Below are 56,363 nucleotides of genomic sequence, written 5' to 3' on the forward strand. Positions count from 1 at the left end.
CCGAACGCGCCGATCAGCACCGCCGCCAGCACCACCAGCACCACCGCCGTCACACCGTACGCGGTGCTCATCCGACGCCTCCCCCGACCTCTCCCGTGACCTCTCCCCTGGCGTCTCCCGGCGTGGAGACCTCAGGTTCCGGCCCCGGGACGGCCCGCCGCCTGGTCAAGGGGCCCTGTCCACCAGCTCGGCGAAGTGCCGCTCGTTCCGTTCCGCCTGCCGGACGTAGAGCCAGGCCCCGATCACGAACGCCGGGTAGATCAGCCCGCCCAGCACCGCCCAGGGCAGCGGGATCCCCAGCACGTGGACCGCGCGCAGCTCGGGCACCAGCAGGAACATCAGGGGCAGCCCCGCCACCACGCACCCCAGCACCGTGCAGACGAACAGGGCCAGGCGGAACTGGGTACGGACCAGCGAGCGCATGTAGACCTCGCCCAGGCGGGTCTGCTCGTCGATCTCGCGGGTGACCGGGTAGCGGGGATGGCGGGGGGCCATGGTGCGGGGGCTGGTCACCACCTCCCGCCGCGGGCGCTCGTCCCTACGAGACCGCTCGGCGTCCTTACGCGGGCGCTCGGCGTCCTTACGGGACCGCTCGTCCTTACGCGGGCGCTCGTCCCTACGCGGGCGCTCGGCGTCCCTGCGCGACCGCTCCGCCTCCCCGCGCGACCGGTCGGCGATCCACCTGCGCGGCTCGGCCCCCTCCCCCGGCCCCGGGTCGCCGCTCATTCCGACCTGCCCTTGCGCGCCCTGCGGACCAGGAGATCACGCAGCTCACGGGTGTGACGGCGACTGACCGGGATCTCGGTCTCGCCGATGCGGACCACGCACCGGCCCGAGTCGATGTGCAGCTCGTCGATGTGCTTGACCGCGACCAGGTGACTGCGATGCACCCGCACGAACCCCGCCGAGGACCAGCGCTCCTCCAGCGTGGCCAGCGAGATGCGGACGAGGTGACTGCCCCCCGCGGTGTGCAGGCGGGCGTAGTCGCCCTGCGCCTCCACGTACCGGACCTCGGTGCTGGCCACGAACCGGGTGACACCGCCGAGCTCCACCGGGATGGTGTCGGGGTCGGCACGGCCGGAACCCTCGCTCTCCGGCAGCTCCGCGGAGACGAACACCCTGCGGATCGCCTCGGCCAGCCGCTCCGGCCGTACCGGCTTGAGCAGGTAGTCCTCGGCCTTGATCTCGAAGGCGTCGACCGCGTGCTCCTCGTAGGCCGTCACGAAGACCACCCGGGGCGGGTTGGCGAACTGCGAGAGCAGGCGGCCGAGCACCACCCCGTCCAGGCCGCGCATCCGGATGTCGAGGAAGACCGCGTCGATCGGCCGCCCGTCGGCGATCGCCCGGTCCAGGACCCGCAGCGCGGCGGCCCCGTCCCTGGCCAGGGAGACCTCTCCGATACGGGGGTCGTCCCGGAGCAGGTAGGCCAGGTCCTCCAGCGCGGGAAGCTCGTCGTCCACCGCAAGGACACGCAGGCCGGTCACGGTCACTCCTCCAGGTCGTTCACGAGGGAATTTCTAGAGGGTGATGAATCAGGCATCGCCTGTCAACTTTTTGGTATGGGGGGAGGGACGGGCTCAACGGGCGGAGACACCCGGATGGTACTTGGGCAGGCGGACGCTGACCTTCGTTCCCGCTCCCTTGGCCGTCTCCGCCACCAGGCCGTACTCGTCACCGTAGACCTGACGCAACCGCTCGTCCACGTTGACCAGACCCACTCCCCCGGCCCCCGAGCGCTCGTCGGCGTCACCGGCCAGGATGCGGCGCAGGCGGTCGGGCTCCATGCCGACGCCGTCGTCCTCCACGCTGATCCGGCACTCGGCCCCGGCGTCCTCGGCGACGATCGAGATACGCCCGATCCCGGGCTTGCTCTCCAGCCCGTGCTGGACCGCGTTCTCCACCAGAGGCTGCAGGCACAGGAACGGCACCGCGACCGCGAGCACCTCCGGGGCGATGCGCAACGTCACCTGGAGCTGGTCGCCGAAACGGGCACGTTCCAGGGTGAGGTAACGGTCGATGGAGCGCAGCTCCTCGGCCAGCGTGGTGAACTCCCCGTGCCGCCGGAAGGAGTAGCGGGTGAAGTCGGCGAACTCCAGCAGCAGCTCGCGGGAGCGGTCGGGGTCGGAACGGACGAAGCTGGCGATGGTCGTCAGCGAGTTGTAGATGAAGTGCGGGGAGATCTGCGCGCGCAGCGCCCGGACCTCCGCCTCCATCAGGCGCGTTCTCGACCGGTCGAGCTCGGCCAGCTCCAGCTGCGAGTCGACCCAGTTCGCGACCTCGTGGGCGGCCCTGACCAGACCCGCCGAAGCGTGCCCGCCGTACGCGGCGAGGGAGCCCACCACCCTGCCGTCGGTGGTGAGCGGCACCACCACGGCGAACCTGATCGGGCACTCGGGAAGGTCGCACGAGACGACCTCGGGACCCAGGACGCGGGTCCGGCCCCCGGAGAGCGTCTTGGCCGCGTGGGCGAACACCTCGCGGGCGTGGTGGTCGCCCTCGCCGTCGTAGACCAGCAGCCGCTCCTCGTCGGTGATCGCCAGCGCCGGGGAGCCCAGCAGCTCCCGCAGGTGGCGGGACGCCTTCTGCGCCCCCGCCTCGGTCAGCCCCGCCCGCAACGGCGGCGCGGCCAGGGACGCGGTGTGCAGGGTCTCGAACGTGGCCCGCTCCGCGGGGCTGCTGCCCAGCTCCCTGCGGCCGCGCAGCACCCGCCACAGCACCAGGGCGGGTACGCCGACCAGTGCGGCGACCAGCAACACGGCGACGAGGGGTTCCACGCTCCGGACCTTATACGCCCGGCCACGCCCGCGCCTCGCCCATCGAGATCGCGCGAGACCACATCAGGCCCTTCCCGGCAAAACCATGCGTTCTTGGGGTCGGGGCGGCGTGCCTCCGGACGCCGTCCCGGGCCGCCGCGTCGCCGGCCTCCGCCACGCCCCTACGCGGCCGGTCCCGGTGGCGACGCCCGGTGGCGGCCGGGAAGCGGACGGCCGGGTCACCGGAACGCGTCACCACCCGACCTTGGCCTCCCCCGAGATGAGGGACTTCGCGATCACCATCCGCTGGATGTCGTTGGTGCCCTCGCCGATGGCCATCAGGGGCGCGTCGCGGTAGAGGCGTTCGAGGACGAACTCCTGCGAGTAGCCGTAGCCGCCGTGGATCCGCATCGCCTCCGTGGTGGCGCGCAGCGCGACCTCGGAGGCGAAGTACTTGGCCATCGCGGCCTCGGAGTTCACCGCGCCGCTCTCCGAGCGGACCGCCGCCCAGTAGGTCAGCAGCCGGGCCGCCTGGATGTCGGTGGCCATGTCGGCGAGCTTGAGCTGGATGGCCTGGAAGTCCGCGATGGGCCGCCCGAAGGCGTGACGCTCGCGCGAGTAGCCCAGCGCGGCGTCGTAGGCGCACTGGGAGAGGCCGACCGCGCGGGCGGCGATGTTGACCCGGCCGAGCTCCAGGGCCGACAGCGCCTGCTGCATGCCCCGCCCCTCGGCCCCGCCGAGCAGCGCGGACACCGGGACGCGCACGTCCTGCAGCACGATCTCGCAGGTCTCGGTGCCCTTGTAGCCGAGCTTGGGCAGGTCGCGGCTGACGGTGTAACCGGGGGTTCCCGCCTCGACGAGGACGAGGGACATGCCGCGGTGCGCGGGGTCGGTGACGGAGGTCTTGACCAGGACGGGCATCGGGTCGGCGTGCCGGGCGTTGGTGATCCACGTCTTGGTGCCGTTGATCACGTAGTGGTCGCCGTCGCGGACGGCCCGCGTCTGGATGCCCTGCAGGTCGGTGCCCGCCGCGGGCTCGGTCAGCGCGATGCCGGTACGGCGGGCGCCGGTGGCCAGGTCCGGCAGGTAGGCGTCCCGCTGTTCCTCGGTGCCGTACCTGGCGATCATCCAGGCCGCCAGGGAGTGCGAGCCGAGCACCCCGGCCACGCCCATCCATCCGCGCGCGATCTCCTCGAAGACCAGGGCGAACGACACCCGGTCCAGGGCGAGCCCGCCGTACTCCTCGGGGATCGTGATCCCGAACAGCCCCATCTCCTTGAAGCCCTCGACGATCTCCGTGGGGTAGCGGCCGGTCCGCTCCCACTCGGAGGCGACCGGCACGATCTCCCTGTCGACGAACTCCCGCAGGGTCCGGCGGAACAGCCGCTGCTCCTCGTTGAGCTCGAAGTCCATCACAGGGTCCTTTCCGCGGAGCGGCCGTCAGGGGGTGAGCGGGCCGGTCTTGGCCCTCGGAAAGTAGTTCTTGTCCTGCGGCGCGTCGCGGCGGTAGACCATCACCGCGCGGCGCCAGGACATGACCTCGTCGCCGTCCTGGTTGAGGCCGCGGGTCTTGCAGGTGACGATCCCGGCGTAGGGCCGCGACCGCGACTCCCGCTTCTCCAGCACGATCGACTCCGCGTACAGGGTGTCGCCCAGGAAGACCGGGTGGGTCAGCCTGATCTCGTCCCAGCCGAGGTTCATCAGGGCGGTCTGGCTGACGTCGATCACCGAGATGCCGAGCACGATCGCCACGGACAGGCCGGAGTTGACGATGACCTTCCCGACCGGGGCGCGGGCGGCGAAGTGGGCGTTGAAGTGGTTCTGGTTGGTGTTCATCGTCAGCAGGGTGAACCAGGTGTTGTCGGCCTCGCTGATCGTGCGGCCGAGCGGGTGCTGGTAGACGTCGCCGACGACGAAGTCCTCGTAGTACCGGCCGAGGCCGGGTTCGTGCACGGTCACGGTCTCTCCCCTGGACGTGCGGTCCCGATCAGGCGCCGGCCGACCGGCGGGCGCGGCGTCTCGCGGACCGCGCCGGGGCCGACGCCGTACCCGGCGCGCGGGCCGGGCTCGACGGGCGGCCGGTCCCCCGGCCGGAACCCTCCCGAGACGGCGCGACGGCGCGGATCGGCGGCGAGTGCCCGGCAGGCGGTCACCCAGCGATCGTAGGGTAAGGCCGTCAGGACAGGCGCCCTCGAAGGAACGCCGCCGCGACCTCCACCACCCGCCGCGCCTGGAAACCCATCGCCTCCAGCTGTACGTCGCCGGGCGGGATCGTGCCGTTGTCGGAGGTGTGGCTGGTGCCGTACGGATTGCCGGACCGGAACTGGACGGGGTCCACGTAGCCGGGCGGCACGATGATCGCGCCCCAGTGGTAGAAGGTGTTGTTCATCGCGAGGATCGTGCTCTCCTGCCCGCCGTGGGCCGTCGTACTGGCGGTGAACGACGAGACGATCTTGTTGGCCAGCAGGCCCTGGGCCCAGAGCTCGCCGGTGGTGTCGATGAACTGCCTCATCTGGGCGGTGGGGTTGCCGTAGCGGGTGGGCGTGCCGAACAGGAGCGCGTCGGCCCACCTCAGGTCCGCCAGCGAGGCCTCCACGACGTACTGGGTGGCGGCGGCGTGGGCGGCCCAGCCCTCGTTGGCCGCGACGGCCTCGGCCGGCGCGAGTTCCCTGACCTTGCGCAGGCGGACCTCGGCACCGGCCTTCTCCGCGGCGACGGCGGCGGCCTTGGCCAGCGCGAAGACCGTACCCGTGGCCGAGTAGTAGATGACGGCGGCGTTGACGACCGGTTCGGTCACCACCTCTTCGGCCATTGCCTCACATCCCTCCGGGCCCGTCCTGCGGAACGTGCCCGACGATTCCGGGAAGAACCCATCTCGGCCCGCAAAGTCTCCTTGACCTGGGTGATCACGGAATGGACGGCGGCCTCCGCGCGCCGGACCCGGCGGGGCTAGCATTCACGCTGATCGAGATGCCGAGATCGCGAGGAGAGGCCCGTGGAGCAGATCGCCTACGACGAGTGGCGTGAGAGTGCCGTCGATCCCGCCTTCAGCGAGTGGATGCGCGCGCTGAGCGAGCCGGAGTGGACGGCGGTGGTGAACCACCCGTTCGCCGCCTCGATCACCCGGGGCGACGTCCCCGACGACGACATGCGCCGCTACCTGGTCCAGGACTTCCAGTTCGTCGACTCCTTCACCGCCCTGCTCGGGGCGGCCGTCGCCTGCGCCGACAGCTTCGAGTCGCGGGTGCCGTTCGGCCGGTTCCTGGGCGAGATCGCCACCACCGAGGAGGTGACGTACTTCCACCGGGCCCTCGCCGCCCTCGGCGCCGCCCCCGCCGACCTGGCCTCCCCCGAGCTGGAGCCGGTCACGGAAGACTTCCGCGCCCTGATGGACGAGGCCAGGACCAGCCAGGAGTACCCGCTCGTCCTGGCGGTGCTGTGCGTGGCCGAATGGACCTATCTGGGCTGGGCCGCCCTCGCCGAGGAGCCGCTTCCCGACAACTTCGTGCACCGCGAGTGGATCGAGCTGCACGAGGGCCCGGCCTTCCGCGCCTGGGTGCACTTCCTGCGCGACGAGCTGGACCGGCTGGGCCCCGGGCTGGACGAGGAGGGACGGCTGCGCGTGCTCGACTTCTTCCGCCGCGCCGTACGGCTGGAGCTGCGTTTCTTCGACATGGCCGCCGGTTCCTGATCTCCCGCCGTCTCCCGCCGTCTCCCGCCGGGAACGCCGGGAGATCACCCGCCCACGCACCCGAGGAGGGGGCCTCTCAGTCCTGATCCCGCTCGGGGGCGGGGGTGAGGTCGGGGGTTTGGCCGGACCGGTAGACGCCTCCCGCGCCCACCTGGGCCGCATGGACCTGCTCGTCCGGGGCGTACAGGCGGATCTGGACTCCGTCGGGGTCGGTGAAGCCCATCGCGTGGCCCGCGGAGGCCCTGAAGATCGGGCTGTGCGGGACGCCGAGCCCGTCGAGACGGGCGGCCCAGTCGTCGAGCCCCTCAGGGGTGACCTGGAGCGCGAAGGGGTCGGCGTCGAAGAGCGCCCTGGCCAGCTCGGGGTTCTCGCGCAGCGCGATCTGGAAGGCCGCGCCGGGGACCGTGAAGCTCATGCCCCTGATCACCCCGTCCTCGTCCTGGAAGCTGGTGTGGTGCTCCAGCCCCAGGACCCGTTCGTACCAGGAGCGGCTCCGCTCCAGGTCGCTCACCCAGATCTTGAGGTGGTGCACACCGGTCAGTACGGCGTTCAACTCGTCTCCTCAGGGGGCCTGCGTCGTCGTGACGGTCGTGGTGAAACGGTGGTTGCAGAATCTCTCGCGCGCCTGCGCCCGGCTGAGGCGGCGCCCGGCCTCCTCGCGGTCGAGCCCTTCGAAGCTGTCGAGGCCGAGCCTGGCCGTGGCGTCGGCGCCGGGCGCGAGGCGGGTCGTGAAGACGATCCGCCCCCGGTGCGGGACGTGGCTTCCGGCGGCACACCAGACGCCGTCGGAGTGCTCTCGGCAGCGGAGGACGGCGAGCCGCCCGCCGGTGGTGTCGAGCAGCACCGCCCGGGTGGGACCCCGCGCGCCCTTGGGGAAGCGGCCCCCCACCCAGAAGGCGCCCCAGTAGGGGGCGAAGGAGGGCGTCCACGTCATGGAGTAGTTGAGGGTGTAGGAGACCCGGCCGCTTGAATCCGGGCGCGGCACGGCCCCGGCCGTCAGCTCGACGCCGATCAGCGGCTTCTCCTGGCACTTCCCGGCCGCGGTGACGCAACTGGCCTGGGCCTGCGGCAGCGGCGACAAGGCGGCCGCGATGAGGGCAAGGCCTGCGGCGATCCCGAGAGCACGGCGCATGAGACCTCCTGTGTGTCCTGCCCCGAGAATCGTGTCCTGCCCGAGAACGCTACATGCGCCCGGCTCTCCGCGCGCCCGAGATCAGGATAGTTCGCCTTCCAGCCCAAAAAGGGGGACCTGAGGGGACATCGGACGCGGGAAGGTCCGGGTGGGCGGAGAGGAGGGGGTCCGCCGCCCACCCGGAAACGGTCAGATTACCCCGACAGACATGAGTTTGGCTCGCTTGAGCGCACAGGTATCGCCGGATCTCCGTGGATCCGGCGGCCACGCCGATCCCCGGGGCCGAAGGTCGGCGTCCGGCCGCAACCCCGGGCGGCGTCCGGCCGGACGCCGGGGTGGCGTTCGCGGGACAGCGGCGGGCCGCCCCCGCGAATCGCCGGGGACGGCCCTGCCGGTACTACCGGGCGTCTACTTCCTCTTCTTGTTCTTGCCTCGCCGCAGGACACGGAGGACGACCAGGAAGAGCGCGGCGACCGCCGCGATCGTCACGACAGGGCGCTTGCCCGCCTCGGTCGTGACCCTGCCCGCCGCGTCCTTGATCTCGGCGGGAGTCACTTCCCTGACCCGGCCAACGACCTCGGGGGCCGCCTCCTTCACCCGTCCGACCATCTCAGGGGCGGCCACCTTGACCCGCTCCACCATCTCAGGGGCGGCCACCTTGACCCGCTCCACCATCTCAGGGGCGGCCACCTTGACCCGCTCCACCATTTCGGTGGCCGTGGTGGCGGTCGCCGCCCCCACCTTGCGCAGGTCGTCGCCCACCTGAGCGGCGGTCTCCTGGAAACGGCCCTTGACGTCGGTCTTGTGCACCAGTGCCTCCACTGTGTCGCCCAGTTCGCGGCGGGCGTCCTCGATGTCCCGCCGCACGGTTTCCCTGTCGTTCCCGTCGCCTCCGACGGTCCTGCCTGTCCCCGCCGCGCCGCCGCCGGTGCCACCGGTGCCACCGGTGTTGGCGTACGGGGTGGTAGTCGCCGTGGTGCCCGCGAGCCGGGGGGTGCCGTCGCGCTCGGACTCGGGGACGCCGAGGTCCTCGCGGGGCGAGCCGTCCGGCTGGTTCGGCGGGATGTTCAGCGATCCGCTCTCGTCCGGCGTGATGGGCTCGTCGACGCCCTTCCTGCGGGATCCGGTGGTCCCGGCGTCGGCCTCGAGCCGATCGGGCCCGCCCGGGTCTGTCTCGGTCATCGGTGCGCCCTCTCTTTCACCGCGTCGATGTCGTCCTTGACGCTCTCGATGGTCCGTACGGGGGTCGGCGGGGCGGCCTCGGCGACCTGGCGCCTGCCGAAGAACCCGAGCGCTCCGGCCACGACCAGCAGTACCCCGCCCACGAGCGCGGCCGCCGCCCACGGGGGCATGACCCGCGCGAGAAACAGGATCACCGCGGCGACCAGGGCACCGGCCCCGAACAGGGCCACGACTCCCGCTCCGCCGAACAGCCCCACGCCGATTCCGGCGTGCCTGCCCTTCTCCGTCAGCTCCACCTTGGCCAGACGCAACTCGTCCCTGACGAGACGCGAGACCTGCTCCGACATCTGCCGGATCAGCTCGGATGTCGGCAGCGATTCCTTGGTGTTGGTCATGGACTGCCTCCTCCCCTACAGGAAAAGACGTCTACCCTCCCCTCCCCCGGCAAACATGGGCCTGGCTGCGATGATCACAGGGCGTACGGGCACGTGTGGAATCCGGAGGCGCCGGGCGGCGACGGCCGTACGGGGGTTCCACGGCGCGAACTGACGGGATCGGCGGCCGGGAAGGCGTCTTGGGGCGTGTCGATCGACCCGCCCGGCCCGGGGATGGCGGTGATCGGCCTGCCCGCCCACGACCACGACCCGCGGGAGCCGAGTCCCGGCCGACCGGGTGGAGACCGTCGCCCCCCTGGCCCGCCGGACACGTCGATCACGTCTCGCGGCCGGGATGCGCCATGATCATAGGGAGGCCCGCGTGTCCGAGTGGTGGAAAAGTAGAGGTACGGGCGAAGATGAGCCTCTTGGGATACTGCGTGGCACGATGAGCGCGAGCAGGAAGGCGGCACGCTAGAGATGGCACAGATCGTCGGCGGCGGGAGCCCGGTCAACGACGCCGAGCGACGGGTCATCGCACACCTGCGAGACAGCGCCCCGGACGACTGGCTGCTGCTGCACAACATCGAGGTGCCCCGGGGAGACGACACCTTCGAGGTGGACGTGATCGTCCTGACCGGCCACTCGCTCTGCGTCATCGACGTCAAGGGCACCCGCGGCCGGATCGAGGTCGCGGGAACCCGCTGGTTCCCGCTGCGGCGTGAGGCTTTCGGCTCCCCCGTCGCCAAGCTTCGCGGCAACGGGCGCGCTCTCAAGGGCCTGCTCACCCAGGAGCGACGCGAGCTGGACCGGGTCTACGTCGACAGCCTCGTGGTGCTCACCGGGACCGACGCGGAACTGGTCGACCCCGCCGGACGCGACTCGCGGCACGTCACCGACCTCGCCGGGCTGATCGGCACGCTGAGCGACGTCTCCCGCGTCAGGCGCGGCCACACCACGGACACCGCGCCGTACGGTACCGCGATCATCGAGGCGCTCAACGGGAGCGTGCGGCGTTCCACGGCGCCGCCGCGCTTCGGCAGCTGGGAGGTGGAGGAGCAGCTGGGCGGCGACAACCGGGTCACCGAGTACCGCGCGATCAACGCGACGGTCCCGGGCAGCGAGACGGTCCTGCTGCGCGTCTACCGGGCCGACCCGCTGGCCGAGGAGGAGCCGAGGGCGGCCGAGCGACGGCTGATCACCAACGCCTACCAGGCTCTCACCAGGATTCCCCCGCACCCGTGCGTGGTGCGGGCCCGCGACTTCTTCGCCATCGACGACGAGAGCCGGTTCGTGCTCGTCCTCGACGACGTGCACGGCCAGGCGCTGCACCTGCACCTCACCGCCTCCCCGTCCACGCTCTCCACCGCCGCCCGGCTGGACGTGGTGGAGGACATGCTGCTCGGCCTGGCCCACGTCCACGCCAACAACGTGATCCACCGGGCGCTCAGCCCCGCGTGCGTGCTGGTGACGGAGGAGGGCCGGGCCATGCTCACCGGGTTCGACTACGCCAAGCCGGGGCCCCGCGCGCACACCGTGGCCAACGAGCTGCCCAACGTCCTCGACACCCACTACGCCGCCCCCGAATGCCAGGCCATGCCCGAGCGGATGACGGCCGCCTCCGACGTGTACGCGGCCGGGGTGATCGCCTTCCAGCTGCTGACCGGGAAGCTCCCGCCGATCACCCCCGACGCCGAGCCCGCCTCCGGCGAGGCGCCCGTGGAGGTCATGGACCTGCTGCGGCGCATGCGCGACCACGCGACGCACAAGCGTCCCGCCGCCGCCGAGGTCCTGGCCGACCTGCGCCGGGCACGGCGGCCCCGCCCGCCGGAGCCCGTCCCCCGGGTCGCCGCCCCCCAGATGCCCGCCCCGCAGCACCTCGCCGTACCAGCCGACCCCGCCGTACCGGACCTCGCCGTGTCGGACCTCGCCGCGTCGGACCCTCGCCCCCAGGATGTCCGGCCACGGCACGCCGGCCACCCTCAGGCCCCGGACCCCCGGGACCCCGGTGCGGCGGGCATCGTCACGGCGAACCCCGGCGCGGCGGACCCCGGGCGACCGGAGACCCGCGGGCCGGAACGCCACCCGCGGGACGCCCGTCCCCAGGCACCCGCGCGGTACGGGGACGAGCGCCCCGAGGGCGTACCGGCGCGGGAGCCGCTGATCGACAGGCTCAGGACGAGATTCCGGCGTATCACCGGAAAACAGCCGTGAAGGCGAATCGGCCGCGCGACGGAGTAAGGGTGTAACCCACAGAAGGGACACCCGGCACATGGCCGCTCCCCCCGACGCGCCGGCGAGAATCGACGACGCCGAGCTGATAGAACGGTCCCGGCATCGCCCCGACCTGTTCGCGGTGCTCTACGACCGCTACTTCGTCGAGATCCACCGCTACGCCGCAGGACGGCTCGGCCCGCAGATCGCCGACGACGTCGCCGCCGAGACCTTCCTGGTCGCGTTCCGCAAGCGGGAGTCGTTCGACCCCGCCAGAGGGACGGTCCGGCCCTGGCTGTACGGCATCGCCACCAACCTGGTCGCCCAGCACCGCAGGAGCGAGATGCGCAGGCTGGAGGCCCTGCAGCGGGCGCCCGTCACCGGTGAGGCAGACGAGGGACATGAGGAGCGAGTGGCCACTCGCCTCGCCGCCGCGGGCGTGCAGGGGCCGCTCGCGTCGGCGTTGAGCGGCCTCCCGGACGGCGACCGCGACGTCCTGCTGCTCGTCGCGCTCGCCGACCTGAGCTACGAGGAGGTCTCACAGACCCTCCGCATCCCGTTCGGCACCGTCGGCTCCCGGCTCAACCGGGTGCGCAGGAAGCTGCGCGCGGCGCTGGGCGGCGTCAACCCCATGATCGGAGGCTCCGATGGATGAACTGACCTCGGTTCGCGACCTGCTCACCGAGCCTGAGCCGTCCCACGAGGTGATCGCGGCGGGCCGGGCCCGGCTCCTGGCCGCCGCCGACCCCTTCTCCGGGTTCTCCGATTCCTTCGAGCCGTCCGGGCCGCCTGCCCCCGGATCGCCGGGAGACCGGATGATCCGGCAGGCGCGGCGCGGTCGCAGGACGGCCTGGTGGACCGCCCTGGGGGTGGGACTGGCCGGGACCGCGGCGGCCGCGGCCCTGGTGATCGCCTCGTCGACCGCCGTACACCCCCCGGCACCGCTCACCCGGCTGCCGGTGCCGGACACCTCCGCCACGGCGCGGCAGGTCCTGCTCGCCGCGGCGACCGCGGCGGCCAAGGCCCCCACGAAGGGTGCCTACTGGGTCACCCGCGCCATCAGCGGATCCCAGCGCGTCGAACCTGGTGCCCGGTACCTCATCCAGCAGAGCCGCTCCACGGAGATGTGGCTGTCGCGGACGCGCGACAGGAAGAGCTGGAGGATCAACCAGTATCTCGGCGCGAAACCCGCGACGCCCAAGGACGAGGCGGCCTGGCGGAAGAACGGCTCACCGGCCCGCTGGCTGTTCGAGGACGGCGCGCTGACGGGCGGCTACATCCCCCCGGACAGCCGGATCGAGTCCGCGCCGGGAGAGCGGGAGGCGTCCTGGCTGCGCGGCAAGTGGATCGGGTCGGCGGGTCACCTGACCAAGGGGCTGATCACCTGGGCCGAGGTGCGCGCGATACCGGACACCCCGGAGAAGCTGAAGGCCTACCTGAGCGAGCGCAGCGGTGCCTACGCCGCCAAGTGGCCGGGCTCGCGGAAGGAGGGGGAGGCGGATCCGTGGGTGCTGCAGGACTGCATGGAGATCATCACCTCGCTTCCGGTCTCTCCCGAGACGCGTGCGGCGGCCTACCAGCTCCTGGCGTCCCTACCGGAGATGAAGTCCGAGGGGGAGGTCGTCGACCATCTCGGCCGGGTCGGCCAGGCGATCTCCTACCCGGTCGACACGTCCACGCCGCAGGGCGAGAACAAGGTCTACGGGAGGAACCGGCTCGTGATCGACGTGGCGAGCGGGCTGCCGCTGTCCCGGGAGATGGACGGTCTCGACCGGCTCGCGGACGGGCGGACCTACAAGGTCGCCTCGTTCACCGCGTACGAGCAGATCGGCTGGACCAACGACCTGCCCGACCTGCCCGCCCGGCGCAACTGAGCCACCGGGCGTACGGGGGTGCGCGCCGGGCGGGTCGAGAAGGGCATGCGGGGGGCATCCGGGGGCATGGTGGCCGCGCGCCTGCCCCGGCCTTCCAGGGCGTGTGCCCGCGCGGGTGCCGGGCCCGAGCTCTTCGCCGGGGCCCCGGCACACCGCCGGGCGGCGGTGAGGTCAGCGGCGGGTGTGGCCGCCCCGGAAGCGGTCCAGCAGCCCGCGCAGCTTCTGCTTGTTGCGCGGGTCGCGGGCCATCGCCTTTGCCTTCTCCATGTTCCGCTGCCCCTGCGGGGTGCGCAGGTAGCTTCGGACCCGGTCGATCAGCGACGCCATGGTGTCCTCCATCTGTCGGAACCCTCCGACTACCCGATCTGGCCGGTTCCAATCACCACCGGTACGGGCTCAGGAGTCGACGAAGTCGTCGGGGACCATCACCCGCAGGCCGTTGGGGACGGTACGGATCGTGATGGGAGTCATCAGACGGACCTCACCGTCGACGTCGGCGGCCATCGGCGGGTCGGTCTCCAGGTACATCTCGCGCCCCACGACGAAGGGGCCGCCCGCCAGGCTGCGCCAGCGGCCGCTGCCGGCGCGGACCATGGTCTCCAGCAGCAGGCGCAGGCGCTTGCCCGAGCCGAGCTGGTACGCGACCAGCCGCCCGTTGTCGATGCTGATGTCCCTGGCGACCTGCCAGCCGCCGTGGAAACGGCCGTTGGCGATGTTGAGCTGGTGGGTGAGCAGCTCGTGGCGGCGCCCGTCCACGGTGAGGAAGGCGCGGAACGGCCGGTGGCCCGGGAGGACCGTCATGGCCGTGAGCGGGTAGGCCGCGCGGCCGAGAAAGCGCTTCACCCCGTGCCTGACCTTGCCCGCCACCTCCACGGAGACCCCGAAACTGGCCAGGTTGGCGAACTCGCGGTCCCCGGCGACGCCGAGGTCGATGTCGGCGACCTTCCCCGTACGAAGGACCCGGATGGCTCCGGCGAGGTCGAGGGGGACGCCGAGACTGCGGACGAAGTTGTTGGTGGTGCCCAGGGGCAGCACCCCGAGGGCGACGTCGCGGTGGGCGACGTGCTTGACGGCGGCGCTGAGCGTGCCGTCGCCGCCGCCCACGACGAGCAGGTCGGGCTCGTCGGCCAGGGCCTCCTCCAGGGTGGCGCGCAGGCGTGCCGGATCCGTGACCGGGAGGAAGCGGATCGAGCCGAACCCCTCGGCCCGCAGCGCGCGGACCACGGCGGGGTAGTGGCGCCGGCCTCGGCGCGAGCGCGTGTTGACGACCACGCAGACCCTGCCCTCGGTCCGGATGGCCTCGGTGTGCTCGGCCTTGCTTCGAAGCTCTCCCACGCTGCCCCTATCCGATCGGGTGGTTGCCCGTTCAAATGGTAGGGCCCCGCCGTCGGTGACGGCGGGGCCCGGTACTGCTGGGCCTTTCCTTACCTCATGGGCGGAATGACCTACTTCTTGGGCGGAGTGACCTGCACGATCGCGCCGAGGTCGCCCGGGAGCGGGGTGATCAGCTTGAGCTTCACGCCCAGCGCCTTGCCCTCGTCACCGGGGTTGCCGGAGCCGAGGACGTGGCCGTTGCCCATGTCGGTCCCGTACAGCTCGGTGGCCGGGGTGCCGTCGGCGTTGACGACCCGGGTGCTGTACGGCTGGTCGCCCTTGGAGGGGACGACCGTCGAGGCGTCGAAGTCGCGGTAGAACAGGCTGGTGCCGCGCGCCTCGAACCCGGGGTACCAGGTCTTGGCGTCGGTGAACTCGGAGACCCCGCGCTGCGCGGCCACCTTGGTGCAGTACTCGCTGAAGGGCTCGCCGGGCCCCTCGAAGCACTCGGTGAAGGGGTAGGTCTTGGCGAAGGAGAAGGCGGCATCCGAGGTCTGCACGCGGCCGTTCATGTTCTTGAGCGTGGTGGTGTCCTTCTCGGCCGCCGCGCCGGTCCGCCGCAGCGGGTCGAAGTGGGAGTCGACGAGGAGCAGGCTGCCCTTGGCGCCGATGCTCGGCGCCAGTTCGAGGCCGTTGGCCACCGAGTTGTTGGTGTAGTTCGAGTCGCGGAACCAGACGAGCAGGCCGGGGGCGTTGTACTTGACCTTCTCCACCTTCCACGCGCCATCACGCGAGTAGTTGGTGGTGTAGGTGTACTGCAGGCCCTTGTCGAACCCGTCGAGGTTGCGCCACTCGGCCAGATAGAACCGGGAGACCTCGCGCTTGCCGTCGTTGACGACCCAGCCCTGGCCGGTGGTGCCGTTGAAGCTGCCGCCGCCTGCCGTCCAGCCGGTGGCGCCGCTCTCGAGGTCGTCGCTCCAGACGGTCTGGGTGCCGTTGGTGAGCGCGAAGTCGTCGACGTGCCAGCCGCGCGGGGTGAAGGCGGCGTCGGTGTTGTAGGTCAGGCGCAGCTTGACGGTCTTGCCGGCGAACGGGGCGAGGTCGACGTAGTCGTGCCGCCAGCCGTCGGTGTTGCCGGTGAGGCCGTACTTCTTGTTGCCGAACGTGGCCAGGTTCTTGTTGGGGTCGGTGTAGTCGTCTCCGGTGGAGACCAGGGCACCGCCCTCGGTGTAGACCTTTTGCTGGGCCCAGGTCGTGCCGCCGTCGGTGGAGATCTCGACGAAACCGTAGTCCCAGTCTTCCTCGATCTCGTAGTTGTTCCACATCCGGAACTTCAGGTCGGTCCCGGCGGGCACCTGGACGTCACGGCCGATCTTGACGTTGGCCCACTCCTGGTCGAAGTTGGACCAGAACGTCTTGGTGCCGCTGTGCGGCTCCACCATCGTGACCGGGGGGCTGGCCAGGTTCACCCTGACGCCGTCCTGGGTGAGCTTGGGCGTGCGCGAGGCCTGGCCGATCGTCACCGCGCCGGCGCGGTCGCCGGGGTTGAAGACCTTGGGGTTGGCCCAGCCGAGGACCCACTTGCTCCAGATGCTCATGTGGGCGGGCATCGACTGGAAGATCGGGCCGCTGTGCGAGCCGCTGGACATCAGGTCCCAGAAGTCGACGGCCGAGGAGGCCTGGCCGCTGGTGTCGTAGAGGTCCGGAAGGCCCAGGTCGTGGCCGTACTCGTGGGCGAAGACGCCGACGCCGGAGTCCTCGGGCTGCACGATGTAGTTGGAGATCTTCACGTTCTTGCCGGGCACCTGGTAGCCTCCGGCCACCGCGCTGGAGTGCGCCCAGATCGCGTAGGTGCCCTCGGCGCCGCCGTCGGAGGACTTGTCCTTGCCCGCGTGGACCAGGACCAGGTGGTCGACCACGCCGTCGGGCTCGGCGAAGTTCCCGTCGCCGTCGGCGTCACCGACATCCTCGATGTCGTAGTCGGCCCACGGGAAGTTCGGCTCGGCGGTGACCAGGGAGTTCACCGCGTCGATGGCGAGCTGGCCGGCTCCGAGCGGGTTGTCCGGGTGACCGCTCATGTCCTGCACCGGCTGGCCGCAGGCGCGCGCGCCGTAGTAGGCCTCGGAGTGCGGGACCTTGATCCACGGGCTGGCCTGCCCGGTGACCGTGTAGGCGCCCTTGGACATCTCCTCGTACATGTTCTTCATGGTGAAGCCGGAGATGTCGATGCCCTTGCGGCCGTCCCGGGGGTCGGTCAGGTCGGTGCGGACGCGCTGGGTGATGCCCTGCTTGGTGTAGAGCATCTTGTTGAAGTGGTCGGGGCTGAAGTCGGGCACCCAGAAGCTGTTGTTGTCCTTGTGGGACAGGGTGGCCGGGTTGGGGATCCTGTTGTGCAGGGGGCCGTTGAGCAGCGTGCCCGCCGGCTCGGTGACGCACTCGGCCGGGTCCTCGCTGTCGACGTTCCCGGGCCGGGAGAAGCCGGAGAAGTCGTCGTTGGCCTTGTCGTTGAACTCCACCAGCAGCGTGAGGAGCTTGGCCGTCTTGACGGTCTTCGACTTCTTGAAGATGAAGTCGGCGGGGTTGATCCCCGTTTTGATCGCCTGGGCCTCGCGCTTCGCCAGCACCCGCGCGGCGACGGGGTTGCCCTCCGAGTACTTCTCGGCGATCTTCTTGGAGGGGCTGACCTTTCGCGCCCTGGCCGACGGCACGGCGGGGTCGTCGACCTCCGGCTCGTCCCTCGGGGGCGCGTAGTTGATGTAGTAGTCGGCCGCGGTCGGCTGGTACCGCGCGACCGAGGTGTCGCTCTCGGCCGACGCACCGCCCACAGCCAGTCCCGTGACGGCCAGGCCGAGCACGGGAACTATCGCGAGAAGACGCCTGCCGGCGCCTCCGCTGCTGACTTTGCCGGACAACGTGTCCCCTTCCCTGCGCCCGGGTTGGCCGGACGCGTCCATCTCCGACGCGCCGTATGAGCGCGCCGAACCGGGACGTTAGACGAGAAGGTAAAGCCAGAGTCAAGAGACCGGATGATGTTGCGAAACTGCAATAAAGTACCTTTTGTCCGAAGGGGGCATGTTGGGACAGGCCGTACAGTCCAATATGTGACCGCTATCCCCGAACTCGTCGCCGCGCTCGCACCGGAGAAGGTGCTGACCGACCCCGACGTGACCGACTCCTACGCACGGGACCGGACCTTCCTGGAGCCGGGCAGGCCGCTGGCCGTGGTGCTGGCGCACACCAGGGACGACGTGGTCGCCGTGATGAGATGGGCCACCGAGCACCGGGTGCCCGTGGTGCCCAGGGGAGCCGGGACCGGCCTGGCGGGCGGGGCGACCGCCGTCGAGGGATGCGTCGTGCTGGCGCTGCACAGGATGGCGGCCATCAGGGAGCTCTCCCCCGCCGACGAGATGGCCGTGGTCGAGCCGGGCGTCATCACCGCCGACCTGGACCGGGCCGCCCGCGAGCACGGGCTGATGTACGCCCCCGACCCCTCCTCGTACGAGATCTCCACCATCGGCGGCAACCTCGCCACCAACGCGGGCGGGCTGCGGTGCGTGAAGTACGGCGTGACCCGCGACTCGGCGATGGGCCTGGAGGTCGTGCTCGCTGACGGGCGGGTGATCAACACCGGCAGGCGCACCGTGAAGGGCGTGACGGGGTACGACCTGACCGGGCTGTTCGTCGGCTCCGAGGGGACGCTCGGGGTCATCACCGCGGCGACGGTGCGGCTGCGCAGGGCTCCGTCGGTCTACCCGGCGACGATCGCGGCCGAGTTCACCTCCCTCAGGGACGCCGCCGCCGCCGTCTCGGCGATCATCGCGGCCGGATGCCAGCCGTCGCTGATGGAGATGCTCGACCGCAACACGCTCAAGGCCATCGACGACTGGCGGAACATCGGGCTGGAGGAGTCGACCCGGGCGATGCTGATCGCGCAGTCGGACGCGGTGGACGGCCCCGCGGTCTCCGAGCGCATGGCCGAGCTCTGCACCGCCAACGGCGCGGCCTTCGTGGCCGTATCGTCGTCGGCGCAGGAGGCCGAGGAGCTGATCGGGGTCCGGCGGATGGCCTACCAGGCCAAGGAGCGGCTGGGCAAGTGCCTGGTGGAGGACGTGTGCGTGCCGCGTTCCCTGCTGTCGCACATGATCGAGAAGATCGAGGCGATCGCCGTCAAACACGACGTGCTGATCTCCACGGTCGCCCACGCGGGCGACGGCAACCTGCACCCGGTCTTCATCTTCGACCACGCCCTGACCGAGCCGCCGCCGGAGGTGTGGGCGGCGGCCGACGAACTCTTCAGGGAGACCCTGGAGGTGGGGGGCACGCTCACCGGCGAGCACGGCGTCGGGCTGCTGAAACGGCGCTGGCTGGCGCTGGAGACCGGTCCGGTCACCGAGGAGATCCACCACGGGATCAAGCGGGTCTTCGACCCGCTCGGCATCCTCAACCCCGGCAAGGCCATCTGAGCGGGCTCCCTTCGGGAGGGCTCTTCTTGGGATGGTTCCCGCCTTGGGAGGCTTCCCGCCGCCATGGGGTTTCCGAAGCGGATCTCTACCATCGTTCGCGCTGGTAGCGTTCTTCCCCATATAAACCATTTTTTTCGGGGTTTGTTCGGGGGAACATCGTGACAGAGCCGCTCACCGAGGAGGATCCACCGAGGCTGGGCTCGTTCGAACTGATCGGACGGCTTGGCGAGGGTGGCCAGGGGATCGTCTATCTCGGGCGGGGGCCCGGGGGCGAGCAGGTCGCCGTCAAGCTCCTGCACCACGGGCTGACCGGTGACCCCGAGGCCAGGGCCCGCTTCCTGCGCGAGGTGTCGGTCGCGCAGCGGGTGGCCAGGTTCTGCACCGCGGCCGTGCTCCACGCGGACCTCGCCGGCAGCCGCCCGTACATCGTGAGCGAGTACGTCCCGGGACCGTCCCTGCGCCTGCTGGTCGACCGGGAGGGGCCCCGGCGCGGCGCCTCCCTGGAGCGTCTCGCCGTCAGTACGGCCACCGCGCTGTCGGCGATCCACCGCGCGGGCATCCTGCACCGCGACTTCAAACCCGCCAACGTGCTGATGGGCCCCGAGGGCCCGGTGGTGATCGACTTTGGCATCGCCAGGGCGCTGGACTCCCCGGGGATGACGGCGACCGGGGTGGCGATGGGCACCCCGTCCTACTTCGCGCCCGAGCAGCTCGGTTCCGACGAGGTGACGCCCGCGGCCGACGTGTTCGCCTGGGGCGTCACGATGGTCTTCGCCGCGACCGGTACGCCCGCGTTCGGCCAGGACTCCATCGCCGTCGTGATCAACCGGATCCTGCACGCGCAGCCGGAGCTGGGCACGTTGGAGGGGCCGCTGCGCGACCTGATCGCGGCCAGCCTGTCCAAGGACCCGGCCCTGCGCCCCACCGCCGAACAGCTCGTCAGCCACCTGATGGGCGCGGGCCCGACCACCCCGGTCCCCCGCCCGGCCGCCCCCTTCCCCGGACCGGGCCAGGCGTCCGGTCCCGTGCCCGGCTCCTCCCACACCCTCGGTCCCTTCCACGCCCCCGGCACCGGCGTCGGCCCCACGTCCGGCACCGTGTCCGGCATCGGCATCGGGCACACGACCGTACCCGGGACCGGGACGACCGCGCGACAGGGTGGACACGGCGTACATGGCCAGGCCGGACCACCGGCGAACGGCCCCGGCCAGGGCGGGCCGTGGCCCAGCAGACCGGAACAGGGCGGATCAGGACAGAACAGCCAGGGGCCCGGCGAGACGAAGGCGCCCCGGCCGGTGGGACTCCTGCTCACCGGGGTGGCGGTGGTGGCCGCGCTCGGCATGGCCGCCGGGGCCGTGGTGCTTCTCCAGGACGACGAGAAGGTCGCGGCGGCGGCCCCCGCCGTGTCGGAGGTCGCGGAGCCGGAGCCGACGCTCGTCCCCGACGCCCTGGAGGAGTCTCCCGAGCCCTCGGAAACAGCCTCGGAAACGGCCTCGGAGAGGGCGGAGGACACCGAGGTGGTCTCCTCGATCACGCCTCCCCCGTCCCGGCGCACCGGGCAGCCGTCCTCACGGCCGGCCGGAGATCCGGTCCCCGCCGCGGAGAAGCCGACGCGGAAGCCCAGCAGGTCCCCCTCGCAGACTCCCGAGCCGACGGTCACCACCGCCGAGCCGACCCCGCCCGCCAAGCCGACGGCCTCGACACGGCCGAGCACCACTCCCAAGCCCTCGTCGTCCCCGAAGCCGACGTCCAAGCCCACCACCGCGAAACCGACAGTGAAGCCCACCGCTCAGCCGTCCCAGAAGCCCAACCCCTACACGGCCACCGGTGTCTGCGGAAGCGGCTACAAGGTGGTCGACTCCAGGGCCCTGGGCAGCGCGGCGACCGTCTACCTTCTCTACAACACCGGCGAGGGCAAAAACTGCGTCGTCACCATGTCCAAGTACGTGTTCCCCTCCAAGATCGCGATGAACGCGATCCTCCAGGTGAAAGGCGGCTCCAGCAGGAGCAACCCCGGTAGCTTCACTGTCTACGCGGGCCCGATACGGCTCCCCGCCGCCAAGAAGTGCGTCATCTGGGGCGGCTCGCACGGATCACTGTCATGGAAGAGCGGCTGGAGCCACTGCGGCTGAGTTCAAGGGGTATCGCATACTTCATGGCTCTCGTCGCCTGCCGGTGTCTTTCACGACCCGACGAAACAGCGGCGGATGAGTGGGTGTCCGAGAATGCTTGATCGCGATGGGTGTGTCGTCGTCGCGTCCGGCTCATAGGTGATCAAGATGGGCGGGTGCCGCGTGAACGGCGCCACCGCTGCGACCTGCCGCGGCCACGTGAGGGCGGCGGTCGGCCAGGACCCGGCTGAGCTGAAGGACGCTCATGCCGAACATCAGCACGCCCAGGGGGACGTGCAGGGTCTTCACCTGCGCGATGCCCAGCGCCATCTGTGCCAGGGTGAGCCCCAAGAACCCGGCCGCGTACAGGACGGGCCTGGGCGAGCCACCGCCCGGCCGCCACACCAAGATCGCGGCGACCAGGTGCAACACCGCCACGGTGAACACCCCGTACGCCGAAACACTGTGCAGTGCCCGTCCGCCGGGCGAGGACAACAACAGTCCGGCGGTGATCGGCGCGGCGAAGAGGGCCAGGGTTTGCAGGGTGATCGCGACACGCAACAACACAGGTGGCTCCTTGACGGCTGCGAGACGGGGATGAGGACGGCGACGATCCGCGTGCTGGACGATGTCTCAGCAGTCCGACGACACAACCGCCGGGAATGAGGCGACGCGCCGATCTCACGGTGCGATGCCTCGTCGATCTGGTGGGTGTCCCGCAGCCCCGCTCACGCCGAGGCGCCGTACCGGCCGAATCGTCGCGCCTCGGCCGGCCACATCGACCACGGCGAACGCCTCGTGAACGGCGTTGGATCATGATCGCTCCGCCAGGTGGCCGGCGACATGCGACCGCGGCGACGTGGCGTGCCGGGCGACGCGGCCGTTGATCGATCACAACGACGCGTGCCGTGCCGGTGGCCTCGCGAAACGCGGGATCACCGACACGGCACGTCATGTGGAACTAGCGACCGGGATTGGTCATTTCTTCCAGCCCGGCGTGACGCCGCACTTGGCCTTCGCGTTGATGCAGATCTTCACGAGCGCGCCGAGCGTCTCCTGCTTCCAGGCGTTCATGAAGTCCCCGTGAATCGAGGAGGGCATCCCCGACGACAGCGTCAGGCCGTCACCGCCGAGGGAGTCGTAGCCGAGCATGAACGAGAGGTTCGGGACCGCGACCGGGTAGTCGCCGGAGCACGTGCCGTTCTTGGCCGGCCCCATGTGCGACTTGTGGTCGGGCGAGTCGATGTGCTTGCCGTCCCAGCAGTCCTGGAACGTCAGCTGGTAGATCAGGTTGCCACCCGGGGCGCAGACGGGCCAGTTGCCGTCGGCGCTGCGGCCGGTCTCCGCGCTGCCGGCGCACCAGAACTGGCCGGAGGCACCCTTCGGCGTCGCCACCTGTCGCTTCGCGTCGCCCTGCACCACGCGCAGGCCCGGCGGGAACGGCACGACCTCCGACGGGTCCTTGAGCCGGGAGCCGTAGTACACGCGGAAGTTCTCCATCGGGACCGGCTTGCCGTTCTTCAGCAGGGTCGGTGCCCAGTAGGCGCTGTTGTCCCCAGGAGCGTCACAGGTCGTGGTGCTCTTGAGCAGGTCCTCGGTCGTGGTGTCCGCCGTCACCTTCGGGCCGAAGAAGGTGTGCAGGTGGGAGGCGCCGGGCAGGCCGGGCAGCACGACCGGGTCGTCCTTGGCCTCGTTGGCCACCGTGCAGTTGGTGTGGAACTCGGGGACCCTCACGATTCCCGCGGGAACCGCTTCGGGTGCGACCTTGTTGTACGCGTCCAGGGCCTTCTTCCATTCGGCCTGGTTCACCGGCACCCAGCCGACGTTGGGCGGGGTGGTGCTGGGCGTCGGCTGGGCCGTCGGGGTCCGGGTCGAGGTCGGGGTCGGACTCGGGGCCGGGGTCCGCGTCGAGGTCGGAGTCGGGCTCGGGGCCGGGGTCCGGGTCGAGGTCGGGGTCGGGGTCGGAGTCGGGGTCGAGGTGCCCGAGCCGGTGCCGAAGACCTGGAACTCCCACAGCGAGACGCCGTACCGGCTGGACCGCTTGGTCGCGTACAGCCGCACGAACCGGCCGGTGGCCGACACGTTGATGGTCTGGACACCGCCCTTGCCCGCCGTGGTGCTGTGCACCGTCTTCCAGGGGCCGTTGCCACCGGCGGCGGTCTGGATCTGGAACGCCGTGGCGTAGGCGTTCTCCCAGTTGATGACGATCTTCTTGATGGCGGTGGACTTGCCGAGGTCGACCGCGAGCCACTGCGGGTCGCTGAACTTGCTGCCCCAGCGAGTGCCGGTCTTGCCGTCGAAGGCGGCCGCGGCCGACAGGTCACCGCGCTCCGCCGAGGAGGCGATGGCGTTACGGCCCTGCGAGAGAGGGACCTCGGCCGCGGCGGCCGGGGAGGCGACGCTCACCGCGGAGGTGCTCAGGAGGCCGACGAGAACACCGGCCAGCGACAGGCGGCGGATCTGACGTCCAACAGACGTGCGTCCGGCTTGAATGCCGCGCGAGGCGGTTGTGCTCATAGTGAATGAAGTCCTTGTCCTGTTGGGAAGTCGTGGAGGGGACATCCGGCGGCGCTCGCACGCGCCGCTAAACAGGAGACCCGCAGGCCGCGAGTGGATAACAAAAACTTCGGGGAAACTCGGACCGTTTTGTCGTCCGTCCCGCGTCCGGCCTGTCTCCTGCCCAGAAGGCCGACACCGGTCTCCCCAAGGGGGAGCAGAGCGCGGTCGTCCTCATCCAGCCGACGGGTGGCCTCGGCGACCCCCGGCGCCGGTCGGTGAGGCCCGGCCGCCCACAGGACTGGGAAACCGACGCGCAGGCGAATCTTTCCGATCTCGACTCCGTACAGGCCTTGGCGCTATGGCCCCATCGTCCACGGCCGGAGCTTGTCGGGGTTGCGTACCGCCCAGAGGTGCTTGATCCGATCGCCCGCGACATCCAACGCCATCACCACCACGGTGACACCGTCCTGCTGAACCACCAGGCCGGGCTCACCGTTGACCGTACGCTCCAGGATCACCAGGTCGGGCACCCTGAAGACGATGTCGACGGCGTAGTGCGCGATCTGCTCGGCGCCTTCGATCGGGCGGAGCACGGCACTGACCAGGCCGCCGCTGTCGGCGATCCCCGTGGCGTCTGGGTCGAGGAGGCCGATGAGGGCGTCGATGTCCTTAGCCTCCCATGCCTGCTTGAAGGCCCTGACAATGTCGGCGCGCCGGGCCGCCGGGGTCGCGGGAGCCTGTGAGGCGCGGATGCGACGGCGGGCCGAGGAGGCCAGCTGACGGCAGGCCACGGGGGTACGGCCGACGATCTCGGCCACCTCGGCGAAGGGGTAGCGGAAGACGTCGTGCAGGACGAACGCGACCCGCTCGGCCGGGGTCATCGAGTCGAGCACGACGAGGAAGGCCATGGTGACCGACTCGTCCAGGGTGACCCGGTCGGCGGGGTCGGCCGGGGTGCCGCCCGGCCGCCCACTGATCCACTCCGCACGGTCGGGCAACGGCTCGGGGACCCATTCACCCACGTAGCTCTCACGCCGGGCCCGCGCCGAGCCGAGCAGGTCGAGACAGACCCGGCTGGCGACGGTCGTCAGCCAGGCGCCGGGGGATTCGATGGCCTCCCGCTGTTGCCGGGACATGGCGTACCAGCGGGCGTAGGTCTCCTGGACGACGTCCTCGGCGTCGGCCAGGGAGCCGAGAAGCCGGTAGGAGAGATTGATCAGCTGACGCCGCTCGCTCATGATCGCGCTCAGGCCCGGCTCGAACCGGCCGTCTCCTGGCTCGGATGGGGTGGTCACGGTGTCGCCGGCTCCCTCGGTCGCATCTGCCCTCACCGGACCGACGAGACAACCCCTCGGAATGTGAGGTTGGCGCGTCGCCTCACATTCCGAGGGCTTGTCTCGTCGGACTACCAAGACACCATCCACCACGCAGGAAGGCTCGGCGACCCCGGCCGGTACGCGGACCGTCGTTGAGAACCCGCGCCGGAACGGGTGACCGTCCCCGCGGCCGGTCACTTCGTGACGGGGACCAATCCCATCAGGTCGCGAGCCTCCCAAGCTGGTCAGACCCGGCGCAGGCGGCGGATCGGCGGGATGAGCAGAAGGGCGGCGCAGACGGCGGCGGTGACGCCGGTCGAGACGAACAGCAGGTCCCGGGGTTCGACGATCGAGGAGACCGGGCCGATAAGGGCCTGGCCCACGGCCACGCCCGAGACCGAGCCGGCGACCTCGTAGGCGGTCACCCGGTTGAGGACGTCCGGGGCCACCTGCGTCTGGACGCTCGTCGACCACATCACCGACCAGAACGCCCAGGAGGCGCCGCCGAGCAGATGGCCCGCCATCAGCGGGAGAAGCGGAAGCTCCAGGGCGACCGACAGCGGGATGCAGGTGAAACCGGTCAGGGCGAGCGCGCCCGCGGCCAGGGGGCGGCCGGGGCGGAAGCGGATCGCGACCAGGCCGCCGATCACGGTGCCGGCGCCGAGGGCGGCCATCGCCCAGCCGTAGGCGGCTTCCCCCAGGCGGTCGCCGATCAGCCGGGAGCCGAGCGGGATGGAGGGGCCGAAGACGAACATGCCGAAGAAGACCCAGACCAGGATCACCGACCACATCCAGCTGCGGGAGCGGAACTCCACCCAGCCGCGCCGCAGGTCGAACAGGACCGTCGAGGACTCCCCAGCCCTGACGGCGGGGGCGAGCCTGATCAGGAGCAGGCAGAGGCCGCTGACCAGGAAGGTGGCCGCGTCGAGGGCGTAGACGGCGCCCGCACCGGTCAGCGCCATCAGCACTCCGGCCAGGACCGGGCCGCCGAGCTGGGTGGCCGCGTCAGCGATCTTGAGGGTGCCGTTGGCCCGCTGGGGGTCCTTCGCGACCAGCGGGACCATGCCGTTGACGCCGGGCTGGAACATCGCGGCGGCCGTGCCCGCCAGCGCGGAGGCGACTATCAGCAGCCACAGCGGCGGGGTTCCGGTGAAGAACGCGACGGCGAGCACGCCCTGGGTGACGATCCGCACCAGGTCCGCGCCGACCATCATGGCGCGTGCGCCGAACCGGTCGGAGAAGACCCCGCCGAACAGCACGAACAGCACGAAGGGCGCCGTCCAGACGGCGAGAACATACCCCACGCCCGAGACGCCGTAGATGGCCCCGACCGCCAGCGCCGTCGCGACCGGCATCATGGCGTCGCCCAGCAGCGACACCACCCGGGCCGCGAAATAGAAGGAGAAATCCCTGGTCCAGAGCGTGGGCGGGGCGCTCGGGGCATCTTCACGGTCGAGAATCGCGGTCATGTGACGAATTCCATGACCACTCATTCTGGATATCAGCGCACATCCACACAGACGCCCTGAATGACATTGTTGGGTACATTCTTGCCATGAGGCATCGCGTGGTCGCCCTGGTCGGCCCCACCCAGGAGATGTACCCGGTGACCTGCGCGTCCGCCGTGTTCGGCTACCACGGTCCTGACATCCCCCGGCTCTACGACTTCCGGCTCTGCGCCGAGCGGCCCGGCCCGATCCCGACCACGCTGGGCGCCGACATCGTCGTCCACGACGGCCTGGAGGCCCTGGCGGAAGCCGACACGATCCTCATCGCGGGCTGGTGCCCCGGGCCGGACTTCTCCGCCGAACTCGGCGCGGCGGTCCTGGCCGCCCACGGCCGCGGCGCGCGGATCGTCGGGATCTGCGCGGGCGTCCACGTCCCGGCGAGCCTGGGCCTGCTGGACGGTCGCGGCGCCGCGGCCCACTGGGAGCTCACCCACGAGCTGGGCCGTCGCTACCCGAGGGTCCGCGCCGACGCGACCGTCCTGTACGTCGACCACGGCGACGTCGCGACGGCGGGCGCCACGGCCACCACCGTCGACCTGTGCCTCAACCAGGTCAGGCGCGACCACGGCGCGGCCCTCGCCATGCGGATCGGCCGGCAGCTGGCGGCGGCCCCGCACCGGGAGGGCCGCCAGCGCCAGTACCCCGCGCTGCCGACGAGCGGGCCGGTCCCCGACTCCCTCGCCCCGCTCCTCGACTGGATAACCGCCAACCTCGACCGGCCGCTGACCCTGGAGGACATGGCGACCCGGTCGGGGATGTCGGCGCGCACCCTCAGCCGCCACTTCACCGGGCAACTCGGCATCTCCCCCGGTCGCTGGCTGCTCGACCGGCGCATCGCCGGCACCCGCGCCCTGCTGGAGGAGACCGACCTTCCGGTCGAGACGATCGCCCAGCGCGTCGGCCTGTCCTCTGCGGTCAACCTGCGCCGCCGCTTCCACAACGCGCTGAACACCACCCCGGCCGCCTACCGGCGCTCCTTCCGCTGACCGGCGCCCGGCGGCGCTGCCGCGCGTAAGGCGGCGAACCATGCCACCAGCACTGTCGTCTTCTACCGGGGGCTCCACGTCTGTTCCCGGCCTTCGACGTCTCCTCCGGAAAGGCCCGCAACGCCACCATCGGCGTCCAGGAAATCCCAGCCGGGAACCACGTCTTGGCGCCGTTGGGCTCGCAGGCGACGAACGCGCCGCCGTCCGTCGGGGCTGTACGCGGCTTCTTGTTTCTCGGCGGCCCGTGCCTTCCGGGGATCGGCCACACCCTCTATCAAACGCTGGAGGTTTGGAGGGTGGCGGTTTCCTCCCGGGCGGTCCAGAGCCGCGCGGACATCCATGCGATACCCACGGCCGCGATCACCAGGCCGACCAGGTAGACCGGTACGGGCACCGCGTTCCTGAGCGAGCCTGGGATCATGCCGACGGCGTAAAGCGCGATCGCGACGACCGGGAGGGCGCCCGAGCGCAGGGCCGCGACGCTGAAGATCAGGACTCCTACGATCAGGACGACCGAGGTGACGAGGAACGCCCGCCCGGTGCCCCCGGACAGCAGCCCGTCGATCGTGGCCTTGCCCAGCAGCGGAAAGACGTAGTGCAGCGTGTACTCGATCGCGAACGCCCCGGCCAGGCCGGCCGAATTGAGCAGGTAGCCGATGAGGCCGAGTCTGCCTGCCGTATCGCGTATCAGTAAGTAGAGGCCGGTGATCACGAGTAAGCCGGTGAGCGCGCCGAACGGTGCGATGGCATGGGTGACCGCGGTCTCGGGCAGCACGCCCGCGCGGCGCAGGACGTTGATCAGCAGCAGCGCGGCACAGACAAGGCCAGCCGCCCCGGTGGCCCGGTAGAAAGCCGATTGATGCATGGGGATACTCCATTCCTGTCGGTCATAACGCTCGTTATTGTGCGCGTTATCGGCCATTACGTTGAGTAGATGCGCAGAGACGTAAGCACCCCGAAAGAACTGGGCCAACTACGCCATGAACTGCTCGAGGCGGGCATGCGCGTGCCGCGGGAGCACCGGGGTGCCGGATTCCTCGAGGTGAATGCGAAGAATAGCGACCGGTTCCGCGGCTCGCGCATCCCGCGGATGAGCATCGACGGCCGGCGGCTGTACGGCACCGCCTTCCGTACCCTCGGGAAGTTCGAACGGCGCGTCAGGGAAATCAGCGAGCTGAGCGACCGCGCCACCTCACCGGCCCGCGACGGCCTCACCGGCGGAGCCCTGCGTCCCCGTACCGACCGGTGAGACCCGGCCGGTACGGGAAACACCTGGATCAGCCGTCATTCGGCTCGTGATCGCCCGGTGGACACGACGGGTTGCACAACACGTCGACCCAGACATCGGCGACCGGCGCGGTGATCCGCTCGACGGCCTCGGCCGGAAGTACGTCGTCCGTGATGTCGGCCCAGATCATGCGTACGGCGGCGGCCAGCGTGACGATGGAGGTTCCGCATCGCACGCAGACGCGCACGTCACCGGGCATGTCCAGGACGGACAGCGGGCCGCTCATCGGGATCCCGGCTCCACGCAGACGAACCAGACGGTCTTGCCCTCCGGCGCGGACTCGACTCCCCACCGGTCGGCATAGGCCGTGACGATCGCCAGCCCGCGACCGTGTTCTGAATCCGGGCCTGCCGGAAGCGGGCTCGGCCACACGATGCTGTGGTCGGTGACCTCCCCGCACACGATCCGCCCGTGCCGGTGCAGCGAGAGCGTGATCGGCGCCTTCCCGTGCACGACCGCGTTGCTCACCAGCTCGGACACCACCATGGTCACGTCCTCCGCCACGGCGGAGATGCCCCAGGCGACGAGGACTTCCCGCACCAGCCGACGCGCCGCGCCGACCACTTCGAGATCGGCGGGCAGATCCCAGTACGCCTCAAGAGCCTTGCGAGGTGTCTTCATAAGTTCTCCAGCGGAGGCGAGACCGACAGAAGGATCAAGACTGCGAGGCCGGGATCCGGCCAGGACAACGACCGACGTTGCACAGCATCACGAAGCACTTACAGAACGTGTTCGTCGACGCGCCCTATGATGTGGCCTGCACAGACCAAAATGCAACTCTCATTTTGAAACTCGACCGATATGTCTTCTCTTACGCTGAGTGCTCTACGATCGACACCCTTACCCCTTGGAGGCAAGCGATGACAAACGGTGGCCAGGGCCCAACGGTGCGCCGCCGACGTCTGGCCACCGAACTCCGACGTTTGCGCGAGGCTGCCGGCCTGACCATGGAGGAGGTCGCTCAATCACTGGACATGTCGCGGGCCACGATTTCACGCCTCGAAACAGGCAAAACGGCCCGACCACGCCCTCGCGACATCCGGGACATTCTGAAGCTGTACAAGGTAGGAGATCTCCAGCAGGAGGCGGTCATGGACCTCGCCCGAGGTGCCCGCGAACGAGGGTGGTGGGAGCAGTACAAGGGTGTCTTCACAGGTACCTACGTAGGGCTCGAAGCGGAGGCATCCTCAATTGACACTTTCGAACCTCTTGTGATTCCCGGCTTGCTGCAAACGTCCGCGTATGCGGCCGAGCTGGTTCGAGCCTCTCTCGCTGACCCAGCCGAGATCGATAAGCGCGTGGAAGCTCGGATGCGCCGACAGGAGATTCTGCAGCGCCCGAATCCGCCCCGATATCGGGCGATCATCGATGAGGCGGCCCTACTACGGCCAGTGGGTGACACGGAGGTCATGCGCGATCAATTTCGCAAGTTGATCGATACCTGTTCGCTTGAGCACGTGACCATTCAGGTCATGCCGATGTCAGCCGGTCCACACATCGGCCTGTGGGGGCAGTTCGTCATTCTCGGGTTCCCTGAATCCACCGACCAGAACGTTGTCTACATTGAAACTCCGACAGACAATCTCTATCTCGAAGAGCCCGAACACCTCGAACGTTATAACCTGGTGATGCAGCGCCTCGTCATCGACGCACTTGGAGCTGACGCCTCGATCGCGCATCTGTCCAAGCTAATCGACCGGTTGTGAGGCACCGATGGATCTATCCAGCGCAGAATGGCACAAGAGCACACTCAGCCAGGGCGACGGCAACAACTGCGTGGAGGTCGCCCGGAACCTTCCCGGCATCGTCGCGGTACGTGATTCGAAGGCCCCCGACGAACCGAGCCTGATCTTCACCTTCTCAGAGTGGTCCGCCTTCGTCAGCGGCATACGAGACGGCCGGTTCGACTGACCAAAACCCGCTGCATAGACACAACCGCGATGAGCCGAGAGGAAATCATGGACTTTAACCGACCCTATCCCCTGACCTGGCGAAAGAGCTCCCTCTCCGGCTCGGGCGACAACTGCGTCGAGGTCGTGACACTCCCCGGTCGCTGGCTGCTCGACCGGCGCATCGCCGGCACCCGCGCCCTGCTGGAGGAGACCGACCTTCCGGTCGAGACGATCGCCCAGCGCGTCGGCCTGTCCTCGGCGGTCAACCTGCGCCGCCGCTTCCACAACGCGCTGAACACCACCCCGGCCGCCTACCGGCGCTCCTTCCGCTGACCGGCGGACGTCCTGACGCCTGACTTGCCCAGCACCGTCCTGCTGTCGTCCTCGGGGTCGGTGTACTCGGCCGGCGGCGTCATAGCCATGGTGTCCACGAGGAACTGCTGCCCCGGCACCGAGCCCTTCTCCGCAGGCAACCCCGTGGGACCCGGCCCGGTGCGGCGGCGCCCGGTCACACCGAAGACGACCGGGGCAACCTCACGTCACCGCAGGCCGTATCCGTTGCCAACCGGCGGCTCCTCCGACTCGTCGTCGTAGTAGACCGTCACGAAAGGCCAGGGATCGCCCTCGTCATCGGTGTCGTTGTGGAAGACCAGATCGCGGATCTCGATGTCGCCCATCTCCTCCAGAGTGGCGGCGAGCCTTCGCAGCAACGTGGGCACGTCTTCCTGCCCCTCGCCCTGCGGGTTGTTCAGCGAGAAGTGCCGCGTTTGGTACCCGACCCGGTCAGCCATCTACTCCCCCTTCCGGCCGCGCTTCTGCGCATTCCGGTCGCCCTGGAACTTTTCTTCTGCATCGCGCGCGGTTGAACGGCCTACGGTCATAAGGTCACCCGAAGTTCTCAGTTTCCAGATCCGCCTGCTCTTCCTCGTGACCGCCGTCGGCGGGACAAGGTCATCACCGCTGTGGAGAAATCCGACGAGGTTCTCGACGGGGCATCCCGCGTACAGGCTCATCGAGCGGGTCGTTGACCGCTGGGCCCACAATGTCGTCGTCAGTCGGATGCGTGAGGATTCGCTCGATCGGAGCATAGCCTGGTTGGTCTGCATCTGCCGCTACCACGTCCTCCTCTTTCCGTCAGGCCCGAACGGTTCGGTGTTGTACCCGTTGTCGGCGGCGTTGCTGCCGTCCTGCTGCGCCTCCAGCTCCTCCCGCTCCCGCTGCTCCCGAGCCCTCTTCTCCCTCCGGGTCTCCTTCTTCGGGACCTCCTTCGAGGGCTCCCTGCCACGCTTCTGCGCATTCCGGTCGCCCTGGAATTTTTCCTCCTTCTTTCTCTTCTGCTCCGCGCTGTTGGCGGCCGCGCGGTCATAAGGTTTCCCCGCCGCCTTCGCCTCCAATGCCTCCTGCTCTTTCTTGCTGAGTTGCTGATTGGCCTCCGTACGGCCGCGGCCACCGCCGCGGCCACCGCCGCGCTGCAGGATGCCCGGGTTCTTATCGAAAGCGTTCCCGGCTCTCGAGGGCGGTATCCGGGCATGGCCGGCGCCCGCGAACGCGGGACTGCCCGGTCCTCCAGGGAGGCGCAGCTTCTCCGCGGCGCGGTCCACGGGCCCCTTCAGCCGGTCTATCATCCCGGGACCGAGACGCTTTTCGATGCCCTCCGCAACCTCGCGCACGATCCTCATGCCCGCGTTCCGGGTGGCGAGCAGGGTCTGTATGGTCGCCGGACCTGCCGCGGGGCCGAGTAACGAGGTATAGGCCAGGCGTACCGTAGCGGCGGACAAGACAGTGGCGATCGCCACCTTCGTGCCCGACGCCACGCCCCCGATGCCGTCCAGCGCCACCGGCGCGACTTTCGCCGCGGCGGAGATCTGCGCCATGTGGCCGGTCTCGTTGCCCGTCGTCTGCCAGTAGCTCTGTAGCTGGGTAGCCCCTTCGCCCTTGTACGAGTCGGACGTGCTCCGTACGGCGGTGTCGGCCCCACCGGCCCCCCTCTCGGAGCCGGCGTTCGCGACGCGGGCGACATCGCCGTGGGCGTGGATGATGTCCTCGTTGACGTTCGGAAACCACACGCCCGACAGGTCGCTGACCGTCTGCAGCGTCGGTGGCAGCATTATGGCCATCAGTCGATCTCCGGCATATAGCTGGCGTAATCCGCGGCCTCGACGTCACGAGACGTCTGGATGACGTTGTCTCCCGTCCCGTACATCACACCTGACGCGGCGCCTCTGGCCTCGACCATGGAATGGCAGCTGTCAGCCCATATCTTGTTCAGCACCGAGAAGAGGGGATCCGGCCCCCACGATTCGGCGCCGCACTCTCGCAGCCGCTGTACTGCCGCTTCGTGCTCCGCGGCATAGCTGTGTACGTGTGACGCCTGCCGTTCCAGCGTCTCCCTGCTCGCTTCAACCCCCGAACTCATCTCTTAACAATAGCCACTTAAGCCCCACATGACGCATGAAAGTAAACATTCAGGTCATGCACAGGATGTGACCTTCGGACCGGGTACGACCGTCCGTCACTTTGATCAGTCAGGCGGACGATGGCGTGACCTTCTGGCGTCCGGCCTGGTCAGAGCGATGCCTCGCGCGAGCGGGTGGCTCCGGTGACGAGGCGATGCCATCCCGTCACCCCCATCGGCATGCCCGGCCACCTCCCGGGCCGCCGGTTCGGTCACCGTAAGCAACCCAGAACCACACTCCAGCACGGTCGCGCAACGTGACCAGGACAATTCAGGCCGCGAAAAGGCTGAATGCTTATGTATGGGGTGGATGCCGGTTTTAATCCAGAAGGCTCCTCGCTTGCCGGTATATGGCAGTGAGGTCGATGGACGTACCGGGGAGTGCCTCTTGGAGCGTCTCGTGGAGAAGGCCGTCGGCCTGTCGCTGAGCGTTCTGCTGGGCCCGGTGCACCGCCAGGAGGATCTGCTCCGACAGGGCTTCGCTGCCGCCCTTGACCGCGCGCGGATCAAGGGTGACCTCGATCACCCGACCGTCGGACGCCACGGTCGCGCGCACGTGCCCACTATCGCCTTCGCCCGTGCCGACGATCTCTGTCAGCTGCTCCTCCCGGGCCGCGAGCAGAGCCTGGAACCTGTCGAGCTGCTCCTCGGCCTTCACGATATCCCGTGGGCGGATGTCGCTCGGATCGATGTCGTACCCGAACATCACGACTGCCGGTACATGTCGTGGGCGGCGGCCTCAACCCGTTCGCGGACAAACGTCTCGTCCAGCGGCTGGGGAATTCCCGCCGAGGCGGCCGCGTCCTCGACGATCTCGCCGGTGCGCCGCGAGGCGTCCTGCTGCGCCAGCCGGATGGCCTCGGTGACCTCATTGCCGAGTGCCGCCACGCTGAGACGGAGGGCCCGCGGGTTGATGTCGACCTTGGTCAGAGAGCCGCCGCTGTTGGCGGTCACGCGGACCAGCCCATCGGCGGCTTCGCCCGTTCCCTCGACCTCTCCGATCAGGTGCTTGGCCTGGCGCAGCCGACTCAGCGCCGTCTCGGTCTGTTCGATGACCTGTTCCATATAACGGGCATCTTCGCCAATTTTGGGCGGAAAGGGCATTTCGGATCCCCCGTATCGATGATCTCTGGCAGAGAACTGTTCACGCAGATGTTAATGGGATTTATGTTGACATGGTGGCGCCCTGATCCTCAGCAGCGGCCAGGCAGGCTGCTTGGCCTTGCGCACTCCTGATCGCCCACCCACAGCACCAGACGGCCGGGGACGCCCTTCTGATCGTGACGCCGGACGAGATCATCGAGTGCGGACCGCCACGTCGGCCAAGGATGGCAGTACGTCAGGTCGGTGGCACGCCGACGCCTCCGCCTGGAGCGGTGCTGACATCCCGGTCCTCTGCCGGTAGGCGGCCGGTCCCGTCGAGACCCCCTGCGGCGCGGACCGCGCGGGCGCCCGCCGCACGCAGGTACGCCAGCAGTTCGGGCGGCTCGTGCACCTGGAACTCGCAGCCGAGCATGAGCAGCCGCGAGGCCAGCCACTCCAGGGTGTCGGCACGCCCGTGCAGGCGGCAGCTGTGCTCGTCGATCGGCTGGACGTCGTCCGGGGCGATGCCGAGCCGCTGCGCCACCTGGCCGGCCGGAAGACGCAGGGTCGCCAGCACCTCGTAGGTGGGGACCGACGAGTACAGCCTGTCGGTGATGAAGGCGGCCTCGTCCTGCTCGGGCGGCTCGCGGGGCGGGACCCGCACGCCGGTCGGCCGCGGATCACTGATCCGGTCGACGCGGAAGGTCCGCCAATCATCGCGATCGTTGTCGTAGGCCAGGAGGTACCAGCGACGTGCGGCCACCACCAGACGGTACGGCTCGACCAGGCGTCTGGTCTCGCTCCCGTCACCCGTCTGATAGGCGAACCGCAGGCGTTCGCGGTTGGCGGCGGCGCCGGCGAGCACCGTCAGGTTCTGCGGATCAACGTTCGGCCCGTTCCCGGTCGGCATCGAGACCAGGACTGCGGCCGGCGCGGCGACCCGGTGCCGCAGCCGGGACGGCAGCACCTGCTCCAGCTTGGCCAAGGCCCGCACGGACGCCTCCTCCATGCCGTCCACCGGAGTCCCGGCCGCCATGCGCAGGCCGACCACGATGGCCACCGCCTCCTCATCGTCCAGCAGCAACGGTGGCATGGCCTTACCTGCGGCGAGACGGTAGCCGCCCACCGCCCCCATCGTCGCCCGCACCGGATAACCCAGCTCACGCAGGCGATCGACATCCCGGCGGATCGTACGGGGGCTGACCCCCAGGCGCTCGGCCAGCTCGCTGCCGGGCCATTCGCGCGGGGTCTGCAACAGGGACAGCAGTTTGAGCAGTCGTGCGGGCGTGTCGCTCATGGGGTCCATCATGCCCGGCCATATGGGACAGGAACTGACCTACATGGTTCCTACTCTCGATCATGTCACCGCGACGCACCACCCGGGCCTGCCGGGAACGACGTGGCGGGACGCCGCCCGCCATGCGGCGGGCGTACCCACTGAGGAGAGTCATGAGCACCGAGGTCCGCCCCTTCCGCATCGATGTCCCCCAGGCAGACCTGGACGACCTGCGCCACCGGCTGGCCCGCACCCGATGGCCCCGGCGACTTCCCGGCGAGGAGTGGAGCCGGGGCGTCCCCGCCGACTATCTCAAAGACCTGGCCGAATACTGGCGCAGCGGATACGACTGGCGCCGGCACGAGGCGCGGCTGAACGAGTTTCCCCAGTTCATGACCGAGATCGACGGCCGGGACATCCACTTCCTGCACGTGCGCTCCCCCGAGCCCGACGCCCTGCCGATCATCCTCACCCACGGCTGGCCGAACTCGTTCGTGGAGTTCGCCGACCTCATCGGCCCCCTCACCGATCCTCGCGCGCACGGCGGCGACCCGTCTCAGGCGCTCCACGTCGTCGTGCCGTCGGTGCCCGGATTCGGGTTCTCCGCGCCGCCGCGCGAGACCGGCTGGAACGTCACGCGCGTGGCACGGATCTGGGCGGAGCTGATGCAGCGCCTCGGATACGACCGCTACGGCACCCAGGGTGGGGACTTCGGCGCGTACGTCGCCCCGGAAATCGCCAAGATCGCCCCGGATCACGTGATCGGCGTCTATGTCATCGCCGGGCTCGGCTTCCCCACCGAAGCCGACGTTCCCGAGATGACCGACGACGAGCGGGCGGCCTACGCGCAGCTCCAGAAGCAGGACTGGATGAGCGGCGTGGACCATCATGGGCTGCTGCGCGCGGCGCCCCAGACCTTCGCCTACGGATGGCACGACTCCCCGGTCGCCGCGCTGGCCTGGATGACACAGAAGTTCAAGGAGTTCGCCACCGCCGCGAAATCGCCGGAGCAGGTGATCGATCGCGACCTGATCCTCACCAACGTGAGCCTCTACTGGCTCACCGGGACGTTGGGAACCTCCTCCTGGCCCTACTACGACAGCACGGGCTTCGGCTGGCCGGAGGGGCAGACGGCGGCGCCGACCGGCGTGTACAGCGGACCACCCGGAATCCGCCGGTTCGCCGAACGACACAACATCATCGTTCACTGGCCGGAGGACAATCCAGGCAGTCACCACTTCGTCGCCATGGAGCAGCCCGGTCACGTCGCCGCCGACATCCGTGAGTTCTTCGGCAAGGTCCGCTGACCTTCGCCCGCGGCCGCGTCTCTCACGCCCGGTGACGCGGCCGCCTGGAGCGGCGCCCGATGTTCATCCGCCTCGACGAAGGCGACGTGGTGTGGGCCGACGGCAACCGCGAACCCGTCGACGTGATACCGCCGGCCACCGGATACCGGCCCAACCTCGATGAACGGGCTCGGCGCCCTGGACGGGCGTGGCCACCCGCGCCATGGCCGGGAGCCGGTCCACCCCCGTCCCGGACTTGGTTTCCTCGGCCTGGAACGGCAGCGCACCCCCGCTTCCAACATCCTGCGCGGAGTGGGCGAGAAATGTCGGTGATCACGGTTACGGTCCCGATCATGACCAACGCGGTGCAGGCGTACGCGTACGCCGGACCCTCCACACTCACTGCCGGGCGGCTGGCCCTGTCCACCTCGGGCGGGCGTACGGCACGCGGCCCGCTGAGCCATCCCCGGTTCTTCAGCGGCCTGCTGACCGAGGCCGCCCCCGCCGCGGCCGGGCTGCTCGCCGTCGCGAACGTGGCACAGGCCCGTTACGACCGCCCGGCCCCGACCTTCTCCCGCGATCCGGTGGTGACCTGCAACGGCGACCGGCTCCGGTTCGAGTCGTTCTCCGCCTGCGGCGGCGTCTACGCCCGCCTCGACGTGCTGGAACGCGCCCTCGACGGAGAGGTGGTCGACCTGGGCACCACCAACGTCGACGTCAACGGCCCGCTGCGCGAGGCGCTGGCCCGGGTCGGCGGCGCCGACCCCCTCCACCTGGGCGTCGGGCGGGACGAGCTGGCCGTCACCACCCTGGACGGCGCGGTGGTGGAGAAGAAGGTGCCGCTGCCCGAGCGGTGGCTGCGCGGCTTCGCCGAGGTCCAGCTCGTCACCGCGGGTTTCGACCTGCGGGCGGAGCTCACCGGCCCGGAGGCGGTGCGTTTCCTGCGTACGCTGCCCCGCCGGGTCGGCTCCACCCTGTGGGCGGTGCCCTCGGGCCGCTCACTGCGGCTGACCTCGGGTCCGGGCCCCGGCGCCGTCTGCCTGCCGGGGCCGGACCGGCTGGCGACGATGCTCACGCTGCTGCGCTTCGCCAGGACCCTCAGGCTGTACGGCCCAGCCCGCCCGGACACGACCGTGGCGAGCGCGTGGGAGCTGGAGTTGCCCGGCATGCGCTACGTGCTCACCCTGTCCCCGGACAGCGAGCGCTCCTTCTCCACCGAGGGTGCCGTGCTCCGGACGCTGGCCTCCGACGACGCCGCGGACGACGCCGACCTGATCGGCGCGTTGCTGGCCTTCGAACCGAGGGTGGAGCCCGACCTGCTGGCCGAACGCTCCGGTCTGGACGCGCCCCGGGTACGGGCCGCGCTGACCCAGCTCGGCGCGGCCGGCCGGGTGGGCTACGACACCGCCGAGGCCGGCTACTTCCACCGCGAGCTGCCCTACGACCGCGACAGGGTCGCCGCGATGAACCCGCGCGCCAGGGCCGCCCGCGAGCTGGCCGACGGCGGGGCGGTACGGCTCGACGGCCCCGGCCTCGCCCTGGTGACCTCCGGCGACCAGGTCCGCGAGGTACGCGGCACCACCTGTACCTGCCCGTGGTGGGCCAGACATCAAGGACAACGAGGGCCGTGCAAGCACGTGCTCGCCGTACAGATCACGAAGGGAGCCCAGGCGTGAGCGCGTGGGACGACGTACGCGACCTGATCGACGAGTGTGACGCCGACGGCGTCGCGGCACTGGTCGTGACCCTGGACGACGCCGCCAGGCGCGAGGTCGCCAAGCAGCTGCCCGGACACCTCAAGGACATCCGGCTCTATCTCGACTCCTGGCGCGGCGCCGGAGAGCGGGCCGAGGCGCTGCGCGCGGCGGGCGCCGGCACGATCGCCGCCGCGGCCTCCGTCGCGTCCTGGCTCACCCGGCGCGGCCTGGTCGGCGCCGACGAGCAGGTCGACGACACCCGGCGACTGCTCGACCTGGTCGGCACCCGCCCGCCCGCGTGGCAGGCCGAGCTGGCGACGCGACTGGCGGGGAAACTCCGCGGGCGCGACCCGAGTTACGAGCTGACCGCGTCCCTGATCCACCGGACGGGCATCGAACCGCCGACCGACGACGGTTTCGTCGTGGGCTGGGTGTCGGCGGTGATCGGCCACCAGCGGGTGGCCGACGTGCTGGCCGCCGACCCGCTGCTGGACACGCTCCTGCCGCGGATCTTCCACGCCCAGGGTGTCGGTGCGGCCCTGCAGTGGGAGGGCCACACCTCCGGCAGCACCTGGCTGGGCGGACTTCACACGCTGGCCGCCGGTGGCCGGGTCGACCGCGCCATGCTGCTGGACGGGTGCGTCGGCCGGTTCCTGCGCGGCGGCACCGCACTGGAGCTGCGCTTCTTCGTCCGCCTGCACCAGGCGCTCGAACCCACCCACGCCGAGGTGGCGCCCCGGGCCCGCGACTATCTGCGGCTGCTGCCGTCCGCACCCGGCACGGTCGCCGAACTGGCCCTGGGTCACCTGCGCGAGCTGCCCGCCGTATCCCCCGGCGACTTCGCCGAGGCCGTCGAGGCGCTGATGTACCGGCCGGAGAAGAAGCTCGTGCGCGCCGGCCTCTCCTGGCTCGACCGGTCCGTGCGGCTGACGCCCGAGTACGCCGAGGCGGCGACCGCGACCCTGGCGGCGGCCTTCGCTCACGAGTCCTCCGACGTGCAGGAACGCGCCGTCCGGCTCGCCGTCGAACACGCCGCGCACCTGGACCGGGCACCGCTGCGCGACGCGTCCGCCGCCCTGCCCGCCGATCTGCGCGCACGCCTCGGCGTCTCGGAGAACCCGGGCGAGGAGGACGATAAGCCGCCCCTCCTGATCGCCCCGGAACTCCCCCGGGTCGAGTTCCCGCCGCCCATCACCACGGCGGCCGAGCTCGGCGCGGAGTTCACCCGGCTCGCGCGCGACCCCTTCGACCAGTTCGGCTGGCGGGGTATCGAGCGGCTGATGGCGGGGCTGGTCGAGCTCACCCACCGGGACCGTGAAGCCGTGCGGGCGGCCCTGGCCTCGGTGCCGGTCCGCACGTGGGAAAGGGGCGAGAACGGCGACCCTCTGACGTGGCTGTGGGCGGCCATGCAGGCCGTCGCGTCTCCCTCGACGGCGTCGCCCGCCCCCCGGGTTCCGGACCAGGGCTGGATCTCGGTGCCGCACCTGCTGATCCTGCGCCGGATGGCCGAGCTCGTCACCGCGGCGCGGGCGGGCGCCCTGCCGCCGGTGCTGCTCGCCACCCCGACGAGCGTCGGCGGCCATGTCGACCCCGCCGAGTTACTCGCCCGGCTCGAACGGCTGGAAGCGGTGGACATGGACCCGCCGAACGCCGATCTGCAGCAGGCGTTGCTGCGACTTCCCCGGCGAATCGACGCCGAGGTGGCCGCGAGGGCCGCCCGGCTCACCACCCCCGCCGGTCGGCTCGTGGCGCGCTGGCTGTCGGGGGAGGGGCTGGCCGATCCCGTCGTGACGGTCCGGTACGGCTACAGCGAGGGCGCCTCCCACCGCTGGTTCGACGACGGGCAACCGCCGCCGTACCACTACAACCCGCGTGCGGCCTCGTTCGTCGCGGCCTCACCGGTCGAGCTCGACCTGGTCGACCTGGTCGACCTGCTGTGCCGCGATCCCAGGACCTACGTCCACGGCCTCGGCGGGTGCATGGGCTGGTGGGCCGGAGTCATGCCCTCCCATCGCGAGGTCGTCGCGGCCCACCTGCTGCCGTTCTTCAGCTGGGATTGGCCCGACAACAGTCCCCGGCTGCCGATTCTTCACGATCTCGCCCGTGCCGACGGCCCCCTTGGCTCCGCCTTCGCGGCCATGCTGGCCTTCCACCTGAACAACGAGGATCCCGCCGAGCGCACGGCGGCTCTGGATCTGCTCCTCGCCCTCGCCGCGGCCGGTGACCTGCCCTCCGTCGACCTGGGAGACCAGCTCGGTCACCTGGTCAAGAACGGCATGGTGACGCTGAGCCGCGTCATTCCGTCGCTGACCGAGGCGGAACGGGCGGGCGCGGGCGCACAGGTGTGGCAGACAGTCGCGGCCGCTCTTCCCCGCGTACTGCCCGCCGACGGCGAGCGACCGCCCAGCGGCCTGGCCGACCTCATCGCGCTCGGCGTCAGGACCGCCCCATCCGGCGACACCACGCGGATCCCCGGCCTGGCCGCGGTCGCCGCACGCGGCGGGTCGAGCCGGATGGTCCGCGAGGCAGTCCGCCTCACCCGGCTGCTCCCTGCCTGAAAGAGACCTGAGCTGCTCCCTGCCTGAAAGAGACCTGACGGCCGAGCCTCCTGCCCCGCCGTACCCGAGAACCGCTGCTCCGGGGAAGGCGTACCGGGGGCTCGGCCGTCAGGAGTTCACCATCCGCCGGCCGGGACCGGGCCGCCGTGCGAGCGTACCGGCTCGCACGGCGGCCCGACGCGGACACAGAGGTCGTTCACCCCCCACCCCCGCTGTTCTTCCGGCCGGTCGTGAAGGCCACTCCCAGGCCGGCGCCGATGGCGATCCCGATACCGATGCCCATGGCCAGGTTGCCGAACACGACTCCCAGGGCGGCGCCGACGGCGACGCCGACGGCGATGCCGAGAGAGAGTCCGGTGGCGGCCTTCGATGCGTTCTCTGGCTTCTCATTCATCTGCTGTCGCTTCCCCCGCTCCTGTGGAACATGCGCTCACTTAGGCCGACATCTTGGTATATCGGCTGTCTTTGAGACCTGAGCTTCCCCGGACCGGAAAGGCGGGGGGTAGACGCCGTCCCTGGCAGAAGCATCGGTTGTGGGCTACCGTACTTGACGTGATCGTCAAGTCTGAGACCCTCGGCAGCCGGGGACGGCGCACCCGGGCGGCGCTCGTCCAGGCCGGGCGGGAGGCGTTCGAGGAGCGGGGGTACGACGCCGTGCGCGTCGACGACGTCTGCGCCCGCGCCGGGGTCTCGCACGGCACCTTCTACACCTACTTCGGCTCGCGCGAGGAGCTGTTCCGCGAGGTGGCGGCGACAGTGGTGGGCGAGATGTTCACCGCCAGCGTGGTCGGACCCGGCGCCCCCGGCGACCCGTACGCCCGCATCGAGGCCGCCAACCTGCTCTACCTGCGCGCCTGGGCCTCCAACTCCAGGCTGGTACGGATGCTGGAGCAGGTCGCGGTCACCGACGAGAGCTTCCGCGGCCTCCTGCTGGAGCTGCGCGAGGTCTTCGTGCGGCGGGGCGCGGAGGGGCTGCGGCGCCTGCAGGAGCAGGGACTGGCCGATCCGTCGCTGGACCCTCGGCTGACCGCCGTGATGCTGGGCGGGATGGTCGAGCACTTCGCCCACGTCTGGCTGGACCTCGGCGAGCACGCCGACGAGCGGACCGCCGTCGCGATGCTCTCCACGTTCTGGGGCCGGGCCATCGGCCTGACACCGGCTCCCGCGTGGGGTCCCGTTCCGGCACGAACACCGACGTCGACGCCGACGCCGACACGAACACCGGCACCGGCACCGGCACCGGCACCAACGCCAACGCCAACGCCAACGCCAACGAGCCGGATCGTCGATATGACGTCCGTGTCAACCAAGGGAGCGGGTTCATGAGCCGCCTGGACACCTCCGGTGAGGACTACCTGGCGCGGCGCGAGGCGATGCTCGCCAAGCTCGCGGAACTCGACGCCGAGCAGGCCAGGGCCGTGGCGGGCGGCGGCGGGAAGTACGTCGACCGGCACCGCGCGCGGGGCAAGCTCCTGGCCAGGGAGCGGATCGAGCTGCTCGTCGACCCCGACTCGGCGTTCCTGGAGCTCTCGCCGCTGGCGGCCTGGGGCAGCGACTTCCCCGTCGGGGCGAGCGTGGTCACCGGGATCGGGGTCGTCGAGGGCGTGGAGTGCGTGGTCATCGCCAACGACCCGACCGTGCGGGGCGGCTCGTCCAACCCGTGGACGCTGCGCAAGACGCTCAGGGCGGCCGACATCGCCTTCGAGAACCGGTTGCCGCTGATCAACCTGGTGGAGTCGGGCGGGGCCGACCTGCCGACCCAGAAGGAGATCTTCATCCCCGGCGGCCGGATCTTCCGCGACCTGACCCGCATGTCGGCGGCCGGGATCCCCACGATCGCCCTGGTCTTCGGCAACTCCACGGCCGGTGGGGCGTACGTGCCGGGGATGAGCGACCACGTGGTCATGGTCAAGGAGCGCGCGAAGGTCTTCCTCGGGGGACCGCCGCTGGTCAAGATGGCCACCGGGGAGGAGTCCGACGACGAGTCGCTGGGCGGCGCCGAGATGCACGCCCGCGTCAGCGGCCTGGCCGACTACCTGGCCGCCGACGAGCACGACGCGCTGCGGATCGGACGGCAGATCGTCAGGGGCCTGAACCGGCGCGGGTCCGGCGTCTCCCCCGGCGCCGTGCGTGACCCGCTGTACGACGAGGACGAGCTGCTGGGCATCGTGCCGGAGGACCTGAAGATCCCGTTCGACCCCCGCGAGGTGATCGCGCGGGTGGTGGACGGCAGCGAGTTCGACGAGTTCAAGCCCCTGTACGGCGGGAGCCTGGTGACCGGGTGGGCCCGCCTGCACGGCTACCCGATCGGGATCCTGGCCAACGCCCGGGGCGTGCTGTTCAGCGAGGAGGCGCAGAAGGCGGCGCAGTTCATCCAGCTCGCCGACCAGGCCCGCACCCCGCTGGTCTTCCTGCAGAACACCACCGGCTACATGGTCGGCAAGGACTACGAGCAGGGCGGCATCATCAAGCACGGCGCCATGATGATCAACGCGGTGTCCAACTCGTCCGTCCCGCACATCACGATCGTCATGGGCGCCTCGTACGGCGCGGGCAACTACGGCATGTGCGGCAGGGCCTACGACCCCCGCTTCCTGTTCACCTGGCCCAGCGCCAAGTCGGCCGTGATGGGGCCCGCCCAGCTCGCCGGGGTGCTGTCCATCGTCGGCCGGGCCGCCGCCCAGGCGCGGGGCCAGGTCTACGACGAGGAGGGCGACGCGGCGATGCGGCAGCTGGTCGAGGCGCAGATCGAGGCCGAGTCGCTGCCGTTCTTCCTGTCGGGCCGCCTCTACGACGACGGCGTGATCGACCCCCGCGACACCCGGACGGTTCTGGGCCTGTGCCTGTCGGCCGTCAACAGCGCCGCTTTCCACAACGCCAACGCCGCCGTCCCGGAGCCCTCGGGCTTCGGCGTCTTCCGGATGTGACCGTGACCATGCCCATGACCGCTGCCGCCGCGCCGATCCGCCGCCTGCTCGTCGCCAACCGGGGTGAGATCGCCCGCCGCGTCTTCCGTACCTGCCGCGACCTCGGCATCGAGACCGTCGCGGTCTTCTCGGACGCCGACGCGGACGCGCCGCACGTGGCCGAGGCCGACCACGCCGTACGGCTGGGCGGTGTCAGGCCCGCGGACACCTACCTGTCGGTGGAGAAGATCATCGAGGCGGCCCGCGTGGCGGGGGCCGACGCGGTCCATCCCGGCTACGGCTTCCTGTCGGAGAACGCCGCCTTCGCGCGGGCCGTGTCGGACGCCGGGCTGACCTGGGTCGGCCCTCCGGCCGAGGCCGTCGCCGCGATGGGCTCCAAGATCGAGGCCAAGGCGCTGATGGCCGAGGCGGGGGTCCCGGTGCTGCCGGGATTCGTCGCGGGGCCCGGCTACTCGGCGGGCGACCTGGACGCCGTGTTCAGCCAGGTGGGCGAGGCCGTCCCCCTGCTGGTGAAGGCGTCGGCCGGTGGCGGCGGGCGCGGAATGCGCGTCGTGCGGCCGGCCGACGACCTGCCGGAGGCGGTCGAGTCGGCGCGCAGGGAGGCCGCGTCGGCGTTCGGGGACGGCACGGTGTTCGTCGAGCCCCTGCTGGAGGGCGCCCGGCACATCGAGGTGCAGATCCTGGCCGACGGGTACGGGACGGTGTGGGCGCTGGGCGAGCGGGAGTGCTCGATCCAGCGGCGGCACCAGAAGGTGGTCGAGGAGACACCGTCCCCGGCGATCTCCCCGCCGATGCGGGCGCGGCTGCTCGACGCGGCGGTCACGGCCGCGCGGGCCATCGGGTACGCCGGCGCCGGGACCGTCGAGTTCCTCGTCCGGGACGAGACGGTCGCCTTCCTGGAGATGAACACCCGCCTGCAGGTGGAGCACCCGGTGACCGAGTGCGTCCACGGCCTCGACCTCGTCGAGTGGCAGCTGCGGATCGCCGAGGGCGCCCGGCTCCCCGCGTCGCCGCCCGAGCCGTCCGGGCACGCCGTCGAGGTGCGTCTCTACGCCGAGGACCCGGCCCGCGACTGGCTTCCGCAGAGCGGCGTCCTGCACCGCTTCGAGGTTCCCGGGGTGGACTCCCGCTTCGCGCCCGTACCCGGCGGGCGATACGGCCTGCGGCTGGACTCCGGCGTCGAGGACGGCTCGGAGATCGGCGTCCACTACGACCCGATGCTCGCCAAGGTCGTCTCGTACGGCGCGAGCCGCACCGACGCCGTGCGCAGGCTGGCCGCCGCGCTGGCGGGCGCGAGGATCCACGGCCTCGTCACCAACCGGGACCTGCTGGTCGAGGTCCTGCGCCATCCGGCGTTCCTCGCCGGGGACACCCACACCGGCTTCCTGGAGGAGCACGGGCTCACCGGTCTCCCGGCGCCCGATCGGGATGACACCGATCACCGGGAACGGCCGGGGCTCGCGCGCCTGTCCGCCCTCGCCGCCGCGCTTGCGGGAGCGGCGGCCAACCGGGCGGCGGCGACCGTGCAGGCGGGACTGCCGAGCGGGTGGCGCAACGTGGTGTCGCAGCCGCAGCGCGCCGCCTTCGCGGAGGCGGAGATCTCGTACCGGATCACCAGGGACGGCCTGCGGGCCGAGGGGTTTCCCGATACGGTCCTGGTCGGCGCGACGCCCTCGCTCGTCGTACTGGAGACCTCGGGCGTGCGGCACCGGTTCGCCGTCGCCCGCTACGACGGCGTGACGCACGTGGACTCCCCCCTCGGTTCCGTACGGCTCACCCCGCTGGCCCGCCTGCCGGAACCGGTGGAACACGTGCTGCCGGGCTCCCTGGTGGCGCCCATGCCCGGTACGGTGCTGCGGGTCGACGTCAAACCCGGCGAGGCCGTCGGGGCGGGACAGGTGGTCGTGGTGCTCGAGGCCATGAAGATGGAGCACCGGATCGCCGCGCCCGCGCCGGGCACGGTGGCGGCGGTGAACGTGACGCCGGGCCGCCAGGTCGAGGCGGGGGCCGTGCTGGCCGTGATCGAGGAGCAGACGTGACCTCCTCCCCGGATTCCCGGGCTCCGTGGAGTCCCGGGAGCCGGGAGGGGGTCTCGACGACGGAAGGACCGAGATGAAGAGCGACGGGGGCTGGCCGGTGGAACGCCTGGTACGCAGGGAGGTGTCCGGCGGGGTGGCGACGATCACCCTCGACTCCCCCCGCAACCGCAACGCGCTGTCGGTGCGGCTGCTGGGCGACCTGGAGGACCGGCTCAACTGGGCGCTGGCCGAGGAGAGCGTCCGGGTGATCGTGCTCACCGGGACCGGGACCGTGTTCTGCGCGGGCGCCGACCTGAAGGAGCAGCGGGTCGCGCCGGGCGGCGCGCACGAGGCGCCGGTGACCGCGTCGTTCCCGGAGATCATGAGCCTGATCTGGGAGAGCCCGAAGCCGGTCGTCTGCAGGCTGAACGGTACGGCGCGGGCCGGCGGGCTCGGCCTGGTGGCGGCCTGCGACTTCGCGATCGCCCCGGACTCGGCGTCGTTCGCGTTCAGCGAGGTGCGCCTCGGCGTGGTGCCCGCGATGATCTCGGTGACCGTGCTGCGGCGGCTCGACCCGCGCGCCGCCGCCGAGTACCTGCTCACCGGCGAGACGTTCGACGCCGCCCGCGCCAGGGAGATAGGGCTGCTCACCCGCGCCGTGCCCGAGGAGGAGCTGGACGCGACGGTCGCCCACTACACCGGCATGCTGCTGCGCGGCGGCCCCGAGGCGCTCGCCCTCACCAAGCAGCTGGTGCGGACCGTGCCCGAGCTGAGCGTCGAGGAGGGCATGCGCCAGATGGCCGAGCTGTCCGCTCGGCGCTTCACCTCCGCCGAGGGGCAGGAGGGGATCGCCGCCTTCATGGAGAAGCGGCCCGCGTCGTGGATCCCCGCGCCGGAGGCGAGCTGATGCCGCCGTACGACGAACCGGGGAACAGGGGCGGGCTGACGGCACGCGACGGAACCTCGCCACGCGGGCCGGTCCTCGCGGCGCGCGGCGGCGCGTCCGGGACGTACCGGCCGGGGGAGGGCTGATGTTGCGCGTCGCCAACTGCTCCGGCTTCTACGGTGACCGGCTCTCGGCCGCCAGGGAGATGGTGGAGGGCGGCCCGATCGACGTGCTCACCGGCGACTGGCTCGCCGAGCTGACCATGCTGATCCTGGCCGGGAACCGGTTGAAGGGCCGCCCCGGCTACGCGCCGACCTTCCTGAGACAGCTGGAGGAGGTCCTCGGGACGTGCCTGGATCGGGGTGTCAGGATCGTCTCCAACGCGGGCGGGCTGGACCCGGCCGGGTGCGCCGAGGCGGTGGCCGAGCTGGCGGGACGCCTCGGGCTGCCGGTGAGGGTCGCCCACGTCACCGGCGACGACCTCACCGGCCGTGACCTGGGCGGCGCCCTCAACGCGGACACCGGTGAGACGCTGCCCGCGCCCGCGCTGACCGCCAACGCCTACCTGGGGGGACGCCCGATCGCCGCCGCCCTGTCGGCGGGGGCGGACGTGGTGGTGACCGGCCGCGTCACGGACGCCGCGCTGGTCACGGGGCCGGGAATCTGGCGGTACGGCTGGGGGCCCGGCGATCTCGACGCGCTGGCCGGCTCGGTGGTCGCCGGGCACGTCATCGAGTGCGGCTGCCAGGCGACCGGCGGCAACTACGCGTTCTTCGGCGAGGTCCCCGACCCGGCGCGCTGCGGGTTCCCGCTGGTGGAGCTGGAGGCCGACGGCTCCAGCGTGGTCACCAAGCACCCGGGGACCGGAGGGCTGGTCTCGGTGGGCACGGTCACCGCGCAACTGCTCTACGAGATCGGGTCGCCCCGCTACCTCGGCCCCGACGTGGTCGCGCGCTTCGACACGATCCGGCTGGAGCAGGAGGGCCCCGACCGGGTCCGCGTCTCGGGGGTGCGCGGCGAGGCCCCTCCCGGCACGCTCAAGGTCGCCGTCAACTACCTGGCGGGCTACCGCAACACCATGACGCTCGTCCTGACCGGCCTGGACATCGAGGCCAAGGCCCGGCTGGCAGAGGAGGCCATCTGGTCCCGGGTGCCGAAGGAGTCGTTCGACGAGGTCCACGTGGAGCTCACCCCGCTCGCCGGGACCGCCCTGCTGCGCGTCACCGTGATGGACGCCGACCGGCGGAGGGCGGGACGCGCCTTCTCCTCGGCCGTGGTCGAGACCGGCCTGGCGAGCTACCCCGGCTTCTACGGCCTCACCCCTCCCGGTGACGCCTCCCCGTACGGGGTCTACTGGCCCACGCTCGTCCCGGCGGAGACGGTGCGGGCCCGCGTCTGGCTCGACGGCCGTGAGCTTCCCGACGTACCCGACGTGTTCGGCGCATCCGACGTACCCGCCGCACCCGGCACACACGCCGTACCCGACGCGCCGGAGGTGACGGCCACGCCGGTCGCGGGCGGCGGCGGTGGGGCCGCGGACCACGGGGGCGACGCCGATCCCGCCCGGCACGACGAGCACGGCGAGCGCGTCGACGGTGAGACCGCCCGGGTCCCGCTGGGCGCGATCGTGGGCGCCCGCTCGGGGGACAAGGGCGGCAACGCCAACCTGGGGGTCTGGGTCCGTACGGCGGAGCGGTTCGGGTGGCTGGAGGGCTACCTGACGGTCGAACGCCTGGCGGAGCTCCTGCCGTTCACCACCGGCCTGCGGGTCGAGCGCTTCGAGCTGCCCAACCTGCTCGCCCTCAACTTCGTCGTCCACGGCCTCCTCGGCCGGGGCGTGGCCGCGAGTCCCCGTCTCGACGCCCAGGCCAAGGCCCTCGGGGAGGAACTCCGCGCCGCGCTCGCCGACATCCCGCGACACCTTCTCTGACCTGTCCGGCGGCGCCCGCGCTGACCCTCGGTCTCACCGGGGAGGCGCTCCTTTCCTCCGTCCGGGTGGGGGGAAGCGGCCCCCGTCCGGGTGAGGGGAAGCGAGTCTTTCCCCTCTGGTCAGGTGAGGCGGTCTCATCCGCGCAGACCCGCCAGGGTCACCGAGAGCAGGCGTTCGGCCCGGTCGAGCCCGCCGGGCAGTTCGCTCGCGGCCAGCGCGACGCCGGTGACGAGCTGGAACAGGTCCTCGACGTCGACGTCCGGACGTGTCCGGCCCTCCCGCTGTGCCCGCAGCAGGAGACCCGTCGCCGCCGAGCGCATCGCCGCGTGGCAGTCGAAGCCGATCTCGGCCCCGCCAAGCGTCATCGAGGTGGACATCCCGCGGTCGGTGAGAGCGTGGGCGAGCACGTCCCGCGACCAGAGGGCCAGCGCCTCGTCCGGTGAGGTGTGGGCGAGCAGATCCCCCGCCCTCGCGCACAGTGTCTCGACCCGGTCCCGGAACACGGCCGCCAGGAGCACCTGCCGCGTGGGGAAGTGGCGGTAGAGCGTTCCCGGCCCCACCCCGGCCCGGCGCGCGATCTCGTTGAGAGACGCCTCGGGCCCCTGCTCGGCGATCACGGCCCTGGCGGTCGTCAGCAGGTGTTCACGGTTGCGTCGCGCGTCGACCCGCATCGATACCCCCAGGTCCTCAAACCGGTTTGCAAACGGAGAACTTCTCCGTATTATACGGTCAGATTATCCGGAGACCCTCTCCGGATACTTTCCGGAGAGAGGCCTCCCGAATGAACGACGACACCGCCGACCTCGGACGCGTCGGGATCTGGACCTTCGCCTTCGACGACCAGCCCGTGGAGAAGGTCCGCGAGGCCGCGGCGGAGATCGAGGAACTCGGCTACGGCGCCCTGTGGTTCGGCGAGGGGTTCGGCCGCGACAGCGTGAGCCAGGCCTGGCTGCTGCTCTCCGCCACCCGGCGGATGGTCGTGGGGGCCGGCATCGCCAACATCGCCCTGCGCGACCCCATCACCATGGCGGCGGCCGAACGCGCGCTCAACGAGGCACATCCCGGCCGCTACCTCCTCGGCCTCGGCGGGCACCGGGTGTCCGACACCCCCATCAGGATGAACGGCTACAGCATCCCCAGCCGCGGCCGGGCCGTACACACGATGGGCGCCTACCTCGACGCGATGGCCGCCATCCCGCTGGGCTCCCCCGCGCCGAGGAAGCCCCCGCGGCGCGTCCTCGCCGCGCTCGGGCCGCGGATGCTGGCCCTGGCCGCCGAGCGGACCCTCGGCGCCCACCCCTACTTCGTGCCCGTGGAGCACACCCACCGGGCGAGAGAGATCATGGGTCCCGACGCCTTCCTCGCGGTCGAGCAGGCCGTCGTGCTGGACACCGACCTCACGAGAGCCCGCGAGGTCGCCAGGGGACACCTGGGCCCGTACTTCGGCGCCGCCGCCCACCAGACCGCCAACCTTCGCCGCCTGGGCTTCGGCGACGACGACCTGGCGGACGGCGGGAGCGACCGCCTGGTCGACGCGATCGTCGCCTACGGGGACGCCGACGTCATCGCCGAGCGCGTCCGTGCCCACCTGGACGCGGGCGCGGACCACGTGTGCCTGCAGGTCCTGACCGCCACCCCCGCGGCGCTCCCGATGCGCGAGTGGCGCGAACTGTCCGCCCTGACCACGGCCGGCTGACCGCGGCCCGTCGAGCGGGCACCGCACGGAGAGGGCGGCGGGCACGCTTGACCGTCTCCGTATCCGCGCCCGGACATTCAGGTGGCATGCGGTGAAGCATGCGGAATATGCGCCTTGTGGTGATTGAAACCTTCATGCAACCTTCCGAAATCTAGGATTGCACGCAATTGCTCCACAAGTGTGGTTCGGGGAAGGATTCAATCATGCGTCTCCGTTTTCTTGGCTCCACCTCAGAGGCGGGGGCCTGTCCCTCCCTCTACGAGACCGACCGCGGGACCATCGTGGTGCAGGGTCTCCGGGTGACCGACGCGGAGGCGCTGGCCGACCTGCGTCACGTCCTGGACGGCGAAACCGCCGTAGAGGTACCGCGTGAGCTTCTCGCAGACATCGCCCGCCAAGTACTTTCTGTAAATATTGGTCACGATTAGGAGTGCTCTCTGGCTTGATCCACATGCTCGGGTCTAGCGTCGTGCGCACCATGCGGGAGGCGACGTGAGCACGCGGAGAGAACGGGTGAACGACAGCCGCGGCACACAACCCGCGCGAACGGCCGAGGAGATCGTGTGAGCGGGTTCCAGCAGGCCAGAACCGAACTCGGCGTGCAGCTGCGGCACCTGCGGGAGGCCGCCCACCTGTCGGGCAAGGAGCTGGCCGAGCGGCTGAGGTGGCAGGCGTCCAAGGTCTCCCGGATCGAGAACGCCCGCCAGACCGTCACCGAGGACGACGTCACCCAGTGGGCGCGGGCCGTGGACGCCTCCCCCGAGGTCGCCGGGGAGCTGGTGGAGCAGGTCACGGGCCTCCTGGACCGCCAGGACTCCTTGCGGCAGCGGCACCACAGCGGGCTGGCGGCGCTCCAGGAGGACATCCGTGACATGGAGGCGCGGACGACCCTGCTGCGGGTGTTCGAGCCCGGCGTGGTCATCGGGCTGCTGCAGACCACCGAGTACGCCCGGAGCATCTTCACCCGGATCAAGCGCCTCTACCGGGCGCCCGACGAGATCGACGCGGCCATCCGGGTGCGCATGCAGCGCCAGGACATCCTCTACGACCAGAGCAAGCGGTTCAGATTCGTCATCCCCGAGGCGGCGCTGCGCTACCGGCTGGCCCCGCTGGACGTGATGCGCGGGCAGCTCGACCGGTTGCTGGCGGTGACCGCGCTGCCGAACGTGGAGTTCGGCGTGATCCCCTTCGAGGCGCCCCTGCCCTCGGCACCGCTCAACGGTTTCTGGGTGTACGACGAGGACCATGTGGCGGTGCCGACCAGGACGAGGGACCTGCTCCTGCGCGACCCGGACGACGTCGCCTTCTACGCGCGGACCTTCGAGGAACTCTGCGAGGTGGCGGCCTTCAGGGAGGATGCCAGGTCGGTGATCGTCCGAGTACTCAGCGATTTCTCCCGACAATCGGCGGACTAAAGACCGCAATTGCTTGATTAGCATCCCAAGATCGTGCAATTCTCTGTCGGGACGGAGGTGACTCACGATGCTGGACACGCTGTCTTGTCTGGAGAGATTCGTTACCGCTATACGGCTGCACGCCGACCTTTCCGTGCAGCGGATCTCGTTCGGCGATCCCGCGTACGTGTACGTCCGCAACCGCTTCAGCAACACCCTGGCCGAGACCGTGACCTGCGCCCAGGACGGCGGCTTCATCACGTCGTGGGGCTACCGGCTCGGCACCAGCGACAACATCGACGACGCCGCGGCCCGGCTCGCCTTTCTTCTCGCCGCCATGCCCACCCCCCGGGCCTGACCGCCCGGACGCCCCGCCCCTGCGAAGCCGTCTAGAAGCCGTCGGCCGGGGCGTCGGGGAAGTCGGAGAGGTCGAGGCCGACCTCGCGGGCGGCGGCGACCCGGGCGTGGTGAAGCATCCGGCTCCGTGACATGTTGCCGGTGTGCAGGGTGTACCGGACCACGAGGCCGTCGAGCATGCCGTCGATCCGCTCGGCCGAGCCCAGGGGATCGTCGCAGGTGAACTCCCCCGAGGCCACGCCGTCGGAGATCACCTGGCTGAGGATCTCGATCCAGGCGCCCTCAAGCTCCAGCAGGATGGTGCGGACGTGCTCCTCGCGCACCCCGACGGCCCAGGCGTCGACCCAGAGGATCCAGCTCTGGTCGGAACGGGAGGCCGGGATGTAGAAGCGCAGGACGCGGTCGAGAAGCTGGAGGGCGGTGCCGGGGCCCGCGACGATCTCCTTCAGCCGCTGGATCTCGGAGTCGCTGGTGCTGCGGAGCATCTCGGTGATGAGATCGTCCTTGGTGGCGAAATGGTAGTGGATCAGCCCACCGCTCACGTTCGTCGCCTTGGCGATGTCGGCGACCCGGGTGCTGGCCAGCCCACGCTCCAGCACGACTCGCCTGGCGGCCTCAAGGAGCTCCGCTCGGCGCTGGTCGGCCTGGTCGGCGCGGCTGCTGCGCGCTCCTCCTCCGCTGTGCACGGCGCAAGACTACAGCAGGGCGGGACCCCCGCCCCACTACTCCTGATTGGCCAATCAGTCAATAGCTTCGCCCCTGTCTCACCGGCCGTATCCGGTCACCGTACGAGCGGAGAGAGCGGTGGCCGCCGGGGAGCTCGGAGCGTCCCCGGCGGCCGTGGTCGTCGTGACGGGCTCAGCCGCAGCGGTAGAGGAACCGGTCGGTGGAGCCTCCGTACTCCGACGCCTTGACGGCGGCGCAGTTGGCCCGCACCCACTCGGTCACCTGGGAACCGCCCCCGTCGGGCCCGCCCCTGCCGCCGTCCCCGGTCATCACGTATCTGAGCCGCTCCGAGGAGACGAGTCCCTTGAGCCGGTCCACGGTCATGGCCGGGTCGCCGCCGGTGAAACCGCCCATCGCGATGACGGGTAGCCCGGTCGACAGGATGGCCGAGGAGGCGCCCTGCGCGCTGCTCACCGCCACCAGCCAGGTCGCGCCGCCCCGGTTCCTCTTCAGGTAGTCGACCATCCGCTGGTCCATGGCGCCGCCGAAGCCGCCCCGCGCCCCGCCCGGGAGGCCGTAGCGCACGCGCGGGACGGCGTCACCGGTCGCGCCCTGCCGCGGACCACCGGTCGCGGTCGTGCCCCGCCCCGGGTCCTGCCCCGGCGCGCCGCCGGGGAACTCGCCCTGAGGTCCTCCGCTGCCGGGGAGGCCGCCCCGCATGCCGCCGAAGCCTCCGCTCCCCGCGGGGCCCGCGGTGGGGTTGGTGCCGTTGACGGGCGAGCCGAGCGGGGTCAGCGCGTAGGCCGCGGGCCCGGCCAGGGCGGCGACCAGCCCGGCCGTCAGCGCGACCGCGGCGATCCGCCGCCTGAACCGCCGCCCGAGACGGGCCAGGAGCAGCCCGGCGACCGCCACGGCGGTCGTACCCGCCACCGCCCAGGCCAGCCAGGGCACGAAGCCCCCGGCGTTCCCGGCGTCCCCGGTGCGCCGGAGCAGCGCGAACGCCCACGCCCCGGTGACCGCGAGGCCCGCGGGCAACACCCACGACCAGGCCCTGGACTCCCGGTAGGCCCGCCACACGAGCACCCCGCCGAGCCCGGTCAGGGCGGCGACGGCCGGGGCCATCGCGGTGGTGTAGTACGGGTGGAAGGTACCGCTGGAGAAGCTGAACACCACGTAGTGGACCGCGAGCCAGCCACCCCACAGCGGCAGGGCGATCCTGGTGTCGCGGAACGGACCGCGCGCGGCCAGGACCAGACCCGCGACGAGGGCGATCACGGAGAAGGGCAGCAGCCAGGAGATCTGCCCGGCCATGATGTCGTTGAACAGGCGCCCGGCCCCCGCCGCGCCACCGAACCCGCCACCAGCGCCGGGGCCGCCACCTCCACCGGGGCCACCGCCTCCGCCAGGCCCGCCGCTCCCGCCGAAGACCCGGCCGAGACCGTTGTAGCCGATGACGAGGTCCCAGACCGAGTTGTCGGTGCTGCCTCCGACGTAGGGGCGGCTCGACGCGGGCCACAGGTCCACGACCACCATCCACCAGGCGCTGGAGACCACCAGCGCGGCGCCCGCCGCCAGCAGGTGCCCGAGGCGGCGGAGCAGGGTACCGGGAGCCATCGCCAGGTAGAGCGGGGCGAAGACCGGGAGCACCAGATAGGCCTGGAGCATCTTGGTGTTGAACGCCAGCCCGACGAGCACCGCCGAGACGACGAGCGTGCGCGTCCGGCCGGTGCGTACCGCCTCCTGGCAGAACCAGGCGGCGAGCACCAGCAGCAGGACGAGGACGGTGTCGGGGTTGTTGTCCCGGTTGATGGCCACGGTGATCGGGGTCAGCGTCATCACCAGGGCCGCGACCAGCGCCGCGGCGTGGCCGTACGTGCCGGGCAGCGCCCTTCGCACGGCCGAGTGGAGCACGGCGACGGCGGCGACCCCGGCGACGGCCTGGGGCAGGAGCATGCTCCAGGTGCCGAACCCGAAGATCCTCGCGGACAGTCCCATCACCCACAGCGCGAGCGGCGGTTTGTCCACGGTGATGAACGATCCGGCGTCCAGGGCCCCGAAGAAGAACGCCTTCCAGCTCTGGGTGCCCGACAGGATCGCGGCGGAGTAGTAGTCGTTGGCGTAGCCGTTCCGCCCGAGCGCCCACACGTACAGGACCGCGGCCAGCGCGAGCACCCCCCACAGGCCGGGCCGCGCCCACCGGGGGTCGCCGGGGCCACCGAGGAACACCCGCCGCGCGACGCCGCCGAACCGGCCGTACCGCTCCGCACGGTCCCGCTCTGCGACGTGCCGCCCACCCACAGGCGCCGCCACCGTCCCGGACGCGGGCGGCCCGGACGACACGGCCAGCGCGGACGACGCGGACGACGCGGACGACAGTGTCGGCGTGGTCGCGCCGGGGGCGGAGGCCGCCGGTCGGGGGGCGGCGCTCGTCCCGGACGCGGACGACGGGGAGGCCGCCGTACCGGGTGCCGACGTGGCGGATTCCGCGTCCCGCGGAGTGTGGGTGGTCATGGGGTGGTCTCCTTGGCGCGGCGGGGGTTGAAGACCCAGGCGCGAAGCATCAGGAAGCGTACGAGGGTGGCGAGGGCGTTGGCCGCCACGAGCGCGGCGACCTCCGCGGCGGTGGACGCCGCGGGCGCCACGAGGTCGAGCAGGGCCAGGCCGCCGGTGCTCAGCAGCAGGCCGACGAGGAAGGCCAGGCCGCCTTCGAGCTGGTGGCGGAGGGCCCCGGTACGGCCGGTGACGCCGAAGGTGAAGCGTCGGTTGGCCGCGGTGTTGGCGACGGCGGTGACGAGCAGGGCCACCCCGTTGGCCACGACGGCCGGCATCACCAGGCGCAGGGTCACGAACAGGGCCAGGTGCGCCAGGGTGCAGATCGCGCCGATGACGGCGAAGCTGGGCAGCTGGCGGCCCATGCCTTTGGGCAGCCGCGCTCCCCGCACGCGCGGCGGGACCGGGATCCTGACCGCCCCCGACAACGTCTTCCGCGCCACCCTGGCCATCCCCCTGAGGTCGTCCACGACGGTCCTGGCGATGTCGACGCGGCTGTCGGGGTCGTCCACCCAGTCCACGGGCACCTCGTGGATGCGCAGTCCGTGTTGCTCGGCGAGGAGCAGCAGCTCGGTGTCGAAGAACCACCCCTCGTCCTCGACTGCGGGGAGCAGCGCCTGAGCGATCTCGGTGCGGACCGCCTTGAAACCGCACTGCGCGTCGGAGAACCGCGCCCCCATCGCCGAGCGAAGCAGCAGGTTGTACGTCCGCGAGATGAACTCCCGCTTCGGCCCTCGGACGACGTTGGAGCCCCTGGACAGCCGGGTGCCGATGGCCAGGTCGCTGTGGCCGGACAGCAGCGGGGCCACCAGGGGCAGGAAGGCGTCCAGGTCGGTGGAGAGGTCCACGTCCATGTAGCTGACCACGTCGGCGTCGCTCGCCGACCACGCCCCGCGCAGCGCGCGGCCCCGGCCCTTGGCGTCGAGGTGCAGGGCCCGCACGTGGGACAGCTCGTGGCTGAGGTCGGTGGCGATCCGCCAGGTGGCG

General features: G+C 70.9%; 56 protein-coding genes (2 of these 56 running past the window's edge). 23 read left to right on the top strand and 33 right to left on the bottom strand.

What is annotated here, in order from left to right; genetic code table 11:
* From OG587_RS37470 to wrbA, 7 genes are all read right to left on the bottom strand, one after another.
* Positions 1-71, bottom strand: partial view of a sodium/solute symporter gene (locus OG587_RS37470; RefSeq protein WP_329083536.1) — the beginning only. Its footprint begins 1,429 nt before the window's first position; 71 of the gene's 1,500 nt are visible here — the first part of the coding sequence; it begins with the start codon at positions 69-71; its stop codon lies off the left edge, out of view.
* 94 nt (positions 72-165) lie between these two features.
* Positions 166-726: a hypothetical protein gene (locus OG587_RS37475; protein WP_329083537.1), complete on the bottom strand. Its 561-nt coding sequence runs from the start codon at positions 724-726 to the stop codon at positions 166-168.
* Complete coding sequence (locus tag OG587_RS37480) at positions 723-1,484, bottom strand: LytR/AlgR family response regulator transcription factor (RefSeq protein WP_329083538.1); 762 nt, start codon at positions 1,482-1,484, stop codon at positions 723-725. Before OG587_RS37480 ends, OG587_RS37475 begins: the two co-directional genes overlap by 4 nt.
* A gap of 93 nt (positions 1,485-1,577) precedes the next feature.
* A complete protein-coding gene (locus OG587_RS37485; protein ID WP_329083539.1) occupies positions 1,578-2,774 on the bottom strand; it encodes a sensor histidine kinase in 1,197 nt (398 codons plus the stop codon).
* 231 nt (positions 2,775-3,005) lie between these two features.
* Positions 3,006-4,166 carry an acyl-CoA dehydrogenase family protein gene (locus tag OG587_RS37490; protein WP_329083540.1) on the bottom strand — a complete coding sequence of 387 codons (1,161 nt, stop codon included), beginning with the start codon at positions 4,164-4,166 and terminating at the stop codon, positions 3,006-3,008.
* Between the two features lie 27 nt (positions 4,167-4,193).
* Positions 4,194-4,712 (bottom strand): MaoC family dehydratase, encoded by a 519-nt coding sequence (locus tag OG587_RS37495; RefSeq protein ID WP_329083541.1) that lies wholly within the window; start codon positions 4,710-4,712, stop codon positions 4,194-4,196.
* A gap of 217 nt (positions 4,713-4,929) precedes the next feature.
* On the bottom strand, positions 4,930-5,565 hold the full coding sequence (wrbA, locus tag OG587_RS37500; protein WP_329083542.1) for an NAD(P)H:quinone oxidoreductase: 636 nt from the start codon (positions 5,563-5,565) through the stop codon (positions 4,930-4,932).
* Between the two features lie 183 nt (positions 5,566-5,748).
* Between wrbA and OG587_RS37505 the strand changes: the two genes are divergently transcribed.
* A complete protein-coding gene (locus OG587_RS37505; protein WP_329083544.1) occupies positions 5,749-6,444 on the top strand; it encodes a TenA family protein in 696 nt (231 codons plus the stop codon).
* 76 nt (positions 6,445-6,520) lie between these two features.
* On the opposite strand, the gene OG587_RS37510 is transcribed toward OG587_RS37505, so the two are convergent.
* The 4 genes from OG587_RS37510 to OG587_RS37525 all read right to left on the bottom strand — a co-directional run bounded on the left by OG587_RS37510 (position 6,521) and on the right by OG587_RS37525 (position 9,153).
* Positions 6,521-6,997, bottom strand: a complete 477-nt coding sequence (locus OG587_RS37510) for a VOC family protein (RefSeq protein ID WP_329083545.1) — start codon at positions 6,995-6,997, stop codon at positions 6,521-6,523.
* 9 nt (positions 6,998-7,006) lie between these two features.
* Positions 7,007-7,576 carry a hypothetical protein gene (locus OG587_RS37515; RefSeq protein WP_329083546.1) on the bottom strand — a complete coding sequence of 190 codons (570 nt, stop codon included), beginning with the start codon at positions 7,574-7,576 and terminating at the stop codon, positions 7,007-7,009.
* A 408-nt stretch (positions 7,577-7,984) separates the two neighbouring features.
* Entirely contained in the window at positions 7,985-8,758 is a 774-nt protein-coding gene (locus OG587_RS37520) for a DUF3618 domain-containing protein (protein ID WP_329083547.1), read from the bottom strand.
* Complete coding sequence (locus OG587_RS37525; RefSeq protein WP_329083548.1) at positions 8,755-9,153, bottom strand: phage holin family protein; 399 nt, start codon at positions 9,151-9,153, stop codon at positions 8,755-8,757. The genes OG587_RS37520 and OG587_RS37525 overlap by 4 nt, the downstream gene beginning before the upstream one ends.
* A gap of 459 nt (positions 9,154-9,612) precedes the next feature.
* Between OG587_RS37525 and mads6 the strand changes: the two genes are divergently transcribed.
* The 3 genes from mads6 to OG587_RS37540 are packed head-to-tail and all read left to right on the top strand — an operon-like array spanning position 9,613 to position 13,220.
* Positions 9,613-11,346, top strand: coding sequence for a methylation-associated defense system protein kinase MAD6 (mads6, locus tag OG587_RS37530; protein WP_329083549.1), 1,734 nt, complete (start codon positions 9,613-9,615; stop codon positions 11,344-11,346).
* Positions 11,347-11,404: 58 nt separating this feature from the next.
* Entirely contained in the window at positions 11,405-12,001 is a 597-nt protein-coding gene (locus OG587_RS37535; RefSeq protein WP_329083550.1) for an RNA polymerase sigma factor, read from the top strand.
* Positions 11,994-13,220 carry a CU044_5270 family protein gene (locus OG587_RS37540; RefSeq protein ID WP_329083551.1) on the top strand — a complete coding sequence of 409 codons (1,227 nt, stop codon included), beginning with the start codon at positions 11,994-11,996 and terminating at the stop codon, positions 13,218-13,220. The genes OG587_RS37535 and OG587_RS37540 overlap by 8 nt, the downstream gene beginning before the upstream one ends.
* Before the next feature lie 171 nt (positions 13,221-13,391).
* Here OG587_RS37540 and OG587_RS37545 read toward each other — a convergent pair whose 3' ends face one another.
* The 3 genes from OG587_RS37545 to OG587_RS37555 form a co-directional block, all read right to left on the bottom strand.
* Positions 13,392-13,559: a hypothetical protein gene (locus OG587_RS37545; protein WP_329083552.1), complete on the bottom strand. Its 168-nt coding sequence runs from the start codon at positions 13,557-13,559 to the stop codon at positions 13,392-13,394.
* 57 nt (positions 13,560-13,616) lie between these two features.
* Entirely contained in the window at positions 13,617-14,555 is a 939-nt protein-coding gene (locus OG587_RS37550; RefSeq protein WP_329083553.1) for a diacylglycerol/lipid kinase family protein, read from the bottom strand.
* A 110-nt stretch (positions 14,556-14,665) separates the two neighbouring features.
* Positions 14,666-17,446, bottom strand: coding sequence for an immune inhibitor A domain-containing protein (locus OG587_RS37555; RefSeq protein ID WP_329083554.1), 2,781 nt, complete (start codon positions 17,444-17,446; stop codon positions 14,666-14,668).
* Positions 17,447-17,635: 189 nt separating this feature from the next.
* Here OG587_RS37555 and OG587_RS37560 point away from each other — a divergent pair, with 189 nt between their 5' ends.
* Positions 17,636-18,997 (top strand): FAD-binding oxidoreductase, encoded by a 1,362-nt coding sequence (locus OG587_RS37560; RefSeq protein WP_329083555.1) that lies wholly within the window; start codon positions 17,636-17,638, stop codon positions 18,995-18,997.
* 158 nt (positions 18,998-19,155) lie between these two features.
* On the top strand, positions 19,156-21,129 hold the full coding sequence (locus tag OG587_RS37565) for a protein kinase domain-containing protein (RefSeq protein ID WP_329083556.1): 1,974 nt from the start codon (positions 19,156-19,158) through the stop codon (positions 21,127-21,129).
* A 132-nt stretch (positions 21,130-21,261) separates the two neighbouring features.
* Here OG587_RS37565 and OG587_RS37570 read toward each other — a convergent pair whose 3' ends face one another.
* The 4 genes from OG587_RS37570 to OG587_RS37585 all read right to left on the bottom strand — a co-directional run bounded on the left by OG587_RS37570 (position 21,262) and on the right by OG587_RS37585 (position 26,392).
* A complete protein-coding gene (locus OG587_RS37570; protein WP_329083557.1) occupies positions 21,262-21,675 on the bottom strand; it encodes a hypothetical protein in 414 nt (137 codons plus the stop codon).
* A 411-nt stretch (positions 21,676-22,086) separates the two neighbouring features.
* Positions 22,087-23,625 (bottom strand): DUF1996 domain-containing protein, encoded by a 1,539-nt coding sequence (locus OG587_RS37575; protein ID WP_329083559.1) that lies wholly within the window; start codon positions 23,623-23,625, stop codon positions 22,087-22,089.
* Between the two features lie 338 nt (positions 23,626-23,963).
* Positions 23,964-24,902 carry an RNA polymerase sigma factor SigJ gene (sigJ, locus tag OG587_RS37580; RefSeq protein WP_329083560.1) on the bottom strand — a complete coding sequence of 313 codons (939 nt, stop codon included), beginning with the start codon at positions 24,900-24,902 and terminating at the stop codon, positions 23,964-23,966.
* 266 nt (positions 24,903-25,168) lie between these two features.
* The gene (locus OG587_RS37585) at positions 25,169-26,392 is read right to left on the bottom strand and encodes an MFS transporter (protein WP_329083561.1); all 1,224 of its coding nucleotides are present in this window, start codon (positions 26,390-26,392) and stop codon (positions 25,169-25,171) included.
* Between the two features lie 86 nt (positions 26,393-26,478).
* Here OG587_RS37585 and OG587_RS37590 point away from each other — a divergent pair, with 86 nt between their 5' ends.
* On the top strand, positions 26,479-27,417 hold the full coding sequence (locus OG587_RS37590; RefSeq protein ID WP_329083562.1) for a GlxA family transcriptional regulator: 939 nt from the start codon (positions 26,479-26,481) through the stop codon (positions 27,415-27,417).
* A 274-nt stretch (positions 27,418-27,691) separates the two neighbouring features.
* Here OG587_RS37590 and OG587_RS37595 read toward each other — a convergent pair whose 3' ends face one another.
* Positions 27,692-28,339, bottom strand: coding sequence for a hypothetical protein (locus OG587_RS37595; protein ID WP_329083563.1), 648 nt, complete (start codon positions 28,337-28,339; stop codon positions 27,692-27,694).
* Between the two features lie 12 nt (positions 28,340-28,351).
* On the opposite strand from OG587_RS37595, the gene OG587_RS37600 reads away from it, so the two are divergent.
* On the top strand, positions 28,352-28,666 hold the full coding sequence (locus tag OG587_RS37600) for a hypothetical protein (RefSeq protein WP_329083564.1): 315 nt from the start codon (positions 28,352-28,354) through the stop codon (positions 28,664-28,666).
* A gap of 28 nt (positions 28,667-28,694) precedes the next feature.
* Here OG587_RS37600 and OG587_RS37605 read toward each other — a convergent pair whose 3' ends face one another.
* Positions 28,695-28,931 (bottom strand): hypothetical protein, encoded by a 237-nt coding sequence (locus OG587_RS37605; protein ID WP_329083565.1) that lies wholly within the window; start codon positions 28,929-28,931, stop codon positions 28,695-28,697.
* Entirely contained in the window at positions 28,928-29,326 is a 399-nt protein-coding gene (locus tag OG587_RS37610) for an ATP-binding protein (protein WP_329083566.1), read from the bottom strand. The genes OG587_RS37605 and OG587_RS37610 overlap by 4 nt, the downstream gene beginning before the upstream one ends.
* A gap of 77 nt (positions 29,327-29,403) precedes the next feature.
* Here OG587_RS37610 and OG587_RS37615 point away from each other — a divergent pair, with 77 nt between their 5' ends.
* Genes OG587_RS37615 through OG587_RS37625 form a run of 3 tightly spaced genes read left to right on the top strand, consistent with a single transcriptional unit; the run spans position 29,404 to position 30,930 of the window.
* On the top strand, positions 29,404-30,411 hold the full coding sequence (locus OG587_RS37615; protein ID WP_329083568.1) for a helix-turn-helix domain-containing protein: 1,008 nt from the start codon (positions 29,404-29,406) through the stop codon (positions 30,409-30,411).
* Between the two features lie 7 nt (positions 30,412-30,418).
* Entirely contained in the window at positions 30,419-30,616 is a 198-nt protein-coding gene (locus OG587_RS37620; RefSeq protein ID WP_329083569.1) for a DUF397 domain-containing protein, read from the top strand.
* A gap of 47 nt (positions 30,617-30,663) precedes the next feature.
* Positions 30,664-30,930, top strand: a complete 267-nt coding sequence (locus tag OG587_RS37625) for a DUF397 domain-containing protein (RefSeq protein ID WP_329083570.1) — start codon at positions 30,664-30,666, stop codon at positions 30,928-30,930.
* On the opposite strand, the gene OG587_RS37630 is transcribed toward OG587_RS37625, so the two are convergent.
* From OG587_RS37630 to OG587_RS37660, 7 genes are all read right to left on the bottom strand, one after another.
* The gene (locus tag OG587_RS37630) at positions 30,909-31,109 is read right to left on the bottom strand and encodes a hypothetical protein (RefSeq protein WP_329083571.1); all 201 of its coding nucleotides are present in this window, start codon (positions 31,107-31,109) and stop codon (positions 30,909-30,911) included. The two genes, OG587_RS37625 and OG587_RS37630, sit on opposite strands and share 22 nt — an antisense overlap.
* A 27-nt stretch (positions 31,110-31,136) precedes the next feature.
* Entirely contained in the window at positions 31,137-31,388 is a 252-nt protein-coding gene (locus OG587_RS37635; protein ID WP_329083572.1) for a hypothetical protein, read from the bottom strand.
* A gap of 321 nt (positions 31,389-31,709) precedes the next feature.
* Complete coding sequence (locus tag OG587_RS37640; protein ID WP_329083573.1) at positions 31,710-32,714, bottom strand: hypothetical protein; 1,005 nt, start codon at positions 32,712-32,714, stop codon at positions 31,710-31,712.
* Positions 32,714-33,013 carry a hypothetical protein gene (locus OG587_RS37645; RefSeq protein WP_329083574.1) on the bottom strand — a complete coding sequence of 100 codons (300 nt, stop codon included), beginning with the start codon at positions 33,011-33,013 and terminating at the stop codon, positions 32,714-32,716. Before OG587_RS37645 ends, OG587_RS37640 begins: the two co-directional genes overlap by 1 nt.
* A 358-nt stretch (positions 33,014-33,371) precedes the next feature.
* A complete protein-coding gene (locus tag OG587_RS37650; protein ID WP_329083575.1) occupies positions 33,372-33,758 on the bottom strand; it encodes a YbaB/EbfC family nucleoid-associated protein in 387 nt (128 codons plus the stop codon).
* Positions 33,758-34,156: a YbaB/EbfC family nucleoid-associated protein gene (locus OG587_RS37655; protein ID WP_329083576.1), complete on the bottom strand. Its 399-nt coding sequence runs from the start codon at positions 34,154-34,156 to the stop codon at positions 33,758-33,760. The genes OG587_RS37650 and OG587_RS37655 overlap by 1 nt, the downstream gene beginning before the upstream one ends.
* A gap of 235 nt (positions 34,157-34,391) precedes the next feature.
* Entirely contained in the window at positions 34,392-35,432 is a 1,041-nt protein-coding gene (locus tag OG587_RS37660) for a helix-turn-helix transcriptional regulator (protein WP_329083577.1), read from the bottom strand.
* Between the two features lie 152 nt (positions 35,433-35,584).
* On the opposite strand from OG587_RS37660, the gene OG587_RS37665 reads away from it, so the two are divergent.
* From OG587_RS37665 to OG587_RS37675, 3 genes are all read left to right on the top strand, one after another.
* Positions 35,585-36,718: an epoxide hydrolase family protein gene (locus tag OG587_RS37665; protein WP_329083578.1), complete on the top strand. Its 1,134-nt coding sequence runs from the start codon at positions 35,585-35,587 to the stop codon at positions 36,716-36,718.
* A 332-nt stretch (positions 36,719-37,050) separates the two neighbouring features.
* A complete protein-coding gene (locus OG587_RS37670; protein WP_329083579.1) occupies positions 37,051-38,373 on the top strand; it encodes an SWIM zinc finger family protein in 1,323 nt (440 codons plus the stop codon).
* Positions 38,370-40,952 carry a DUF6493 family protein gene (locus tag OG587_RS37675; protein WP_329083580.1) on the top strand — a complete coding sequence of 861 codons (2,583 nt, stop codon included), beginning with the start codon at positions 38,370-38,372 and terminating at the stop codon, positions 40,950-40,952. Before OG587_RS37670 ends, OG587_RS37675 begins: the two co-directional genes overlap by 4 nt.
* 196 nt (positions 40,953-41,148) lie before the next feature.
* Here the strand turns inward: OG587_RS37675 and OG587_RS37680 are convergent, their stop codons facing one another.
* Positions 41,149-41,346 (bottom strand): hypothetical protein, encoded by a 198-nt coding sequence (locus OG587_RS37680; protein WP_329083581.1) that lies wholly within the window; start codon positions 41,344-41,346, stop codon positions 41,149-41,151.
* Between the two features lie 158 nt (positions 41,347-41,504).
* Between OG587_RS37680 and OG587_RS37685 the strand changes: the two genes are divergently transcribed.
* The 5 genes from OG587_RS37685 to OG587_RS37705 all read left to right on the top strand — a co-directional run bounded on the left by OG587_RS37685 (position 41,505) and on the right by OG587_RS37705 (position 48,713).
* Positions 41,505-42,278, top strand: a complete 774-nt coding sequence (locus OG587_RS37685) for a TetR/AcrR family transcriptional regulator (RefSeq protein ID WP_329083583.1) — start codon at positions 41,505-41,507, stop codon at positions 42,276-42,278.
* Positions 42,275-43,879: an acyl-CoA carboxylase subunit beta gene (locus tag OG587_RS37690; RefSeq protein WP_329094120.1), complete on the top strand. Its 1,605-nt coding sequence runs from the start codon at positions 42,275-42,277 to the stop codon at positions 43,877-43,879. Before OG587_RS37685 ends, OG587_RS37690 begins: the two co-directional genes overlap by 4 nt.
* Before the next feature lie 8 nt (positions 43,880-43,887).
* The gene (locus OG587_RS37695) at positions 43,888-45,918 is read left to right on the top strand and encodes an acetyl/propionyl/methylcrotonyl-CoA carboxylase subunit alpha (RefSeq protein WP_329083584.1); all 2,031 of its coding nucleotides are present in this window, start codon (positions 43,888-43,890) and stop codon (positions 45,916-45,918) included.
* Between the two features lie 73 nt (positions 45,919-45,991).
* Positions 45,992-46,804 (top strand): enoyl-CoA hydratase-related protein, encoded by an 813-nt coding sequence (locus OG587_RS37700; RefSeq protein WP_329083585.1) that lies wholly within the window; start codon positions 45,992-45,994, stop codon positions 46,802-46,804.
* A 124-nt stretch (positions 46,805-46,928) separates the two neighbouring features.
* The gene (locus OG587_RS37705; RefSeq protein ID WP_329083586.1) at positions 46,929-48,713 is read left to right on the top strand and encodes an acyclic terpene utilization AtuA family protein; all 1,785 of its coding nucleotides are present in this window, start codon (positions 46,929-46,931) and stop codon (positions 48,711-48,713) included.
* 134 nt (positions 48,714-48,847) lie between these two features.
* Here the strand turns inward: OG587_RS37705 and OG587_RS37710 are convergent, their stop codons facing one another.
* The gene (locus OG587_RS37710; RefSeq protein ID WP_329083587.1) at positions 48,848-49,384 is read right to left on the bottom strand and encodes a TetR/AcrR family transcriptional regulator; all 537 of its coding nucleotides are present in this window, start codon (positions 49,382-49,384) and stop codon (positions 48,848-48,850) included.
* Positions 49,385-49,494: 110 nt separating this feature from the next.
* On the opposite strand from OG587_RS37710, the gene OG587_RS37715 reads away from it, so the two are divergent.
* From OG587_RS37715 to OG587_RS37730, 4 genes are all read left to right on the top strand, one after another.
* A complete protein-coding gene (locus OG587_RS37715) occupies positions 49,495-50,409 on the top strand; it encodes a TIGR03620 family F420-dependent LLM class oxidoreductase (RefSeq protein WP_329083588.1) in 915 nt (304 codons plus the stop codon).
* A gap of 203 nt (positions 50,410-50,612) precedes the next feature.
* The gene (locus OG587_RS37720; RefSeq protein ID WP_329083589.1) at positions 50,613-50,837 is read left to right on the top strand and encodes a hypothetical protein; all 225 of its coding nucleotides are present in this window, start codon (positions 50,613-50,615) and stop codon (positions 50,835-50,837) included.
* Between the two features lie 135 nt (positions 50,838-50,972).
* Positions 50,973-51,824, top strand: coding sequence for a helix-turn-helix domain-containing protein (locus OG587_RS37725; RefSeq protein ID WP_329083591.1), 852 nt, complete (start codon positions 50,973-50,975; stop codon positions 51,822-51,824).
* A gap of 67 nt (positions 51,825-51,891) precedes the next feature.
* Complete coding sequence (locus OG587_RS37730; protein ID WP_329083592.1) at positions 51,892-52,161, top strand: hypothetical protein; 270 nt, start codon at positions 51,892-51,894, stop codon at positions 52,159-52,161.
* Between the two features lie 31 nt (positions 52,162-52,192).
* Here the strand turns inward: OG587_RS37730 and OG587_RS37735 are convergent, their stop codons facing one another.
* The 3 genes from OG587_RS37735 to OG587_RS37745 form a co-directional block, all read right to left on the bottom strand.
* On the bottom strand, positions 52,193-52,846 hold the full coding sequence (locus OG587_RS37735) for a TetR/AcrR family transcriptional regulator (RefSeq protein WP_329083593.1): 654 nt from the start codon (positions 52,844-52,846) through the stop codon (positions 52,193-52,195).
* A 172-nt stretch (positions 52,847-53,018) separates the two neighbouring features.
* Complete coding sequence (locus tag OG587_RS37740) at positions 53,019-55,337, bottom strand: glycosyltransferase family 39 protein (protein WP_329083594.1); 2,319 nt, start codon at positions 55,335-55,337, stop codon at positions 53,019-53,021.
* Positions 55,334-56,363: the 3' portion of a bifunctional glycosyltransferase family 2/GtrA family protein gene (locus OG587_RS37745; protein WP_329083595.1), read on the bottom strand. It continues 164 nt past the right edge of the window; 1,030 of the gene's 1,194 nt are visible here — the last part of the coding sequence; its start codon lies beyond the right edge, outside the window; the stop codon is at positions 55,334-55,336. Before OG587_RS37745 ends, OG587_RS37740 begins: the two co-directional genes overlap by 4 nt.

Source organism: Streptosporangium sp. NBC_01469 (assembly GCF_036227305.1).
Lineage (GTDB): Bacteria > Actinomycetota > Actinomycetes > Streptosporangiales > Streptosporangiaceae > Streptosporangium.

Coding starts and splice junctions, on each gene's coding strand:
- OG587_RS37690 (WP_329094120.1), top strand. CDS start 42,275: ATGAGCCGCCTGGACACCTCCGGTGAGGACTACCTGGCGCGGCGCGAG.
- OG587_RS37610 (WP_329083566.1), bottom strand. CDS start 29,326: ATGAAGACACCTCGCAAGGCTCTTGAGGCGTACTGGGATCTGCCCGCC.
- OG587_RS37640 (WP_329083573.1), bottom strand. CDS start 32,714: ATGGCCATAATGCTGCCACCGACGCTGCAGACGGTCAGCGACCTGTCG.
- OG587_RS37525 (WP_329083548.1), bottom strand. CDS start 9,153: ATGACCAACACCAAGGAATCGCTGCCGACATCCGAGCTGATCCGGCAG.
- wrbA (WP_329083542.1), bottom strand. CDS start 5,565: ATGGCCGAAGAGGTGGTGACCGAACCGGTCGTCAACGCCGCCGTCATC.
- OG587_RS37540 (WP_329083551.1), top strand. CDS start 11,994: ATGGATGAACTGACCTCGGTTCGCGACCTGCTCACCGAGCCTGAGCCG.
- OG587_RS37645 (WP_329083574.1), bottom strand. CDS start 33,013: ATGAGTTCGGGGGTTGAAGCGAGCAGGGAGACGCTGGAACGGCAGGCG.
- OG587_RS37700 (WP_329083585.1), top strand. CDS start 45,992: ATGAAGAGCGACGGGGGCTGGCCGGTGGAACGCCTGGTACGCAGGGAG.
- OG587_RS37655 (WP_329083576.1), bottom strand. CDS start 34,156: ATGCCCTTTCCGCCCAAAATTGGCGAAGATGCCCGTTATATGGAACAG.
- OG587_RS37595 (WP_329083563.1), bottom strand. CDS start 28,339: ATGGCCGATAACGCGCACAATAACGAGCGTTATGACCGACAGGAATGG.
- OG587_RS37520 (WP_329083547.1), bottom strand. CDS start 8,758: ATGACCGAGACAGACCCGGGCGGGCCCGATCGGCTCGAGGCCGACGCC.
- OG587_RS37695 (WP_329083584.1), top strand. CDS start 43,888: ATGCCCATGACCGCTGCCGCCGCGCCGATCCGCCGCCTGCTCGTCGCC.
- OG587_RS37705 (WP_329083586.1), top strand. CDS start 46,929: ATGTTGCGCGTCGCCAACTGCTCCGGCTTCTACGGTGACCGGCTCTCG.
- OG587_RS37670 (WP_329083579.1), top strand. CDS start 37,051: ATGACCAACGCGGTGCAGGCGTACGCGTACGCCGGACCCTCCACACTC.
- OG587_RS37715 (WP_329083588.1), top strand. CDS start 49,495: ATGAACGACGACACCGCCGACCTCGGACGCGTCGGGATCTGGACCTTC.
- OG587_RS37730 (WP_329083592.1), top strand. CDS start 51,892: ATGCTGGACACGCTGTCTTGTCTGGAGAGATTCGTTACCGCTATACGG.
- OG587_RS37535 (WP_329083550.1), top strand. CDS start 11,405: ATGGCCGCTCCCCCCGACGCGCCGGCGAGAATCGACGACGCCGAGCTG.
- OG587_RS37720 (WP_329083589.1), top strand. CDS start 50,613: ATGCGTCTCCGTTTTCTTGGCTCCACCTCAGAGGCGGGGGCCTGTCCC.
- mads6 (WP_329083549.1), top strand. CDS start 9,613: ATGGCACAGATCGTCGGCGGCGGGAGCCCGGTCAACGACGCCGAGCGA.
- OG587_RS37490 (WP_329083540.1), bottom strand. CDS start 4,166: ATGGACTTCGAGCTCAACGAGGAGCAGCGGCTGTTCCGCCGGACCCTG.
- OG587_RS37605 (WP_329083565.1), bottom strand. CDS start 28,931: ATGAGCGGCCCGCTGTCCGTCCTGGACATGCCCGGTGACGTGCGCGTC.
- OG587_RS37740 (WP_329083594.1), bottom strand. CDS start 55,337: ATGACCACCCACACTCCGCGGGACGCGGAATCCGCCACGTCGGCACCC.
- OG587_RS37585 (WP_329083561.1), bottom strand. CDS start 26,392: ATGACCGCGATTCTCGACCGTGAAGATGCCCCGAGCGCCCCGCCCACG.
- OG587_RS37635 (WP_329083572.1), bottom strand. CDS start 31,388: ATGGCTGACCGGGTCGGGTACCAAACGCGGCACTTCTCGCTGAACAAC.
- OG587_RS37680 (WP_329083581.1), bottom strand. CDS start 41,346: ATGAATGAGAAGCCAGAGAACGCATCGAAGGCCGCCACCGGACTCTCT.
- OG587_RS37545 (WP_329083552.1), bottom strand. CDS start 13,559: ATGGAGGACACCATGGCGTCGCTGATCGACCGGGTCCGAAGCTACCTG.
- OG587_RS37575 (WP_329083559.1), bottom strand. CDS start 23,625: ATGAGCACAACCGCCTCGCGCGGCATTCAAGCCGGACGCACGTCTGTT.
- OG587_RS37625 (WP_329083570.1), top strand. CDS start 30,664: ATGGACTTTAACCGACCCTATCCCCTGACCTGGCGAAAGAGCTCCCTC.
- OG587_RS37475 (WP_329083537.1), bottom strand. CDS start 726: ATGAGCGGCGACCCGGGGCCGGGGGAGGGGGCCGAGCCGCGCAGGTGG.
- OG587_RS37600 (WP_329083564.1), top strand. CDS start 28,352: ATGCGCAGAGACGTAAGCACCCCGAAAGAACTGGGCCAACTACGCCAT.
- OG587_RS37515 (WP_329083546.1), bottom strand. CDS start 7,576: ATGCGCCGTGCTCTCGGGATCGCCGCAGGCCTTGCCCTCATCGCGGCC.
- OG587_RS37665 (WP_329083578.1), top strand. CDS start 35,585: ATGAGCACCGAGGTCCGCCCCTTCCGCATCGATGTCCCCCAGGCAGAC.
- OG587_RS37660 (WP_329083577.1), bottom strand. CDS start 35,432: ATGAGCGACACGCCCGCACGACTGCTCAAACTGCTGTCCCTGTTGCAG.
- OG587_RS37620 (WP_329083569.1), top strand. CDS start 30,419: ATGGATCTATCCAGCGCAGAATGGCACAAGAGCACACTCAGCCAGGGC.
- OG587_RS37710 (WP_329083587.1), bottom strand. CDS start 49,384: ATGCGGGTCGACGCGCGACGCAACCGTGAACACCTGCTGACGACCGCC.
- OG587_RS37650 (WP_329083575.1), bottom strand. CDS start 33,758: ATGTTCGGGTACGACATCGATCCGAGCGACATCCGCCCACGGGATATC.
- OG587_RS37590 (WP_329083562.1), top strand. CDS start 26,479: ATGAGGCATCGCGTGGTCGCCCTGGTCGGCCCCACCCAGGAGATGTAC.